The organism is Marinomonas sp. GJ51-14 (assembly GCF_055808695.1).
This window is the reverse complement of record NZ_CM147879.1, coordinates 1,878,357-1,936,027: the sequence shown is the minus strand read 5'-3', so window position 1 is coordinate 1,936,027 and position 57,671 is coordinate 1,878,357. Positions and strand designations below refer to the sequence as shown.

Below are 57,671 nucleotides of genomic sequence, written 5' to 3'. Positions count from 1 at the left end.
CTTGATCACGGCTAAACTGACTCAAAGAACCAGTAACAACATAAACCTTCCCTGATAATGGGAGCTCATCAATTAATGCTTGTTGTTTTTTCTCCCAGATGACACCAGCAGCCAGCAATCCACGAATTGTCTCTCTATTAACTTCTTGATCGAAAAACATTCTGACGTGCTGAGCAACAATCGGCCCCACATCGTCCACTTCCACCAAGGTTTCCTGATCTGCGGCCATCAAGTCCTCTAACTCATCAAAATAGCCAGTTAACGCACGTGCAGTTGCCTCGCCTACTTCGCGGATACCTAAAGAATATATAAAACGATTAAACTGCGTTGCTTTAGCATTTTCGATCGAGCTAAGCAGTTTCTCTACTGACTTCTGCCCCATGCGCTCCATTTCTAAAAGCGCCTCTTTCTTCTCATGTAAGGTAAAAATATCGACAGGTGTTTTGACCATTTTCTGATCCACCAGCTGCTCAATTAATTTGTCTCCGAGTCCGTCAATATCCATGGCTTTACGTGAAACAAAATGCTTTAAAGATTCTTTTAATTGAGCACCGCAGACCAAGCCACCAGTACAGCGGATAATTGCTTCTCCCGCTACTTGCTCCACATCTGAATCACAAATAGGGCAAGTACTTGGAAACGCAACTTCAAAAGCATTTTCTGGACGTTTTTCAACAACTACTTGAACCACTTTTGGAATCACGTCACCAGCACGATGAATGATCACATAATCATTCACCTGAACGCCGAGACGAGCAATTTCATCTTTATTGTGTAGCGTGGCGTTCGAAACCGTAACACCACCAACAAAGACAGGCTCAAGCCTTGCTACAGGCGTGATCGCACCTGTACGGCCGACTTGAAAATCGATGCCTAATACTTGTGTCATCTCTTCTTGAGCAGGAAACTTTCTGGCAATTGCCCAACGCGGTGCACGTGCAATAAAACCCAGTTGATTTTGTAGAGCAATTTTATCGACTTTATAAACGATGCCATCAATATCATAAGACAGACCATCACGCTTCTCATTAAGCATTTCATAATACTCAATACAACCTTCTGCGCCTTCGACTTTTTGCATAAGATCATTGGTACGAAAGCCCCATTCACTCAACTGCAACAAGCCATCATAATGGCTTTCAGGTTGTTCCCAACCTTCTACATAACCAATGGAGTAAGCACACATAACCAGAGGACGGGACGCCGTAATCTTAGGATCTAATTGACGTAAACTACCAGCGGCAGCATTTCTAGGATTTACAAAAGCCTTATCGCCCTTTTCTATCGCCAGTTTATTTAATTTTTCAAAACCGTCTTTTGGCAAATAGATTTCACCACGCACCTCCAAAACAGCTGGAGGTGTTTGTGTACGGAGCTTTAAAGGAATGGAATAAAGCGTTTTAATATTGGAGGTAATATCTTCACCTGATAAGCCATCACCACGAGTCACGCCACGGACTAAACGCCCTGTTTCATAACGCAGACTAATAGCCAAACCATCTAATTTCGGTTCACAGCAATAAGTAACTTGATGATCAGACTCCAGCAATTTACGAATACGCAGATCAAAATCCGTTAATGATTCATTATCAAAGGCATTATCCAGAGACAACATAGGAACCGTATGAGCCACATTAGCAAAGCCATTGTCCGGTTTTTCACCGACGCGCTGAGTCGGTGAATCCACATCAATCCATTCAGGATACTTTGCTTCTATTTCTTGAAGCTGACGATAAAGACGATCGTATTCCACATCAGGAACAATTGGACTATCTTTTACATGATAGGCATAACTGTAATCATTAAGTTGCTGAATCAAATCCAGCATCTGCTGATGTATCATGTTTTTTTCTTGGCTCTCTTGGCTCATATATAAGTAAACTCGAAGTCTTGTGACGAAAACAATCAAGGCCCCTTAGGGCCCTGATCATTCTTTCTTAGGTCTAGTTTTTCTACTGTTTGGTCCGCATTAAGCGTCGGCGCTCAAAATCGCGTATGCGCTGGCGACAATGGGCAATCGTCTGTTCACTCATCGGACTGCGGCGCTCATCTCGTAGTTCGCCACCTAAATTACGTACTAATGTTTGTGCTGTCTCAAGCATAAAATCAAACGCTTTCATGCTGTTTTTAGGTCCAGGTAAGCCCATAAAGAAGCTCACACCTGGGCAATCATTTTCTCCCATGGTTTCTAAATCGAAGGTTCCAGGTTCAATAGCGTTAGCCATGCTAAATTGCACTCGCCCACGATCAAAACCATCTTCATGGCGATGAAAAATATCCATTTCACCGTAACGCATACCACAATTCAAAATAAGCTGCAGCAGCTCCATACCTGAGAAACTTTGCTCTTCAGGGGCAAGAATATTAATGACAATGACTTCTTCAATTTCTGTAATATCATCATCGTCTTCGTGATCATCTTCTATGTCTTCAACAATGCCTTGAGGTGTAACTTGAGCAATATCTACTTCAGAATAGTTACGCTCGTAATCTTCATCATGTTCTTCGGTTTCTATCTCAGCTTGATCATTTGTTTCTATATCGAAACCAAGATCCAGCTCGTCTTGCTCATAAAAACCATCATCAGAGTAATTCTGCTCAGTAATAGCCGAATCACCAAAGTCTTTATTAGGCACCAAGGTTGCTAATTCATCGAGATACATTTCTTCATCTCGATCCAAAGTAGGCCCAGAATCTACTTTATGTGGTACTTCAGTCAAAGGCGCTTTAACGGTTTGTCTCGCATTTTCAAAAGCATTCACAATAGGATCATGGGATACTTTTGAATGACTACTGGATGTTGAAGTACCACCTGACGACAACATATCATCAGAGTTATCAAATTGATCAGAGTCATCGTTTGACTGAGTAAATTCTTGGCCTTTTTTATAGCGACGAAATCCGTCTATGAGAATCGCGACAATAATCACGACCCCAATCAAGATAAGCCACTCACGCAAGCTAAATTCCATTACACATTCCGAATTACTTCTATTTAAGTTAACGTTATTATCAGACGAAGCGACTTAGGATTCAATTATAAGGCCACCTTGATTACGATAATCTCTTTACGATTTGTAAGTAAACCTTCTTTTATACCGATAATTCGTCCTTTTGTCAGATCATTGTCATTAATGTTCGACAATTTCACTATCAAATCGACCTTATTGATTTCTGCAAGCGTTAAAGTTGGCATCAGCGCATCCAAATTCGTTAACAGAATAGGTTGACCAAGTTCCTCCGGCAGCACTCTTTGTATTGCCACTGGCATCTTCTGCCCTTTTGCCAAGGCATAAACTAGTAAGACGTCACCAGAATGCCATTGTAAATTACTTAGCTCCCATTCAATTTTTACCGCAACTTGATGTGTGATGATGGGAGCCACTTGCTCATAACTAATATCACCCGCTTCACGCGCTTTACCAATCGCTGACAATAAAGCAATACGCTCTACAGAGCGAGAGTTGTAACGAATGGCTTCTTGCCAAGCCAATACCGCACCTAAGTAGTTTTTTCGATCAAACTCAGACACGCCTTTTAAACCGAGCGCAGTCGCTTCTGTCGGAACGTTTTTCAGTATTTGATCTACCACTCGACGCATTTTTTCAGAACTTTGATTACCGTTCGCATAGAAAATAGTTTGAGCATATTCCACCAGTAAACTTGTGCGATTTCCGGCATTTTCTGGCAACCTATACAACGCTTTTTCAAACGCACTAACAGCCTCGTCATATTTTCCAATGCTGACAAAATCAGTCGCTTCGTAATACCAATCTTCAGGCCTGTCATAACGCCGACTTCGGTATTGAAGAAAGCCACTCACTTTTTCAGGTGTAAGCTGTTGGTTTTGCAAATCTTGTGTAAAGACCACTTCTTTTGAATAGCCCATCCACTCATACAGGCTAACGCTACCAAGAACAGCAAGAGTAACGATCACCAACATAACCCATCGGGCTAACTGAACGTTAGTATGAACAAAATACGACTTCTTAATAGGCTGTAAACTCGCTTCATGCTCAATATCGAGTAAAAGCTGTGCCGACTCCTGTGATGTTAATCGTCCAGCTTCCACCTCTTCTGCAATTTCAGCTCTTCGTACATTAGAGAAAACCTGCTGGCTAGTATCAATACGCTTACCAGAACCTAAAGCCACTGAATAATAAAGATACAAAATACTCAACACTATCATGGCGCACATAATTAAATAGGCAATGATCATCAGGAAGCCTCACGCTTTTTGCGATTCATTATTAACACCAAAGCAAACGCGACAAAACCCAGTCCAAGTAAAATAAAGGGGCCATACCAAAGTAAAAAGGTAGCGGAAGATTGCTGTGGTCGATAAAGCACAAATTCACCATAACGAGCGACCATGTAATCAATGATTTCTTGATCCGTTTTACGCTCTTCTATCATTTGATGAACTTGCTCCCGTAAATCGACAGCAATACCTGACGCCGAATCCGCTAAATTTTGATTCTGACATTTTGGGCAACGTAACTCTTCAATCAGGCTTTGATAGCGAGTTTTGTTCAAGGAGGAACTAAATTGTATAAGTTCATCCGCCACACTACTAACAGAGAAAACCAATACAAACCATACAACAAACGCTTTCAATAACATCATTGTAAATAGCCTTTTATTTCTGGCCAGTTATCTGAATTTACCGGACCTTGATGACGATACACAATCTGACCAGAAGCATTCACCACAAAGGTTTCTGGTGCGCCTGTCACGCCCAGATCAACACCAAAATGCCCGAGCTCGTCCATCAATATCATTGTATAGGGATTGCCTTTTTCAATGAGCCACTGTTCTGCCAAAGACTTCTCGTCTTTATAATCTACCCCAACTAAAGTCACACCTTGCTCAGCAAGCTCTGCCAAAAATGGATGCTCAATATGGCACGCAGGACACCAAGTCCCCCAAAAATTAATCAAATAAGGCTGCTTAGGTAAATCTTCTTGAGTAAGCACTTGATCGGTTTCCAATGACACCAAATTAAAGTCTGGTACTTTTTTTCCTATTAATGCAGAAGGCATGTATTGCGTATCTTTGCCCAACTGAAGATAAAAGAAGCCCCCTAATACCAAAAACACGAACAGTGGAATAAACAGCAAAATCTTACGCATGATCATCACCGACTCGTCTTTTATAACGCTTGTCTAATGCGGCCAATAAACCGCCAGCCATCATCATTAAACCACCCAACCATATCCAGCGCACAAAAGACTTAACATAAATCCTCACACCCCAAGCTGAACCCTCTAATTTCTCCCCTAAAGAAATGTATAAATCTCGAGTAAAGCCAGCATCTAAGGCAGCTTCTGTCATGACTTGCTGCCTGGTTGTAAATAAGCGTTTTTCTGGGTGAAGCACAGCAACAGGTAGACCATTTTTGTAAGCCGTAAAATGCCCTTTATCTGCAACGTAGTTTGGCCCTTTAACTTGCTCTAAACGATCAAATCTAAACTCATACCCTGCAACATTTGCTTGGTCGCCCGGAGACAATCGCAGTAAGGATTCACTGCTATTTAGACTCACTAAAACAATGCCAACTAAGGTAATAATGATGCCAAGATGGGCCAGCAGCATACCGTAGTAATTTCGTGGTAATTGAAGAGCGCGCGGGATAATACCTTTGGTTCCAGCCGACACCTTGCTGAACCAATCACTGAAAGATAAGCACACAACCCAGAACGCAACCGCCAAACTTAACCAAGCAATCAGGTTCAATTCATAAATAAAAACAGTCACACCAGAAATCAGTATCGACAACACCGCCGACACTAGACAAGGCCAAAGAAAAACCCTTGATTTGGTGTTATGCCATTTTGAAAGAGGACCAACCGCCATGAAAACAATCAGTAATAATGCAATGGGGGTGAACACCGTATTAAAGTAAGGCGCGCCTACGGAGATTTTACCCAAATCCAAAGCGTCGAAAATCAACGGATATAAGGTGCCAAGTAAAACGGTCAGTGTCAGCACGGTGAGCAATATATTGTTCAATAACAACCAAGCTTCTCGCCCTGTTACCCCAAACGATACGCTTGATCTTACTTGTGTTGCTCGAATGGCATACAAAAGCAGACTGCCACCAACAAGTATTAATAATAGAGCCAAAATAAACACGCCACGGGTCGGGTCTGCAGCAAAGGAATGAACAGAGGTTAGTACGCCAGAACGGACTAAAAAGGTACCAAGTAGCGACAAGCTAAAAGTGAAGATCGCCAACAAAACCGTCCAACTTTTAAATACACCGCGTTTTTCTGTCACCGCTAACGAATGTAATAATGCGGTTCCAGCCAACCAAGGCATAAACGACGCGTTTTCAACTGGGTCCCAAAACCACCAGCCTCCCCAGCCAAGCTCATAATAAGCCCACCAACTTCCTAGCGTAATGCCAAGCGTCAGAAATGCCCATGATGCCGCAGTCCAAGGTCTCGCCCAACGCGCCCACGACGAGTTTAAGTTTCCGGTAATAAGCGCAGCAACGGCGAAAGCAAAGGCCACAGAAAAACCGACATACCCCATGTACAACAAAGGCGGATGAACAATTAAACCAAAGTCTTGCAAGAGTGGGTTTAAGTCGCCACCGTCAGCGGGTGCATTTGGTAATAAGCGAACAAAAGGAGAAGACGTAAAAAGAAGAAATGCCAAAAAACCTAAACTAACGAATCCTAAAACCGATAGCACAACTGGGCCAATATCTTTGGGAAGCGTTTTAATCTTTAGAGCAACAGCAGAACACCAACCGACTAAAATCAACACCCAAAGCAGTAATGAGCCTTCATGCCCTCCCCATAAGGCACTCAATTTATACCAAATCGGTAATTGGCTATTTGAATTCTGGCTAACATACAAAACAGAGAAATCATCGGCAGCAAAGGACCACCCCAATATAATAAAGCTCACTAGAACCCAAAATGACATAACAAAAGTCAAAGGTCTGGCCGCCTCTAACAATAATCGATTCCCAGTCCAGTAACCAAGCAGTGGCACAAAGGCCAAAGAAAAAGCAAAAAACAGTGACAATATCAGTGAAAACTGACCAATTTCAGGAAGCATAAAAAGCCTAAATTAATAAGTAGTTTGTACATTTGAAGTTTTATTAAGTGACGAGTTTTGAGCATTCTCTAATGCTTCCGTCACTTCCGGTGGCATGTACTTTTCATCGTGTTTTGCAAGTACTTGAGTCGCCTTAAATACGCCGTTTTGATTCAACTGCCCTTGTGCCACAATGCCCTGACCTTCTCTAAATAAATCGGGCAAGATACCACTAAACTCAATTTTCACTTTATGTTGAAAATCAGTCACATCAAAAGAGACGGCTAAGGTTTCTGGATGACGTACAACACTACCTTCAACAACCATTCCACCAGCTCGAATGTTCGCATTGTACGGTGCCTCACCCATTACAATCTGAGAAGGAGAATAAAAAAGATTAATATTCTGCTGAAGGGCATACATAACCAAACTAACAGCGCCTCCTAAAAGAACAAGGATAATAGTAATAACGAACAGCCGCTTCTTTCGGACGGGATGCATTAGATTGTTTTATCTCTTAAAAATCGTTTACGTAATGTTTCTTGCACGTGACGACGTTTAGATAAGGTCGACCAGGTTATTAAAATGAGTGTAATTACACTAAAGCCATAAACAGACCATACATAAATACCGTGTCGACCCATTTCAAAAAAATCGGTTAAATTATCAAAGGCCATCTTTCATCACCTCTTGCTTTACCCAGTTTGATCTGTGTTCACGAGCCAAAATTTCAGTCTGCATTCGCCATAAAGCCAGTCCAGCAACTAGGCTGTACAAACCTATTGTTGAAATCAGTAAAGGCAGCCACATTTCAGCAGGCATAGTCGGCTTTTCGGTTAATGTGAATGTGGCCCCTTGGTGTAACGTATTCCACCATTCCACAGAGTATTTAATGATAGGTAAATTAATTAATCCTACGACACTAATAACAGCGACAGTTTTATTGGCTAACACCACATCATCCAATGAGTTTTGAAGAGCCATAATCCCCATATACAATAAAAAAAGCACCAGTACAGAGGTTAATCGGGCATCCCAAACCCACCAAGTTCCCCAAGTAGGTTTTCCCCAAATTGCGCCAGAAACAAGCGCCATTAACGCCATAGCAGCACCAACAGGCGCTACCGCTTTAATAAAGATAGGCGCTATCTTCATTTGCCAAATAAGGAAAACAAAACCAGCCAAGCCTAAAGCTAGATAACAGGACTGTGCTAACATGGCGACGGGGACATGAATATAAATAATCCGAAAACTATTACCTTGCTGGTAGTCTTCAGGCGCAAAAGCCAGTCCCCAAACGATCCCGACAAGCAAACTAATACAACCAAAACTAAACAAAGGTAGCGCCCAAGGTTTAGACCAATAAAAAAACCACTTTGGCGATCCTAATTTATAAAACCAAACCCAACTCATTAATTTACACTCGCTTTTATAGCAATCGCCGTCATAAAAGGAGCAATCACTAAAGACAATAAAAAAATCGCCAACAACATCGCTACCCCCTAAATAAGGCAATCCTAATTGGGCTGCACGCACAGCGGATGTAGCAAAAATAATAATGGGTAAATAAAACGGCAATATCAACAGCATAACCAACATAGCTCCTTGCCTTAATGAAACGGTCAAAGAAGCGCCAATTGATCCAATTAAAAATAAACTCGGTGTACCAATCACCAAGGTTACAATTAGCACCCAGAAACTGTCATCCGGCAAATAAAGCATTTCAGCTAATAAAGGCATCATTAACAACAATGGCAAAAGTACAACCAACCATTGCGCCATTGTTTTTAACAACATCAATAAAGGCAAAGACAAACCACTGATAACCAACTGATCTAACGAACCATCTGCATAGTCTTCTTTAAACATACCTTCTGTCGCCATTAAAATAGCCAAAACAGTGGCACACCATAAAATGCCGTCTGCTGCGGGCGACAAAAAATCAGGAGAAGGATTCACCCCTAATGGAAACAGCACCACAACGATAATAAAAAACAGAAGAGCATTGAATATATCTTGTTTTCGTCGCCACAAGACTAAAAATTCTGCGTTAATAAAAGATAAATACGTCATAGGGACAAGCTAATATCTCGTGAATGAAGAGACAATAAATCTTGATGCGTTGTTAAAATAACCGCTCCGCCTGATGCTGTATGCTGTGCTATACGTTTTTCTAAAATTCCTACACCTTCCGCATCCAGAGAGGCAAAAGGTTCATCAAGTAACCATAACTTTTTTTACTCAACCATAAGCGAGACAAAGCTACACGCCTTATTTGACCTGCTGACAATGAGTTTACAGAGAAGTCTAATAGAGATAGAAGCCCCAACATTTCTAATGCGAAATGTAGCTCATTTGATGAAGCCGAAGGACAATACCAGTGAAGGTTTTCCTCAACCGTTAGTACTTTTTTCACACCTGCGGAATGGCCAAGGTACAAGATATTTTCCTGTAGAGTGTGACGATCATTTGTTACTTCTTGGCCGTCAAAAAACAACCTTCCCTCTAGTGGGGACATAAACCCTGAAATCACTTTCAGAAGTGAGCTTTTCCCCGCGCCATTTTCGCCTAAGATACGCAGTACATCACCAGCAAACAGGTCAAAAGAGAGTCTTTTACAAAGATCTCTTTCTCCACGTTCAATCCAAAGATCAGATATTGTTAAAAAAGCAGGAGATTGCAAAAGATTTATCCGTTCAGGCCGATATATTAGTCAACATCATTATTGAATATTAAAGCTCTCGTATTATATGAGATTCTTTCTTAAATAACGAACAGATAGGCAAACGATATGATCTCTGACATTCTCTCGATGTTGAATCCTTCACAAAGTAAGCAGAATGCCAGTAACATGACATTAGGCAATGCTGGTACGTTAGCCAAATTAAGTAATGAAATTAAGCTTATAGAAAATCTGAGTTTAATTAAATTCCAAGGTAGTGAAACACTTCAGTTTCAAGGTAAAGCAATCCAGCTTCTTCATGCCACAGGAACCCAACAACCTTTCACATTAATTAATACAGGTTTACCTATTGATGTCAGTGACTTGAAAAGCGCCCAATTAAATAAAACCAATGCTTCTCAGGCATCCCTATCACTCACTAAAGAATCCTTACCCAGTCAAGCTCAACAAACAACGAATACACCACAAACTAAACAAGTCGATAATCTAATACTCGCATCACGTGTTGTTAATCTAACCGTTTTATCATCAACAGCAACGACCCCTGCGACAACACCACAAACCAATATCACACCAAGTAGTACTCAAGTAAACAGCCCTCAAACAAACAGTGCACAACCAAACAATGCAAAACCAAACAATTCAACAATAGCGGCGGCACCAACACCTCAAACATCCACTAACACAGCAAATAGCGCTCAAACCAATACAGCACAAACACCTTCAGCTTTAGGAAGTATAATCCTTACTAATGCCTCCCCTGGGAACACCTTTCAGGCAAATGCGTCTCAAATTAATACACTACAAGCGACTCCAACACCAACAAATACAAACACATCTCAAACAATGTCAACATCACCAAGCACACCATTGGCAAATACAACCAATACCCTTTTAACAAACAATGCTCAAACCAGAACTCCAGTAGCTCCAGTAGCACCTAATCTTCCAATAAAAAATACGCTACAAACAAACACAACACAGCAGAATACTCTTGTTAAAAACACTCAACAGAATCCTGTTCCAGTAAACACCAGCCAAACACACCTTGCGACTGTAACCGATGGAAAAACAGAATTCCCTATCATCAGCCAAACAGAACTTAAGCAAGGAGATGTGATTCGTGTTTTAGTTGATACCAAAAATAACATGCAAGTACTACCGCCAAAGGCGGACAATACAATTACCACACTACAAACTGAAGCATTAAAACAAAGCTTACCTAAACAGCTTCAACTCAACGATATGTCACAACTCATCAGACAACTGCAAACACTGAGTGAAGCACCATCATCTAATATGCCTGTGCAGACACAACAAGCCCTGAAACAATTAATACAAGGCCTCCCAAGCTTAGCTAACTTAACAACTTCTTCCGAAGTCATGAAACAAGCTATACAAACCAGCGGTACATTTTCGGAGTCTTTATTAATTAACAATAAAACTGAGCTTCTACCTGCAGATTTGAAACTCAATTTAAGTCGAATAAAAGAAACTCAAGAGAGTATGGGTGCATTGCGTTTAGGTAACGTTCCAACCGAGCAAATTGCTAACGCGATTGAACGCATTACTACAACTCAATTACGACATTTTTCAGACCCGAACCAAATCAACACTCAGGTTTATCCATTACACATAGAACTTCCAGTAAGAAATGGACAAGCTTATAGTTTTGTTCGCATAGAAATTGATAAAGACTCGGATAAACAACTAAGTAATAAACAAGATAGACGCTGGTTGGTCAAATTGAAATTTGATTTTGAAGAAACCGGACGATTTGAAGCTAGAACAAGCATTCAAGGAAAAAAAGTAAGTATTATTTTTATAGCAGAAGAAAAAGACACGCTTCAAAAACTACAAAAAAACATACCTATATTAAAAGAACAACTAAGGGAAAAAAATATCGAAGTTGAGCAACTTGATACCTTTCAATCTAGATTGGAAAATGAAACAAGTACGCTTAACAAAAATCAATCTTTGATTGATGTGAGAACATGATGCAAAAAGCCATTGCTCTAAAATATGACTATGACACAGCACCAAAAGTAATCGCAAAAGGCAGCGGAGCACTTGCAGAGAAAATCATGGAAGTGGCGAAAGAAAATGATGTGGTGTTACACCAAAGCCCTGAACTAGTAGAGATGCTCAGCACTTTGGAGTTAGGAGAGGAAATCCCGGAGTCTTTGTATTTAGCGGTCGCAGAAATTATTGCGTTCGCACATAAGATCAAAGACCATCAATGGTAATCAGAATCCTTACGAGATTCTTTTTTTAATAAACTAATAAGTTCAGCTTCTGCTCGAATCAAGCCACATTTCGAAACCAAATCATCAATAGTTGCTCCCATTTCTAAAAGCTCCATTGCCCGATTATAGGAAACATTTCCTTCTTTGGATAATATCTCAGACTGCTTCTCAACCGCTAGATTAAGTTTTTTCTCAATAGCTACTAATCGTCGCCCCATTCCTATTGATCCGGAGGCAAGCACTTGAACTTGTTTTTTCTGACTAATCTCTGTGTCAGTATGCTGAAGCTTCATTCTATCTAATCGTTTTGATAAACGAAAAGCCCACACTACAACACCAATCAAAATGACAAACTGGAGAGTCAGTAGAAGGTTAAATAACCATTGAGATTCCATCTAGAGCAACTACCTTACTACTTATATACCACCGACTTCGGATAGCTCATCTTCAGATAATAATTTATCAAGATCAACAAGGATCAATAAAATATCATTCTTATGACAAACGCCTTGAATGAATTTAGAAGATTCATCGTTACCCACATTCGGTGTTACTTCAATTTCTGATTGACGAAGATAAACCACTTCGGAAACCGCATCGACAAGAAGACCAATCACATAACCCTCTACTTCCAAAATCATGATACGAGTCGCATCAGTAATTTCACCAGAAGGTAAGCCAAAGCGCTGACAAGTATCAAGCACTGTTACCACAGTACCACGCAAATGAATGATACCAAGAACATAAGTTGGCGCACCTGGAACGGGGGCAATCTCAGAGTAACGTAAAACTTCTTTTACTTGCATAACATTAACGCCATAGATTTCATCTTCTAAGCGAAATGTTACCCATTGCAACATAGGGTCTTCAGAATTACTCGCAGTTTTTAATGCGATACTAGTTGACATAATTTCTCTCCCAAAACCATAAAATGATCATAACAATTATTTGATCGACTTCTTAAATCCATTTTTTGGATCATCTAATAACTCTATAAACCCTTGCACATCAAGTATGGCACACATATGCTCAATCACTGTACCTGCTAGCCAAGGTCTTTTACTTCTATCACTTCGCCATTTAACTTGTGACGGTTCTAAGGTAATCGCCTCTGCAACTTCTTCACAGGCTACCCCCCAATCCGAACGATCAAGCTGAATCACAAATTTAAAATTTTCTTTTAGCTCGCCTTCATAATGATCTGGCATCACCCAACGGGCGGTATCGACTGTTCGAAGGTTAAACTCTCCAACATTTGCTATTCCCATAAACCAATCAGGCTGACCAAAAAGAGAAGTCAGCTTGTCTTGATCACTTTGAAATATTCCACCCAATTCGATTAATGGCACCGCCATTTTTAGGCCGCCCACTCGAAAGAGTAAACATTCAAACCGCCCAACAGCCCATGGTAAAGGGTCTGTTTTCGCGACTCGTGGCTCTGGCTCTGGCTCTGGCTCTGGCTCTGGCTCTGGCTCTGGCTCTGGCTCTGGCTCTGGCTCTGGCTCTGGCTCAATAGTATTGAGTTCCGTTGAGTTATTCATTGAAATAGCATCTTCAAAATCTTTAAAAGATGCATCTAAAGAAGACAACTCTTCTTCGTTGAAATCTGATTCATTTGAACTAACCTCAGATGTTTCTTCAACATCAGAAACATTTTGAGGTTCTTCAATCAGAGACTCCCCTGTCGCTTCTTGCAATAAATCATCAAGATAGCGTTGGACAGCAGCTTGTGGACCAGCTAATTCCTGTTCTTTACTCTTTGTATCTTTCATAAGTCGTTACTATCCCGCTGGGTTCAACAAAGAATCCATCAGACTTGCATAAGCTTTAATCCCACGCGCATTAGGATCTAATGCTGAAGGAGCAATACCCGCAGTACTTGCATCTCTTAATTTTGTATCTACCGGAATGACTGAGTGCCAAACCAATTCTTCATAAGTATCTTTTAAATTCCGTAAGCTTTTATTTGACGCTTGGGTACGCCTATCAAAAAGTGTTGGAACAATTAAAAATGGAACCGGCCGTTTTCTTGCTCGGTTTATCATGGTCAGTGTTCTAACCATTCGCTCCAAACCTTTAATAGCTAAAAATTCTGTTTGCACAGGTATAACTAGCTGCTGACAAGCCGCTAGGGCATTAATCATTAAAACACCAAGCACTGGTGGACTATCAATCAATACGTAATCATAGTCATCCCATAAAATAGCCAAGGTTTTAGAAATGACAAGGCCCATACCACCTTGCGCCTGAGCATGACGCTCTAATGTGGCTAAGGCTGTCGATGCAGGTAATAAAGATAAATTAGGATGCCCCGTCTCCAAGATCAAAGAAGCAGGCAGTTCTTCTGGTATTTTACCCGGCGCTTGAAAAAGGTTATAAGCACTCTTCTCAATTGAGTCTGGATCAAAACGAAAATAACTGGTTAATGATCCATGAGGATCAAGATCGATCATTAATACTCGATGCCCAGCGTCAGCCAACAGCCCTGCTAAAGAGACAACCGTTGTCGTTTTACCTACACCGCCTTTCTGATTCGCCACTGCCCAAATGTGCACTCTGACTCCCCTGATACCCTATGCTATTATTTTGCTTACTAATTCCTTGCAATCATATACAGTAATACGCTAATTAAACAAGTAATCATGAGCATTATCTGCATTACGCTTACTAATTTTTAACGTGACTCGCCTATTCTGCTGACGAGCATATTCATTAGTATTTCTGACTTTAGGGTTTTCACTAGAAAATCCTATTGGTGCAATCATCTTAGGATTAATACCTCTATACACCAACTCATCCACAACTGCCGAAGACCTTAGACTTGATAAATGCCAATTTGATACAAGCCGATTTGAATTAACAGGTAAATCGTCTGTATTACCTTCCACCAAAACAACTGATGGATATTGAATTAGCACGTTAGCAACCAAGATAAGTAACGCCACGGCTTCATTTGTTAGATCATATTCACCCTGATCAAATAACAAACTTGAATTAAGCTCTAGACTCACCCATTGAGCAGATTCAGAGACCGATATTTGACCAGACGCATATAAATCTGAAGATTGATTTTCAACAATTTGACTTAATAATGAATAGACAGCCGATGATTGACTCTGACTCTCTTCTATCGTGGGAATCGCCACTGGAATAGGCTTTGTTTCAACAACTTCAATATCTTTTGGCTCCCCTACAATAGGCTCGCCAATATTAATTGGTTTTACCGATTTCTGTACAGCATCAAAAACACCGTGAAGTGTTTCTTTTAATTTGGCCTCATCTCCTGAGTTCTGTAAGGACAAGGCGTAAAGAGCGACAAAAAAGGCGAATAATAAAGTAATAAAATCAGCATAAGACAACAACCAACGATCTTTTCCTTGCGAATTCGAAGCAGCAGTTTTAATAGCTACTCGTCTGCGTCTTAAAGGCCGAGGTGAAGTTTCATCACTCATAAGTATTAAGCTCTAACTCTAATCGATAAGGATGTTTACCAACTGCGATACCACAAATACCGTCTATCAACATTTGATGGTAAAGAAGCTCTTTATCCACATAGCTGGAAAGTTTCTTAACAATAGGAAAAATAACTAAATTCGCAAAGCCTTGCCCATATAGAGTAGAGACAAATGCAACAGCAATACCATGACCTAATGCCTCGGGACTATCTAAATTAGCCATTGCTTGAATAAGGCCTAAAACTGACCCCATAATCCCTAATGTTGGAGCATAACCTCCAATTGATTCAATGAAGGCAACACTTTTCATTCTCTTTTCGTAGATTCGAACCGCATCATCATTAAGTCGATCCACTAATAATTCCGGATCAACACCATCAACAACCATTTGCATAGCTCTGCTCGAGAATGGATTATTAAACGATTTAATATCAGATTCTAAGGCAAGTAAGGATAGGCGTCTGGCTTTGTGAGCAAGATTATTTAGGAGCGCGCGGGCAAAGTTGAAGTCATAAACAGGAGGAAATAAGCTCCATTTAAGCAATGAAAGCGCACGAACTGCATCTTTAATATTACTTTGGATTAATGTGGCGCCCAAACTGCCCACAACGACAATAATAGCGGAAGGCAGATTAAGGAGCAGAACAACCTCTCCGCCACCTAACCAGTTGGCGAAGAAGACTGAACTAAAAGCAATCAAAAGACCCGCTAAGGTAACAAAATCCATTAGCTAACCTCACGTGCGATACGTTCACCAATATGTTCTAAATCAATAATTTCATCAGCTAAATTGGCTTTCTCAACAGCCATAGGCATGCCATAGATAACACAAGATTCTTCACTTTGAATCCAAACTTTAGAGCCTGAACTCTTTAGCATACGAGCACCTTCACGTCCGTCAGCCCCCATACCAGTCATAACCACTGATAATACTTTCCCTGGATAGCACTTTGACGCAGAGCCAAAGGTCACGTCGACGGATGGTTTATAATTCAATCGTTCATCACCATCAAGTATACGAACACAGCCGCCATTACGTGGATCGATCATCATTTGCTTTCCACCAGGTGCTAGTAATGCAACTCCAGGAGTCAGACGATCTCCATCTTGTGCTTCTTTAACAGTGATTTGACAAATGTTATTCAATCTATCTGCAAAAGCACCAGTAAATGCGGCTGGCATATGCTGCACAATCACTAAAGGTGCGGAAAAATCTTTTGGCAATTTACTAAGAACGGATTGAAGGGCCATGGGCCCACCTGTAGAAGTACCAATAGCAACGAGACTAACTCGTTTTCTAGCTCGTGGTATAATAACACCACGTTCTGTTACAATTGGCTTTGGAGCTGTTCGTGGAGCAAGCGCTTCAACAGGCCCTCTACTGCCTGCTAAACGTGTCCTTGCGACAGCTAATACACGATCAACTAAAGCTCGTTTAACCACAGCTGAATCACGAGAAATATCCTCGAAATTCTTTGGCATAAAGTCAACAGCACCAGCTTCTAGAGCATCCAGTGTAACTTTAGCTCCCTCATGCGTTAATGAGGAAAACATCAATACTGGCGTTGGCTTAACCTTCATGATATTTACTACGGCCGCGATACCATCTAAAACAGGCATCTCATAATCCATAGTAACAACATCAGGTGATAAGGACTGAACCTTATCTATCGCTTCCTGCCCGTTATTGGCAGTGCCGATTACAGTAAGCCGAGGATCCGCTTCAAAAATTTCAACTAGACGACGTCGGAAAAAACCCGAATCATCTACAACCAATACCTTTACAGGCATATCAAATCCCCTAAATGAAAAGCGTATTATCTTGATGCATAAGTTTTAAGCATACTAGGAACATCAAGAATCAATGCAATACGACCATCACCTGTAATCGTTGCGCCAGCTATACCAGCAGTTCCCTGCAACATCTTACCTAACGGTTTGATAACGACTTCTTCCTGACCAACCAATTGATCGACAACAAAGCCAACTTCACTCATACCAACCTGAACAACTACTACATGAGCTTCCGTAGGCATATCATTAGTATCCGATTTTTTAACTAGCCAATTTTTGAGGTGAAATATTGGTAGTGTTTTTCCTCGAATAACAACGACTTGCTGACCATCAACAATGTTGGTCTTTTTCAAATCAAGATGGAATATTTCATTAACACTTACTAATGGAAAAGCAAATGCCTGATCAGATAAAGTCACCATAAGTGTTGGCATTATCGCAAGGGTCAAAGGCACCTTAATGATAAAGCGTGAGCCCTGACCAAGTACTGATTTAATATCCAAAGTACCGTTTAATTGAGAGATTTTGGTTTTCACCACATCCATCCCAACTCCACGACCAGATACATCTGTAATCTCTACTTTTGTTGAGAACCCAGGAGCAAAGATTAAATTAAACGCTTCTTCATCAGATAAACGTTCAGCGGCATCCATATCCATCAAGCCTTTTTCAACGGCTTTTTTACGAAGGAAGTTAGGGTCCATACCTGCGCCATCATCTTCAATAGACAATAGTATATGATCACCTTCCTGCTCAGCAGATAAGATAACTGTACCAACACGAGGCTTACCATTCGCTTCTCGAATATCTGGCCCTTCAACACCATGATCCACAGAGTTTCTCACTAAGTGAACAAGTGGATCTGCTAAGGCCTCAACTAAATTTTTATCTAAGTCTGTATCTTCACCACGAAGAACAAGATTAACCTCTTTTTTCATGTTTCGAGCTAGATCTCGCACTACTCGAGGGAATCGACCAAAAACCTTTTTAATCGGTTGCATACGCGTTTTCATCACCGCGTTCTGCAAATCGCCTGTAACAACATCTAAATTTGATACAGCTTTCCCCATTGACTCGTCTTCACTTTGAAGACCTAAACGAACAAGGCGGTTTCTAACTAATACAAGCTCCCCAACCATATTCATTATGTCATCTAGACGTTTAGTATCGACTCGAACAGTGGCTTCTTGGGTAACTGGCGAGTTAGTCGTTTTTTCAGGTTCAGTGGTTTTAGTTGCAGATTTAGGAACAGGTTTAGGAGCAACTTTCGGCTTAACTGGTGCAGTCTTAGCTTCAACTTTAGCCGCTGCAGGTTCTGCAGCTTTTTTATCACCATTCTTTTCTTGCAAACTATCTAAAAGAGATTCAAATTCGTCTTCTGTTATCAGATCCGAATCACCCCCAACTTTAGGAGCTTCAGATTTAGATTCATCTGTTGATTTGCTTTCTTTTTTAGTTGAGTCAAGCTTATCAAGTAAAGCTTCAAACTCATCTTCTGTTATTTCATCAGAAGAAGACGAAGCATTTTCCACACTAGAGTTTTTATCAAGCCCTGGCGCACTATCGCCATGAAGCTGATTCAACAAAGCATCGAATTCATCTTCTGTAATTTCATCATCAGACTTTGGAGCTTCACTGACTTTCTGGGAGTCGTCATTAGAAGAATCGCCTAATGCATCAAGCAATGACTCAAACTCATCATCAGAAATATCAACAGGTTCATCTGATGAAGAGCTTTCCTCTACCTCATCAACTGGCTCTTCCGGCTCGTCGACCTCAACAACATCAACAGATTCTCCAGCCAGTTCTTCAGCAGTGGGTGCTTTTGCATACACACTAAGCGCTGCTATTAGTTCCGGAGCTGCACGCTCAGGCTCACCACCAGCACGCACGGTATCGAACATCTCATTTACAGCATCAAGCGCCTGTAAAACAATATCCATTAAATCAGAATCTATTTTACGCTGACCGTTTCTTAAAATATCAAAAACGTTTTCAGCATAATGGCAACAATCAACCAGTGCAGTTAATTGTAAAAAACCCGCACCACCTTTAACGGTATGAAAGCCACGAAATATTGCGTTGAGCAATGGCTTATCATCAGGGTTTTGCTCTAAATCTACAAGTTGTTCGGAAAGCTGCTCTAGTATTTCGCCAGCTTCTACCAAAAAATCCTGTAGAATTTCTTCATCGACCTCGAAACTCATCCTCAGCCCCTTTTAGAAACCAAGACTTGATAGCAAGTCGTCTACTTCGTCTTGACTATTCAATACTTCTGGGTTGTTTTGTTTATTAATAGCAGGGCCATGTCCACGTGTATCATCGTGTTCAGACTCTTCCTCTTGGTGTTCAATTCCGGAGATACTATCTACTCGTCCAGCAACAGCAACAAGATGTACAAGCTTCACCTCTACATCTCTGATTAAATCATTCACTCTAGAAATCACCTGACCAGTAAGATCTTGGTAACCTTGCTCTAGAAGAATTGTATTGAGGTTTGAATGCAAGGTAGTGGCACTTTCATCTGCATAACCCAAAAAGACATCAATGCGCTTATATAGATCGCGGAACTCTTGCGGAGTCAAATCTCGCTGAATTAAACGACTCCAATCTTTTCGAAGCCCTCTAGCTTGAGTCTGCAGTTCACTTGCCACAGGAACACTACTATCCACCATATCCATGGTCTTGTTGGCAGCGGCGCTAGTTGTCTCAATAACATAATTTAGTCGATCAGAAGCATCCGTGATCTTACTTGCATCACCTCCACCTTCACCAACAACTAAATCAATTGAATCTACTTGAAAATCACGTATAGCATCATGTAGGCTCCGAGTTAAAAGACCCACTTCGTTATAAAAGCTGTTATGACGAGCTTCACTTAACTCCTGGATTTTTTTATCGCGCTACTAAAATCACCAACTTCAAGGTGATTTAAAAGCTCTACTGCACCGTCTTTTACTAGTTGTTCAAATTCTACTAGCCCAGATCCCAATTTATTTGACATCTACATTTCCTATTTAGCTGCATCTATTCGTTCGAATATTTTCTCAATTTTTTCCTTGAGAGCAACTGCAGTAAACGGCTTAACTACATAACCATTCACTCCTGCTTGTGCAGCAGCAATAATTTGGTCACGCTTAGCTTCAGCGGTTACCATAAGAACAGGAATTGTCTTTAGTTTTTCATCAGCACGAACAGCGCGTAGCAATTCAATACCAGTCATCCCAGGCATATTCCAATCGGTAACAAGAAAGTCAATTGTTCCACCTTGAAGTATAGGCAACGCAGTCGTTCCATCATCCGCCTCAACTGTATTGGTAAATCCTAAATCCCGTAGTAAGTTTTTAATGATTCGTCTCATTGTCGAGAAATCATCAACAATCAGGATTTTCATGTTTTTATCCAATGCAACCTCCACACCCCAAAGGTATTATTCCAAAGCCCATAATTTAATCTCGCCAATTACTTAATCGAGCCCTTAAACGCATAGCCGCTTGACTATGAATTTGACTAACTCTTGATTCACTGACACCGATTACAGCACCAATTTCTTTTAAATTTAACTCTTCGTTGTAGTATAAAGACAATACTAATTTTTCTCGTTCTGGCAGATTATCTATTTCTTTCGCCAATTCACTTTGAAAACCACCTTCTTCAACCAAAGAGTAAGGCGTATTTTCAAATTCAGACTCTGCACTTTCTAAATTATTAGTATCAGAATCTAACATTTCTTCATAGCTAAATAACTGAGTCGACATGGAAGAATGAATCATTTCATGATATTCATCTATACTAATTTCCATGTGAGCCGCAATTTCCACGTCGGAAACTTCACGACCCAGCTTTGCTTCTAATTCTTTAATTGCGTTATTAACTGCCCTGCCATTTCGTCGAACTGAGCGTGGAGCCCAATCCGTTTTTCGCACTTCGTCCATTATGGACCCGCGAATACGAATACCAGCATAGGTTTCAAAGCTAGCACCTTTTGTTGATTCAAAACGCTTATACGCTTCAATCAAACCCATCATGCCAGCTTGAGTTAAATCATCTACATCAACACTATCTGGTAAACGCGCCAATAGATGATAAGCAATTTTCTTCACTAAATACCCATACTGCTCAACAATCGAATCTATCGACAGCGTCGCTTTTTTAGAGTATGTGTTATATCCATTCTTGGTCTGCATAAAATATTCTAAGCAACCTTTACTATTTAAGTTAGTTGCGCCAAGTCACTGTACTACATAGTTTGACGTAACGCTTTCAGTAATAACATATTTTTACTAACTACCATACTTTAATGAGCCATATAACTGACTATAGTGTTCTGCTGTATAAACAGCCCTACTAATCAGGTTATGTGCTCTTGCTGGCTCAATATCATCCGGTATACGTTGACCATCTGCTATATATACAACAGGTAAACCTTCTTCAATAACTACACTAATTGCCTCACCAAGTGAAGCAGATTCATCTAGCTTACTCAAAACACAACCATCTAACTGTACTTGTGAATAAACGTCGACAACCGTTTTTAATACTTGCCGTTGACTAGTACAAGGCAGTACTAAAAGTTTCTTCAATCCAGACCGAGCTCTTTTCATCATTAATAGTTGTCGCTCTAGATTTGAATCTCTTGGATTCATACCAGCAGTATCAACAAGAACCAATGAATAATTTGAATACTTAGCCAAAACTTCATTTAAGTCTGAATATTCATTAACCACTTCTACAGGAACATTCAGAATACGACCAAATGTTCGTAATTGCTCATGGGCTGCAATTCGATAAGTATCCGTCGTTATTAACACAACCCCATCAGAACCATGTTTTAAAACATGCTGTGCAGCGATTTTACCAATTGATGTTGTTTTACCAACGCCGGTAGGCCCCATAAAAGCAATACAGCCACGAAGTTCTGATGTATTAGAACGGACAGGAATGTAATCAGCCAAATGAGCCAATAGACGATTCCAATCATCCTCACGGTCTTTTAAATCAATATCATCTATCAATCTAGACACAACAAAATCAGACAACCCAAGCCCTTTGAGTTTTCCACGTATTCTGGACTCAACACCGGCCACTTTAGAAGAGGTACCATTTTCCGTCTGCTGTCGCTGTTCAAGAATTGCTCGCACGCTTTGAAGCTCTAGCTCCATATCTCGCAATTGCTTAGCACTTTCAGCGTTTCGTATTGATAAAGCCTCCTCCAACCGAGGATCTTCTTTATCATCCGACAATGGTGGCATTTCAATCTTTGAAGTAGATGTTTTTTTCTGGTGCGAAGTGCCATTCGACTCAGAATGCGTGTGCTGCTTGGCTTTCTCAATACGCTCTAAATACTCTGAACTAGGATCGACATACTTATTAGACCTAGGCTCTGGCGATCGTTTAGATGCCATACTAGAAGGCAATGAGCCATCGTAATCCAAAGCGGCTACAATCTCTATCTCACCTGTAGGGAGACGTTGATTTGATAAAATGACAGCATCAGGACCTACAGCATCACGAACTTTTCGTATCGCTTGCCGCATGTCAGGAGCTCGAAACCGCCTAATTTGCATGAATAACTTAATCCTTCCAGTATATTTTTCTTACAAATCCATAGCTTACCCGAAAGATTCAAATAAATATAGATACAATTAATTACATTTATCCTTAAATCTATTGGCCAATTACTCCCACAACAGTAATACGTTTATGGTCTGGAACCTCTTGATAAGAAAGAACTGACATATTCACCATACCATAACGCATAAAACGAGCCAACATAGGTCGTATAGGAGCAGAGACGATTAAAATTGGCGTATTCCCCATTGCTTCTTGCTGTTCAGCAGATTGACGCAATGAGTTCTGCAACTCTTCAGCCATTTGAGGCTCAAGTATAAGCGCTTCCTCATTTTTAATTCCCGATTGCTGACTCTGTTGAACCGTTTGCATCAACATTTTTTCCAACTGAGGTTCTAACGTCAATACTGGAATTTCTTCTACACCGTCTGCCAACGTCTGGATAATAAGTCGAGATAATGACGTTCGAACAGCCGCAGTCAATATCATAGGGTCTTGAGTTTTAGGCTGAACCCCCATAATAGCTTCAGCGATGGTACGCATATCACGTAGCGGCACACCTTCTATCAAAAGATTTTGTAAAATCTTTAAAAGCACACTCAAGGGAACTGTATTTGGTACCAACTCCTCAGCTAATTTAGGGTTATACTGTTTCAACAAACTCAGTAGTTGCTGAACTTCGTCATGACCAATTAATTCATAAGCATGTTTATGCATAATCTGGTTAATGTGTGTAGCCACAACAGTACTAACATCAACAACCGTATAACCATAAGTTTGAGCTTGGTCTCTTTTCTTCGGATCAATCCACACTGCATCAAGACCAAACGATGGATCTTTACCAGGCACTCCATCGACCGTACCAAATACCTGCCCAGGATCGATAGCCAAATCTTTATCAGGGTGAACCTCTGCCTCAGCTAAACTCACCCCCATCAATGTAACGCGATAAGCATTCGGCATTAAATCTAAGTTATCTCGAATATGCACACTCGGAACCAAAAAACCCAAATCTTGAGACAACTTCCGGCGGACGCCCTTTATTCTTGCCAACAACTCACCACCTTGAGTTTTATCAACCAAGGGAATCAAGCGGTAACCCACCTCCAAACCAAGCATATCCACCGGGGCAACATCATCCCAACTTAAATCTTTCATTTCAGCCGGCACGGCTTTATCCGATGATGCCTTCCCAGTTGCAGCTGTTGATTTCTTCGGTGTTTGTTTTTTTCGATATTCAAGGAAGTAAGCAAGCCCACCAATACATGCAGCTAGAGACAAAAATGAAAAATGAGGCATACCAGGAACGATGCCCATAATAGTCATCACACCTGCAGCAACATATAGGGCTTTTGGAGAACCAAACATCTGCTTAACAATTTGCGAGCCCATGTCTCCAGTTTCATTAACTCGAGTAACCATGATAGCGGCAGCAGTAGAAAGCATAAGTGATGGTAACTGAGCAACCAAACCGTCACCAATAGTTAAAAGTGAATAACGCTCTATTGCCTCTGTGAATGAGAGATCATGTTGCGCCATACCAATAGATAAACCGCCAATAATATTAATACCGAGTATTAACAAACCAGCAATGGCATCACCCTTTACAAACTTAGAAGCACCGTCCATAGAACCGTAAAACTCAGCTTCTGACGAAATTTCTATACGACGAGTTTTGGCTTGCTCAGCATCAATCATGCCTGCATTTAAATCAGCATCAATTGCCATTTGCTTACCCGGCATTGCGTCCAAGGTAAAACGTGCACTTACTTCAGATATACGTCCGGCACCCTTTGTTACTACTGCAAAGTTAATAATCATCAAGATTGCAAAGACAACAAAACCAACAACATAGTTACCGCCAATAACCACTTCACCAAATGCCTGAATTACCTTACCAGCAGCATCACCGCCTTCATGGCCATTCAACAACACCACTCGCGTTGAAGCTACGTTTAACGCCAATCGCATCAAAGTGGAAACAAGCAATACAGTTGGAAATACCGCAAAATCCAAAGGACGCATCGAATAAATTGCGACAAGTAAGACCACGATTGCTAAAGCAATATTAAAAGTAAAAAGAACATCCAATAAAAAAGCGGGAATAGGTAAGATCATCATTGCCAAGAGAGACAACAACAAAATCGGAATACCTAAATTCCCACTAAAAATACCTTGAACTTGTCCTGCAATACGACCACGGTCAAAATTCACACTACAATCCTATAGAAAAACAACAAGACACGATCAGCTTCCATCCCACCTAAACTCATCAGGCACATCCAAGTCTGGCATCACTTCCGGTCTTGGCGCTCCAGTACGAGCATTACGTAATTGATAAACATACGCCAACAACTGAGCAACAACTTTAAATAGCCCCTGAGGAATTTCATCACCAACCTCAGTGTGATGATATATGGCTCGCGCCAGCGCTGGGGATTGTATCACAGGGATATCATAGTGATTGCCAACTTCTCGAATTTTCAACGCAATAAAATCACCACCTTTTGCAAGTAGAACAGGGGCTTCACCGCCAGCCTGATCATACGTTAAAGCAACAGAAAAGTGTGTAGGGTTTGTTATAATAACATCGGCTTTAGGCACATCAGACATCATTCGACTCATCGCCGCCTGCCTTTGCATTTGTCGAATACGCCCCTTAACCAAAGGATCGCCCTCTTGTTGTTTGAATTCGTCTTTTACCTCTTGCTTGGTCATTTTAAGCTTTTCTTTGTGAGACCAAATTTGAAAAGGGACATCAATGGCAGCAATCAAGGCTAAGGCCAAGGCTACAAATATAAAAGACCAAACTACAATATCAATACCATGAGCTATAGCTAATTGAATAGATTGAAATGTTAGGCCTAAGGTTTCAGGTAAAAAAAAGTTCAGAACCACAAAAGCAACAAAACCGACCAGAGTCACCTTAGCAATTGATTTAAATAACTCAACTAAGGATTGCACCGAAAACATTCGCTTCAAACCAGCAATAGGATTCAATTTACTCAACTTAGGAGTCAAAGGTTCCCAAGAAAAATTCAATCCCCCCAAAGCAATACTACCAATAATACCTGCCACCGCTAAAACAGACATAAGCAATACCATAGAATCCATCATAGTCACCACAGACTGATAGAGGTGAAAAATCATCCGACTAAAGTCAAAAACATCTTCTCTTTCTATAATAAAGTTGAAATCAAATAAAGTCGCAAGATCGCGAACCAACAAGGTTCCAGTTGCATAAATAGTTGCTGCAGCGACAATCAATAAAAGCGCAGAACTTAAGTCCTTAGAACGAGGGAGATTACCTTTATTACGAGCATCCTGAAGTTTCTTACTACTGGCACCTTCGGTTTTTTCACTACCGTCTTCATTTTCAGCCATTCAAATGAATCCCCCAAGTTGTCTTCATCCAGTCAATAATTTCCGCAAAAAAGAGTAAATAAATACTTAAGAATTCATCCAACATAACCCAGAAAAAGAACAAAGAGAATAGCATTATAATGGGAAAGCCAAGTGCAAAAATATTTAGCTGAGGAGATGCCTTGGCTACAACACCAAATGACAAGTTAATGACTAATACTGCAATCGCCAAAGGCAAAACAATAAGCAACGCCTTTTCAAACATCCAACCACCAAGAAGCACTAATTGCCAGTAGCGCTGACTATCAAAACCACCACCAATTGGCCAATAATTAAAACTCTCCGCCAGATATTCGATCATCACCAAATGACCATTCGTTCCGAGAAAAGCCAACGCCACCATAGATAAATAGTACTGACCTAATGTTGCAACCGAAATACCGTTTGCAGGGTCATTAGACATAGCAAAACCAAGCCCCGCTTTCATCGCAGCCAACTGCCCAGCTAGAGAAAATAGCTGAAACAGAATAGTCACAACAAAACCCAATACAAAGCCGATCACTAACTGCTCCGCAATCAACACAATATAAGCAGGAGAAATAGGGTCATGATTAGGGACATTAACAATTGGCGTCACTATGATCGCGACAAGAAAGGAAAATACGATACGCACTCGCGTACTAACTAGGCGACTACCAATAAGCGGTAACGCCATAAAAAAGGCGCCAATGCGAAAAAAAGGCAAAAGAAAACTGATCGTTAAAGTTAATAGTTGGTCAGGATTAAGCTCTAACATCAGCCTATTATCATAGGAATATTAATGAATAAACCGGTCGTAAAATCCATTAATTTCGTTAAAATCCATGGACCCAACTGCATGATAACCAAGATGGTGACAATCAACCTAGGAAGAAAAGAAAGTGTCTGCTCGTTAATTTGAGTTGCTGCTTGAAATACACTCACCATCAAACCAACCAACAAACTTGGCAGCATGACAGCACCAACAATCAATACAATAAGATAAAAGCCTTGCCCATATAAATCTAAAACCACTTGAGGATTCATAGCTAAATCCCGAAACTCGCCGCTAATGTTCCCATAATCATAGACCAACCATCGACCATGACAAAGAGCATAATTTTAAAAGGCAAAGATATAATGATAGGTGACAACATCATCATACCCATAGCCATCAAAACACTGGCTACCACCATATCTACAATCAAGAATGGAATAAAAATCATAAAACCAATCTGAAAGGCTGTTTTTAGTTCACTCGTAACAAAGGCAGGCATTAGAATAGTAAATGGAAGTGTTTCTAATGATTCAATCGTACCTTCTCGACCAGCCAACTTAACAAAAAGAGCAATATCATCTTCTCTTGTTTGTGCCAACATAAAGTCTCTCATCGGAACCGATGCCGCTTCGACCGCTTGATAAGAAGTCATTTCTTCTTTGAGATAGGGTTGCAAGGCGACTTCATTCACCTTATCCAACGTTGGCGTCATAATGAACAAGGTTAAAAATAAAGCCATCCCTATCATAATCTGATTTGATGGAGTCTGCTGAAGACCAATTGCCTGACGTAAAATTGCCAAGACAATAATAATACGGGTAAAAGCTGTCATCATTATAAGGGCCGTCGGTAAAAACGTCAGTGCCGTCATAATAAAGAGAATTTGCAAAGAAACCGTGTAGTCTTGACTGCCGTCTGCGTTAGTAATCACTTTTAACGCAGGCAACCCCACCTCAGCCCAAGAAACAGCTGGAAATGCTAAAAGCAGGAAGATAACAAAACGAATCACTCAGTATCCCCATTGCCTTGCCGACCACTTATACCCTCTTTATCTACTTCATCCATGACAGAAGCAAAACTTTTAGGCTTGGGTGACATAGTTTTAATATGCGTAATTGCATTTGCCGTAACACCAATAAGCATACGCTCACCCTCAACCTCTACAAGCATGAGTTTTTCTTTCGCGCCTAGAGATTGAACACTTACCACTTTAATGTCCGCTTGCCCCAACTTCATTTGAGCAAATTGAAAGCGCTTCATTAACCAAACGCAAGCAGGGATGAAAGCAATAATAAAGACCAAAGAAACAACAACCTTCCACAAAGACGAAGTGGCTGACGCTTCCTGTATACCTGTGGCATGCAAGTACGACGCTGCCGTAAAAGATACGGCAGCAATAAAATATCGATAAAGAAAAGAAAAAATCAAACTTGGGCTACTTCAATCTTCTAATACGCTCACTAGGACTTACAACATCCGTCAAACGGATACCGTACTTATCATTCACTACAACCACTTCACCATGAGCAATTAAGGTACCATTAACCAATACATCCAAAGGCTCACCAGCAAAACGATCAAGCTCCACAACAGACCCCTGAGTTAGCTGCATTAGGTTGCGAATCGCGATTTCCGTGTTTCCCAATTCCATAGAGAGAACCACTGGAATATCCATAATTAAGTCAAGATCAGAACCAACGCCACCATTTGGTACCGCAGGATTCGAAAGCGTCTCAAGCTTAACCGGTTCGACTTGTTCGGTCATAGCGGCAGCCCATTCATCTTCGAGACCTTCGCCTTCTCCATCAGTCTCGCCAGCTTCAGACATTGCTGCCGCCCACTCGTCCGCTAAACCTTCATCCATTCCTTCTTGATCTGGAGATTGTTCTTCTGCCATGCTACTTAGTTACCTTCGTTTTAAAACTTTCTTCCATTTGCACCGAATAGTGCTCATTACTTACGCCCAGCTTGCCTTTAAAGGTCGGAACATTATTTGCCCGAACAGTAACAAACTCCGGCATTTCTACAGGAATAACATCACCCACTTTAAATTTCAGCACTTCGCCTAAGGAGATTTTTCGATTCACGACATTAACCGTTAAATTAACATCTATATCTTTCACATCCTGCTCTAAAGATTTCCCCCAACGGTCATCTTTTTCATCCACATCACTCTGAACACCAGCATCAAGCAATTCACGCACAGGTTCAATCATAGAGTAAGGTAAAGTAATATGAAGTTCACCGCCACCACCATCAAGTTCAATGTGAAAAGTTGATACAACAACCACTTCACTTGGACTCACGATATTTGCCATCGCAGGATTAACTTCTGAACTAATATATTCAAGCTCAAGCTTCAGCACTGGAGCCCAAGCTTCAGTCAAATCAACAAAAACCTGCTCCAGCATAAGTTGGACGATACGAATTTCTGTTGGCGTAAACTCTCGACCTTCGATTTTAGCGTGACGTCCATCACCACCAAAAAAGTTATCAACCAGTTTAAAAACTAGCTTTGCATCTAATATAAAAAGAGCTGTGCTTCTTAACGGCCTAAACTTAACCAAATTTAAACTTGTTGGAACATAAAGAGTATGAACATATTCACCAAACTTCATAACCTGTAAACCGCCGGAAGAAACATCAGCAGTACGACGAAGCATATTAAATAAACTAATACGTGTATAACGAGCAAAACGTTCGTTAATCATTTCCAGCGTAGGCATTCGCCCACGAACAATACGCTCTTGACTGGTAATATCGTAAGAAGCTACACCATTAGCATCTCTATTATCTTCCTCTACAGGTTTTTCATCCGCACCATGTAAGAGCGCGTCTATTTCGTCCTGCGATAAGAGATCTTGAGCTGACATAATTATTACTGCATCACAAAGTTAGTAAACAACACATGATCGATACCGCCTTGACCAGTTTCCTGCTCAAGAATGCCATTGATTGCGTCAGTTGAAGCTTGCTTTAATGCAATCTTTCCTTCTGCTGTCTGTAAATCAGAGAAAGATTGGCTAGAAAATAGCAAGACAAGGCTATTCCTAATCAATGGCATATGCAGTGTAACAGCATTAATTTGAGCTGCATCTTTTGACATTACGGTCATATTCAACTGAATATACCTCTGCCTACCATCAACCATAAAATCGACAACAAAGACGGGATCCAAAGATAAGTAAATGGACGGTTCATTTGTTAAATCAATTTCAACATCATCACCACTAAACAAAAAGAAGTAAGCTGACGCTCCACCACCAAGCAACACTAATAGCAGAAGACCAATAATGATAAGTTTTTTCTTACCACCAGACTTTCCCTCTTCTGTACCGATATCTAAACCGTCTTCTTCAGCCATACAACAAACCTTAGGTATATCAAATTCTTTATATAGAGCGCGAACTACACTCTCGTATACTAGTAATCTTCTATTCTACAAAGAATCAAACATAGCACCATCAATTTTCTTAGTTTTTAAGCATAGTAATCAACACCTGAGGCAGAAACATAGGATAAATTGCTTGAGATAAGCTCATCACTAACCTCATCTGCAACAATATCATTTCGGTTATGCGTATCTCGCTCCATTTGTTTCTGTGCGCCTGAAGCGTCTTGCTGCGACACATCTACATCCGCTTTACTTAAATCCATACCCTGCTGTGCAAGCATATCACGCAACCTGCTCATTTGACTCTCCAACAAATCTCGAGCTTGTGGTGTGGCTGCGAGAAAGCTCACTTGAGTATTGGAGTCATTATCAACTGATATTTTAACAGTTAAGCTACCTAACTCAGGTGGATCCAATCTAATATGAGCGGTATGGCCGCCATCTCTAGCCACCCAAGCGACCTTCTGACTCATCTCACTAGCCCACCCAGGGTGACTTGGTGGCAAACTCATTGTTAGATTCGACTGAGCAGTACTTACTGGTGCGGCCGATACATTTATACCAGACGCCAAACGGTTTATGCCATTATTTTGTAATGAGCTATTTAAACCGCCAGTTCCATTATCATCACTCACTCTACCATCAACTTGCGTAGACATTCGACCAATCATGGCTTCCTGCTCTTTTTTACGCAACTCAATAGGCTCATCTATTAAAACCCCATCTTCATTTAAGAACGGATCTACAGAAACTTCCTCAGAAGTGATGGCTGAATTATTTAATGATGAAGATAATCCGGAATCTGAGCCTGTACCTTTATTCATAGAAGCAGCAAACAAACCTGTTGCAGCCGCTCCCGCTTTAACACTATCCAATGCTGCAGTTGCTTCAGGGTTCACTTGAGCCGCTTTGGAAGCGGACGCATCCATCTGAGATAACACCCAAGACAACTGACCTCCGCCTTCACTTTCTACAAATTCAGATTCGCCTGATTCATTCGACAAACCAGAAGTCACTTCGTCACCACTTAACGCTATGCTATTTATTGCATTCGGCGAAGAAATTACTTGGGGAGCAGCGACTGTTAATCCAGCCCCAATAGAGTTTATAACTAAATCGGGCTCTTCAGTTTCGGCTGTTAATGGTATATCTCCCTGAGCATATGCATCAGTACCAACAAGAGAAGACGATCTTACTACATCAGGATTAACATTAGGCTGTAATTGAAGTGAATCACTAGAACTAACAGCCTGAATGCCATCATTATCAACAACATCCGACGTTAACTCAGCTTGCGACATTTTTTCAGAACCAACAAGCATTGCGGAAGCACTCTTTAAAGAGCCTTTAGTCGCATCTTTTACACCTTCAAATTGGACAGAGCTATCATCTGTCGCGCTAACAACCGCTTGAGAAACTACAGGCAAAGCTGCCTCTTCTAAATTTATCAAGTTGTCAGTATCCATTTCTGGATTTTTGGTTAGAACCTTTTTTTCATCAAGGTTTTCACCTGAATCTGTCGTAGTAGATAGCAAAGCAACGGTATCCAATGAATCAGTAGGTGATAAAGGAACACCGTCTTCAATGAGCTCAACATCGACATTAGATACAGGAGATAGATCGCCATTCGACTGCAAAACCTTGCCGCTTGATTCTGAACTAGAAACTGAAATACTCGATGTCTCAGAGCTATTTTTTGAGGGCAATGGTGTTTCATCAACATCTGAAACACTATTCGCTTTATGAACTTTAGTGTCTTCAGACTTAGAAGTTAAAGAAGGTTTTGATTCCGACTCAGAAGCCCCTTGAAAAGCCCCTGATACATTGGTTTTCCTAGGATCTAGATCGGCCTTAGCTTTATTGAAATCGCGCCCAAAAGCAGCTCCATTATCCGCAGAAGCTTGAGCTATTTTTGTACCTTTATTTGGCACACTTGAAGATAGGGGCAACACCGTATTTGATTCTGTTCGCATAATTTCCTCCAACGATAAAGAAGACTATGCAATAGAGAGGCCAATCTAGGAATCTCCCCCAACTCGCCAATGATAATGCGCTGTTACGGCACTACCACCCTTAGAAAATTCCAGTTTATGACAGAGCTGCTCTAATAAAGCTAAACCACGATTATAAAGTAATTCAGTATTAGACATATCATAATTCACATTTTTGAAATCAAAGCCTGAACCACTGTCTTCAACATATAAAATAAGTGTCCGATCATTTTGATCAGATTCCACCCTTATTGAAATTCTCACATAACCACTTTTCAGGCTCGCAAGATTTCGTTCACGCTCTTCATAATATCGCGCAAAACCATCACTGGAATCTTTTTTATCCGAACTTAATTTCAATACACCATGCTCAAGAGCATTTGAATACAACTCAGACAGAATCATAAAAACCTGACTTGAAAAGCTACTCAACCCTGGTACAGTCGTCAGAATCTGCAAAACGTATGGCAAAGGGTCTGTGTTGCGTAATGAATCTGCATTAAGAACATACTCAAATGAAAAATCTGCTGGTGCCTCATCATGACCTCTAGAGACATCATTCTCAGGCGAATCAATACCGATATTTGAATCTAAACGCACATTTAGGCAAGAAATATCATCGTGAGGATTTTTTAATACCCCTTCTTGCTCCAACTGCTCTGTTAACCACTGAAGAGATTCAGCACCATTAACCTGCCCATCATATAAGGGTTGTAAAATAGAATGGCAAAACATATTACCTGAGGCATCCTGCGCTTCATAAACACCATCAGAAAATGCCATCAACCTATCTCCAGAAGTAAAAGATACAGTATCGATCTGGCACCCAAACGCATCAGGAGGCAATACTCCCAAAGGTAGATTATTTGAACTTAACCTCGTTGGCTTACTTTCATTCTGTGAAAAAAACAGTAAATCAGGCAACCCACCATTCCAAACCTCAATACTTTTATTATTAACCTTAATATCAATAAAAGCTGCACTGCAAAACATATTTGCCGGTAAAACACTTTTAAGACGAGCATTTATCTTGGGGATAATCTGACGCATCAAAAAGCCTTTTTTAGTCCAATCAAAAAATATGTCTGCAAGAGGAATTGCACCAATTGCGGCAGACAAACCGTGACCTGTAAAGTCACCTAATAAAATATGCATTCCACCATTTGGCTTATAAGCCGCCAAAATAACATCCCCATTAAAAGTATGAGAACCATAATGAAGAGTGGATATAGCAACATCTTTTAAACAATTTGAATGGGTAATATTTTCATAAACAACTTTAGCTACTTCTTGGTCATGAAGTAGTTTTTCATTATATTTAGACATTGCATCACGCTGCTCTTCAAGCGTTTTTTGCATAACTAAAAGCTTAATAATGGCGTTTAATTTAGCTGTAATCAAAGCAGGACTGTAAGGCTTGGAAATAAAATCTGTACCACCAACCCGCAAGCAATTAGATAAAGAAATAGAGTCAGTGACGCCAGAAAGAAAAATAATCGGAATAAATAAATCACCAGCCTTTTTTTGGATATCTAATGCAGCCTCCCAACCATTTTTATGGGGCATTTTGACATCCAGACAAACCAATTGAATTGCCTTAGGGTCAAATTTATTAACAGCATCTAAACCATCTACAGCGGATACCACGTTATGACCCAACTGACTAAGCATTGCTTTTAGCAAAACGCGATCAGAAGGATTGTCATCAGCGATCAATATGGTTAAAGCTTGCTCCATCACCATCATTCAGCAATATCAAAGAGTCGGTGGAAATTAGCAATTTTGAGAATATCCGCGATAGCGTCATTCACTCCCGTTAAACGAATCAAAGGCTTATCTCCGCCTGCATGATCTCTAAGTAATAACAACATCCCAAGAGCTGAGCTATCCAAATAACTTACTTGGGCTAAATCAACCTCATAAGACTTAGCCTTTTCAGCAATACTAAATGCCTCTTTAAATGCCTTATAACAACTGTAGTCAAAACGCCCTTTTACATGAATTGCTAAGCATTCTGTTTTTTTATCAAAAAAGCATTCAAGCACAAATCTACACCTCAATTCATGATGAGAAATTACAATTCATTCCATTCATCATTTAATTTCTCAACTGTTGCGCCATTAGCGTCAGCGCTCTTATCCTTGGAAATACCTGGTGCCGTTTTTGCCATTAACTCATGAATTCGTTCAACCATATCATTGATTGAATCTCTCGCCCTATCCAGCCTTGCCACACCAACACTTCGATCTGACTGCAATAATGATAGAGTAGAATCCGCCATGGATCTCATTTCTTCAATATGACTTTGCACCTTGCTAATATCATGCTCTAAATCAATTGAGAAACGACGACGAACACTTTCACCTTCCCCTTCTGTAGCCGAAAGACTAGACAACACGCCGGCTCTCACTTCATTAAGACAACGATCAACGTCACTCAACAAGAAAACATCAGAAGAAAGGTCTTTCTCAACTAAAGCCAAACGCTGCAGAACCAATTCATAACCCAATATCAATGAGTCCCTGACTTGCTCAGACAACCAAGCCATATCATTAAGCTCAACTTGAAAACCTTCAGGCAACCCATTATCAATAGCAATAACGTCACTTCCTAGTGTTTCATTGTGGGCCGTTGTTTCGTCAATTAGGGATGCTATTTGTTGTAATTTAGTAATTTTTTCAAGGGAATTTGTTTGTGACAACACCTCTTCCAAAGTAGTAAAGAGCATTACCACTTTCCGTCGCACAATCTCCAGAGATCGAGCAAAACCAATGTAAGGAGAGTCACTTCTTAATAATCGAACAGGAATATCCCAAACATCTTGCTCCATCAATTTTAGACTATGATGCAAGACATCAAGCTCTGCCCTTTCTGATTTTGGCTTAATAGAAATAAGACGCTGCAAACTTTCAACCTCTGATTCTAAACCAAACTCAAAAGGGTGAGTTTCCAACCAATAAACACCATCAGATAAGTTGAGTTGCATCCCTTCCTTAGCAAATAAAACAGAGTCTGCTACACGCTCGCCGATAGGATCATCAAGTCCAGAATCAATATTAAAAATAGTTTCAAAAAAGGAAGTATTTCTAAACCAAAGTCGCTCAGCGCCAGCACTCAACCAAGCAATATCACCTTCATTATTTATAACAAAGAAGGGCTCATCAATTTTAGCTAAGGTTTTTTCAATTAAATTAAGGCTTTCATTTAGATGGTTGATATCAAAATTTCTAGAAGCCAATTCATTATCAATGAAATGACTTAAATCTGTAAATTCATCCGTAACATTACGAGGAGGCGTGACCAGAGCATGACCGTGTTTATGGTGATCTAAAATATAATGCAAACTTGAAAAACCAGATCGCAATTGTCGATTAAACCCTACTGACATAACAACAATAACGAAGCCAATAAAAAGTAAAATCCCAATCGGAGCCCAAATTAATCTTTCAATAAATACTTGCCGTTCATAATCTAAATCAACACCTATCTGCAAAAGTTCATCACCCAAAACTTCAAGTTTTTCAACAGACAGATAAACCAATTTCCGCTCTTCGTCTAACAAAGGGGCAACGTCTAACTCTCTTTGCGCTAGCCGTTCCAACAATACAAAGGTATCAGACAAATTTATTTCAGTTGCTAATTGGAAGTCTGCGACTTTACTTTCAATTAATCGATATTCACTAATTAACATTTGATGTAGATGGCTTAAAGATGACATAGACGCACTATCAACATACGCTAGTTTATCTTCTACCAATAATAGCTCCAACCAATGCTCTTCGGCATGATGAACAACACTTAAGAGTTCATTCAACTCCTCTTGTTGAACATTCTGCTTTTCCAGATTCATGCTCATCAGCATATACAATCCAGCAAAGGCTAATAACAGCAAAAACAACAGAGCTACAACGCTTTTCTGCAAGCGACTAGTCAATTCTTTTCTTGGCACACTAATCGGTGAATGTTGTGTATTCATAGTTAATAATCACTTTCAAGCTAATGATGAAGATGTCTTAACGCCAGTAACAAAGGATACATAATTCTTTTTATTCAGAACAAAGTTATCTGGCAAAGAAGCAAAACAATTTCTTTTATCTCTATAACCAACCTTAATGACACTTTCTCTAGTCACATAGTCAGCTTCCTGTACGTCACACCCACTGGGTAACGAGTCAAGCCAATCACAAGATTCAAACGATAAGGCCATTGATTCACCCATCCAATCAAGAATAGCAGAAAAGGCACAATCCCTCTTTTCAACCTCCAAACGTTCGAAGTCCACAGCTGCAAGAGCAACATGATCTACGCAACGCCCATCGTGAATGAATAGCGATTGAACCTGAAGACTACTATCAAAGCATTCAAAAGAATAAAGATTCCCGTAAGGCACAACAGAAGAGACCAATTGCGCTTCAATCCAAATAGACCGCCCCCCACTACGCCTTGGTAGTAACCACTTCTCGAAGAAGATTCCGAAACATTCTTTTCTATGGGGAAATCCGTTAAGGGAATACTATCCATGCCCAACAACCAAGGCTCAGCGATTGATTCATTCGCTTTAGTTAACCAAATGTTTTTAATAAAAGACGAGGGTGACATTATCTGCGCACTTACACCTTCAATTTCACGTAAAGTAAGAAAAGGGACAGCGAAATATCGTCCTGCCTGATTAATAACCAATACATTACTTATCTGTCTAGGCAATAAACAAAAAGCATTTTCACTTAGAATAGAAAAGGGCAAATCCAAAACAATTTCAACTTCAATACCTTCCAATTCGAACCACAAAGCACCATCGATAGAATAAATGTCTTTTTCTGAAATAAGATAAGAGCCAATACACTCCTGCTTGTCAAATACAAACCGGCCTGAACAAGTACTTATCTCATACAGAAAGTAAGGTAAAAAATCTTTACCCAAACACCCCAAATAAGAAAAACTTGATAGTTCTGTGTCTACCCTTCTAGATGCCGCATAAAGAAACCCTGAATGACGCACTGGAAAACAGGTTAGTGATTTATCACACTCCAATAAGCCCATATTTCCATCGAAAGGAACAAGTCGATGTATTTCATTAACAATAGAGTAATCAGAAGTAAACAAAGCACCAAACGGCTGATAAAACGAAGACTTAAATTGATGCTCAAACAAATTCAAAAGATCGTATCTTGAGCTTCGCATCATAGTGTTATTTTGAAAAAGAGGTAAAAAACTTAACGCACACAAATCTCTTAACGATCTATCTTCACTTGTTGAGACGATACGCCATTTAAAACTAGGAAAACGTGACTGTAACCATTGGATAGACTGAACACTAAATAGCTTAAAACGCCCAGATACCGCCCCTCCTTCCACAGAGTCTAAATAAAATGATACTCGCCCGACAGTAGATAGTTTTTTCAAATAAGTATCAACGGTTTGCTCTTTATCGAAGTACCCAAACGCTAGCTGAGCCTCATAATTCAGAAATTCAGGAGTGTGTTTCATTTCACTTTCTGTAGAAATAAGAGTAACCCAACAGGAACGATCTATAGACAACAAAGAGTAAAACTGTTGTACGCGATCCTCACCAAACTGACCAGCAATAGCTATCTGAAAAAGTGCATCGCAGGCAGACATCAAGGCAACATGATAACGATAAAAATAAGGAGAGCCAGAATCTAATAAGTAATCAACACTGGATAAAACGGATGAAAGTCTTTGATAAAAAACATCATCAAGCAAAGAAGCTGAGTTGATAATAGTTTGAAAGGAAACTAGAGATTGATGTAGCCTGTCTAATCCAAGCTGAGGTGAAGTGGCGTAATCATTCAAAGCCATTTCTATTTGAGAAACAGACAAGGAAAAATCAACCAATCCATTACCTTGATACACCATGTCTTATCCTAACAATAAGCTCCGTTGCTTTACAAAACAGCACCAAAACCGTTATCGGGTATTATCCAAAAAACGACGCATTGCAAACTCATCACTTTGACGCTGCTCTTGTTTTGCCTCTATCGCTAACTCAGCTTTATGATTTTTTTCTTTCAACCAATCCATACTTTTTGTTTTAGATCGGGTTTGTAACCAACGACGCATACTCATATCCGCCTGCTGCTCCGACCGTCCGATAGCCGCTTCTTGCTGAGCAATAGCCTGCTGTACGCGGTCAACAAAATGTTGGTAATTCGTTGTTAGATAGGCACTTAAGCCAAGAAGGTTTCGCTCAGATTCATATTGACCCGCGTATTCTTTTAATTCATTAAGCTTTTGAACATCATGTGCCACTTTCGCCTTATCACGAGCTAACTGCTGCGCAGCGGAATCTTCCTTACGCTTTGCAAGATCTACTAAAATTTGCATTCGCTGTGACTTTTTCATGGGGGACTCATCTAGAAATTAGTTAAATAGTAGACTTTTTTGTAAGTGATCGTCTACTGCCCTTTTGTCATTGCTGTTACTAGAGCTTCTAAACTTTGATCAATTGTAAAACTTTCAGATAAGGACTGTTGTAAAAAACTGCGTATTTCAGGCATCTGAATAATTGCCTGATCCAGGTCTGGATCACTGCCTTTAGCATAAGCACCGACAGAAATGAGATCCTGATTTTGTTGGAATTTAGAATAAAGCTGCTTCACTCTCATCGCGCCATATAAATGATCTTCACTGACAATTTGAGGCATAGCACGAGAAATAGAAGCCTCTATGTCAATAGCGGGATAATGCCCCTCTTCAGCAAGGCGACGAGACAACACAATGTGACCATCCAAAATTGCTCTCGATGCATCAGCAATAGGATCTTGCTGATCATCACCTTCAGTCAATACCGTATAAAAGGCTGTAACTGAACCACTGCCTTCACGACCATTACCTGCTCGCTCGACAAGTTGGGGTAATTTAGAAAATACTGAGGGTGGATAACCCTTTGTTGCAGGTGGCTCACCAACAGAAAGTGCAATTTCACGCTGCGCCTGAGCATAGCGAGTCAATGAGTCCATTAGGAGTAAAACATTTTTACCTTGATCCCGATAATACTCAGCAATACGTGTTGCAAGCATAGCGGCGCGCAGTCGCATTAAAGCAGAATCATCAGCAGGTGAGGCGACAACGACGGAGCGAGACAAACCTTCCTCACCCAATATTTGATCAATAAACTCTTTTACTTCTCGGCCACGCTCACCAATCAAACCAACTACTGTAATATCAGCTTCAGTAAAGCGGGTCATCATCCCCAACAACATACTTTTACCAACACCACTCCCTGCAAAAAGCCCTAATCTCTGCCCTTTACCAACCGTCAATAAACTATTAATCGTTTTGATACCCACATCTAGTGGTTCACTAATTGGCTTTCTTTGTAGCGGGTTAATGACGTCACCATGAAGACTTACTGAATCTTTTGTCTTAATTGGTCCTTTACCATCAAGCGGCTTGCCAAGACCATTTACCACTCGACCAAGCAACTCATCACCAACTGGCATTAAACTATCTTCAAGTAAAGGACGAACCCTTGCCCCAGGTGAGATACCCTCTATAGCTTCAGTTGGCATAAGATAAGTTAGGTCTCCAGTAAAGCCAACGACTTCTGACTCCACCCATCGATCTTTTCTTACCTGAACAGAACAGCGGTCACCAAGTGCAACAATACAACCCACGGCTTCCATGGTTAAACCAACCATACGAGTGACCTTACCTTCCAATTGAGGCGGTAAAGAAATAGGCGAAACACCTTTAAGCTTGTTTAAACGCTCTTGGAGGGTAGACACAGATCACCCCTGATCAGAAGAGGAAAGATGACGTAATTCATTACACACAGCATCAAGGCGCTGCTCAACTCGACCATCTATATGGAAGGATTTAGAATCAATCACAAAACCACCATTTATTAGAGAATCATCACCTTCTGTTTGCAGTATCAATCTGTCCTTAACTCCTAAATCATCTAGAACAGAAATGTCATCAGGGTGAAGTCGTAGCTTAATACGACCTTCGTATTCACCAATTTCATCAAACACTCTAGAAAGTTGCTCTTTCAGCACTTTCCGACCATCTTCATTCATTTTGGAAAGGCATACATTCTCAATCATTCGAACCATAGATTGATACAATATATCTTCTGCAGCGGCGCGACTGTCTTCCAGAGGTTGAGTAATTTCTTTGGTAATATTTGTTAATAAAGTTTCAACCGTTTCCAATTGAACTTGAGCTTCAGCTTTTGCCTGCGCTCTGCCTTCCTCTAATCCAGCAGCAAGACCTTCATTATGACCTTTCTCAAAACCATCAACCTCACCTTTCGCAAAACCATCAGAATGACCTTTTTCATGACCTTCCTCTTCACCCTGAATAAAACCTTCCTCATAAGCAGCAGAGCGGATTTCTTCCAATTGGGAGGCCGTCAAGGGTTCGTAGACCAAAGAGTCTTGGTCCACCTCTTCGGTGATAACAACATCATCTTTTTGGACTAGAATCGCAGGACCAGTTTCATTACGTGACTTACTGCTATCAAGGTGAGGAAGTTCCCAACGCTCATAAGCGGTTAACTTACGTTCGTTTTTTTCATCTTTTGGGTCAGTCATATTTTAACTAAACCATCTGCTCAGAACCGCCACCGAGAACGATATCTCCGTTATCAGCAAGACGTCTGGCAACAGCCAATATTTCTTTCTGAGCCACTTCAACTTCACTAACGCGAACAGGACCTTTTGCTTCCAGATCATCTTTCAGCATATCAGCAGCGCGAGAAGACATATTTTTGAAGATTTTTTCCTGCATATCCGGGTCAGCGCCTTTTAATGCAAGAATCAAGGTCTCAGATTCTACTTCACGAAGAATAACCTGTATTCCACGATCATCCACCTCAAGAAGGTTATCAAAGACAAACATCAAGTCTTGGATAGTATTCGCCAAATCTTCATCGACATCACGAATAGACTCCATCAATTCAGACTCCACGGAGCTTTCAATGAAGTTCATAATATTTGCCGCTGTACGTACGCCGCCAATCGTTGTGGATTGAGTAGATTGATTGCCAGAGAACTGACGCTCAAGGATATCATTCAACTCTTGCAATGCTGCTGGCTGAACTGTTTCTAATGCCGCCACCCTCAATACAATATCAAGTCGAACCCGCTCATCGAAGTTAGCTAGAATGTCTGCTGCCTGATCAGGATCTAGGTAAGAAATAACAATGGCTTGAATCTGAGGATGCTCATATCGAATCACATCGGCTACTGCCCTTGATTCCATCCATTTAAGGGTATCCAATCCAGTGGTGTTCCCCCCAAGCAAGATTCGATCAATTAGGCTACCAGCTTTTTCTTCACCAAGGGCTTCTCTGAGCATGTTACGAATATAACCATCCGCTCCCAACCCCAATCCGGTTTGATCTCCAACCAACACTAGAAAATCATCAAGTACTTTCTCCACTTGATGTCGCTGAATATTAGCTAATTGAGCCATGGTTGAACCAATTCGCTGGACCTCTTTTGGTCCCATATGTTTAAGTATTTGCGCCGCATCTGACTCACCAAGCGACATAAGCAACACGGCGGCTTTTTCAACTGAACTCAATTCTGAGCTTTGGCCTAAATCACTCATTTATTTTTCCATTACCCATTGTTTAACAACTTGAGCAACACGCTCTGGCTCTTCAGCAATTAAACCGCGAATAGCATTCAGCTGGCGATCTATTTTCTCAGGAGAGCCTGGTACTAAAATGTCTTCTGCACTAACCAATGATACTTGGTCGTCTGATATTTCATCTGTTTCATCAGAAAAAATAGCGGCCTCGGTATCATCCGTGACAGCAATTTTATTCTGATCACTAAGCGCTTTCAAAATTGGTCGAACAACTATAAGCAGTAAGATTAGGACAAAGATACCTACCAAAGTTGGTTGTAATAAATTCAAGAACCACGTTTGCTTATAAAATGGTATCTCAGCAACAGGTGCAACCGGATCAGGTACCGCAAAAGGAGAGTTAATCACACTAACACTGTCACCACGGGATGGATCGTAGCCAACTGCATCACGTACCAATAGCGTCAAACGGCCTAATTCATCATCATTCCAAGGAGTACGTACTAAAGCAGACGTTTCAGGATCTAAACTTGCCAAGTCATCAACTACCACAGCAACAGACAAACGCCTTACAGTACCTTGCTGACGTTTCGTATAGCTAATACTTCTATCTAGTTCAAAATTACGTCTTGTTTCTTCACGAGATTGCCCAGTAGCAGGATTAGTGCCGCCGATAGGCGCACCATTTTCGTCAACCGCTTCAGGGATAGTGACAGCACCTGGCGGTTGATTCGTAAGTGCTCCTGGAATACCGCTAACAGATACTCCATCACGATTTTCTTTTAATGTCTGCTCACTACGTAATGCCAATAGATCTGGGTTATACTGCTCGTCAGTTTTTTCAATCGCAGTAAAATCCACATCAGCAGACACTTCTGCCTTAAAGCGCCCCTGACCAATAACAGGGCCAAGAATATTATTCACACGCTGCAACAGCACGTCTTCTACTTTACGAGCATAATCAAACTGCTTTCCAGCAACAGATAATTCCGAATCAACATCTTTCTCTGTCAATAAAGTGCCACGCTGATCAACGACTGTAACGTCTTTATCACTTAATTGAGAAATACTTGAGGCAACCAAGTTAACAATGGCCTCCACTTGACTTCTATCTAAACGTCGGCCCGGATACAACTCTAGAAATACTGAGGCAGAAGGTTTTCTTGTATCTCTTACAAAAACAGACTCTTTTGGTATAGCAAGATGAACTCGAGCACTTTTAATGCTCTGCAAGCTTGTGATCGTTCGACTAAGCTCACCTTCCAATCCTCGCCGATAACGAGTTGTTTCTACAAATTGAGACGTACCTAAAGCCTGATCTTGATCCATTATTTCCATGCCAACAATGTTGTCGGAAACAATACCTGAACCAGCTAATTTAAGACGAGCTTGATGATAAAACTCAGATTCAACAAGCAAAGCGCCTGTATTTTCATCTAGTTTAAAAGGAATGTTATTGACGCTGAGAAGTTCAACTATTTGATCAGCATTGTAATCAGTAATACTACTCAATACAGGCTTATATTCTGGTCCATTACTCCACAACACCGCTGATAATCCTATCGCGATAGATGCAGCTAATCCGACCATTAATGCAAGCTGACGAATAACAGTCAGCTTATTAAAGCCAGTAACCAACTCTAAATAGAGCTTTTGCTCTGATTGTTCTGCAGGGACATTATCCATTAAAAAGCGCCAAGCGGTTTGTTATGCCTAAATCGGCATATTCATGATTTTTTCGTATGCATCGACAAGTTTATTACGCACCTGCGTCATTGCTTCAAATGACACGCTGGATTTTTGTAGGCCAATCATGACCTGAGGCAAATCAATCCCTTCATCACCTCGCTCATAAGATTGAGCTAACTGTGTCGCATCTTTTTGTAATGTATTCACATTATTAACGGCATTTTTTAACATTTCTGCGAAATCTGCACGTTCAACAGCCTGGCTGCCTTCGCCTTCACCACCCACCTTGGAAACACTAGAAACAGGAGAACTAGGCGCCTGAACTTGCGACCTCATATCCCGCATTTGGGACAACACCTGATTAATGTCTGGTCGACCAGAAATCATGTTACTCACCTAAAAAAATATATATCGATATAGCTTAGCATAAAGCTAATTAAAACAAGATACAAAAATCAATCCACATCTATACCACTTTCTCGCATTTTTGCGATTTTATAGCGTAAAGTTCTAGGACTGATTCCCAATGTTTCCGCAACAACCTTACGTTTACCGTTCGCATCGATCAATGCTTGAGCAATAATACGGAACTCATGCTGCTGAACACCTTTACCTAATATAGAAGCCGCACTATCCTCTTCTACATCAGGCTCAACTGCAGTAGGGTTTAAACTCATCATATCAAAAGCAATATGATCTTCATTAATCTGTGCATTTGGACTCAAAATTAAAGCCCGTTGGATTACATTGTCAAGTTCTCGAACATTACCAGGCCAAGGGTGTGATTCTAGCTTACTTTGAGCCGAAGGTTTTAACATAGCTGCAGAAATACGCATTTTTGCCGCATGTTTTGCTAATAAATGCTGTGCTATTGGCAATATATCACCTTTTCGCTCACGAATCGGTAACCAACGTAACGGAAAAACATTTAGACGGTAATATAAATCTTCCCTAAATCCGCCTTCACGCACATAATCAGCAAGATCACGGTTTGTCGTCGCAATAATTCGAACATCCAACGGAATTGATTTCTTCCCGCCAAGCCGCTCAACTTCCTGCTCTTGTAAAACTCTTAACAATTTAGCCTGTAGCCCAACATCCATCTCGGTAATTTCATCAAGCAATAAAGTCCCACCATTGGCTTGTTCAAACTTACCAGCTTGAGATGAAACAGCGCCCGTATAAGCCCCCTTTTCATAACCAAATAATATTGCTTCCAACATATTTTCTGGAATAGCGGCACAGTTGATGGCAATAAAAGGCGCATTAGGACGGCTGGATTGTTGATGAATATAATGAGCCAGCACTTCTTTACCTGTACCACTCTCGCCACAAATTAATACAGTCGAGTCAGTAACCGCAACACGTTTCGCCAATTCCAATAAAGCCAAGCTAGAAGGATCTTTTGCAATAGGCTGACTATTTGATAATGGCGCAGCTTTAACTGTGTATTTAGCAATGGCACTAAGAAGCTCTTCTTCTTTAAAAGGCTTCAATAAATAATCTACCGCACCATCGCGCATCGCCTCCACTGCATGGGCAATATCACCATAGGCAGTCATCAACATAATAGGCAACTCAGGATAAGTGTCGATGACATGATGAAGCAACCCATAACCATCCATACCAGGTAGGTTTACATCTGAAACAACCATATCAAATAGGTCATGTTTCAATGCCATCACAGCTTCTTCGGCACTATAAACCATTTTACACTGATAACTTGCTAGCATCAGCGTATCTTCTAATGCCTCAGCCAAACCTTTATCGTCTTCTACAATTAATAATTTTACATCAGACATGTCATACCCTTACAAGAGGAAGTGTCAAACTTGCCGTTGTACCGGCGCCCTCTATACTGTCTATTTCAAACTGCCCGTGATGAGCTCTCGCAATGGCTTTAACAACCATTAGACCTAATCCTGTTCCATGCTGTTTTGTTGTCACAAACCCTTCTTGAACATGATCCAAATGCTCTTTAGACATGCCAACACCACGATCTCTAAATGTGAAAGTCACACTACCATCATGGCTTCGCCAGTTAAATCGAACCTCATCGCCTTCAGATTGTGCATCAATGGCATTATTTAAAAGGTTTAATAGTGCTCCTAATAATGTTTCTTTATTGCATTGAATACAATCTGTGGCAGAAAAATCCTCTCCAGCCATTTCAAAATGCATATTTTTTTGTTCACAAATTTCTTCACAATGACTCGTTAGCTCTTCAATAAACTCAGAGGCTGAAATAACCTCATCTAATTTTATTTCACTACGAGAAAAAATTAGCATATCGCGAATTTGTTTTTCAATATTCGCAAGTCGATCAACTAATTTATTCGCAAAGGTTTCACGCATTACTGGTGCAAGATCGGGCTTTTGCAGGTGTCCAGCATAGAGTGTAGCCGAAGACAAAGGCGTCCTTATTTGATGAGCAAGAGCAGCGACCATCTTACCCATATTTGATAAGCGCTCATGATGTGTCAATTTCTTTTGCAAATGATACGCTTCCGTCAAATCGACTAAGATCACTAACTGTCCTGGAGCATCACCAAGGGAAGCGGTTTCTACACGCACACGACGACCAGTTACCATACTCACATCATGCCCGTCATTCTCCTGCGGACGAAAACTTAAAGGTACAATTTCCCCCCAAGACTGACCAATAAGAGATAAATTAAATAAACGCTCCGCAACAGGGTTAGCCATTACAATCATGCCTTCGTCATTTAACAACAGCACACCAACAGGCATAGATTCAAACAATTGCTGAAACTGCAAAACTAATATGCGATTTTTGTCTTGTTCTTGCCGCTTATCTTGCTCAGACTTTTCCAGCTGATCATACAATCGAACCACTTCTTGCTGAAGATCAAGATAGGACTTCGCCAATATATCAGAAGACTCAGTGAACGCTTTGAAAGCGGCCTTTAACTCCGCTATTTCTTCATCTTTAGTCACTAAAACTCCGACTTATCAATATTATATCGACGCATTTTTTCAATCAGTGTCGTACGTTGTATCTGTAAGTTTTGCGCCGCTTTTGACACCACACCTTGAGTAGACACCAAAGCCTGACGAATAAGAAGCGCTTCTAAATGCCGAACGTGTAAATTTAAATCGACACCTGAAGTTTGAGGGAAAGTATGCAGCTGTTTAATTTCTTTTAAGACCGAAGAAAGTGACTGCGATCGCCAAGGTAAAGGAACCAGCCAAACATTATAACCACTATTAATATCAACAGAATGATTTAATGAAATAACAGGAATCATCTCATCTAATTCAAAAGATTGAATCGCCTCCCCTAAAACAACAAAGTCCGGCAATTGAAATGCAGTCAATGAAGTACTATGTTCAACCCCTATAAAGGTTAAGATACTGGAAACACTTGCGTATTCATCCTCATCTAAACCACACAACCAAGCTTTCACGCCATCACCCCAGTATTAAATAAAATAAACCATGCCCATCAACGCTATAATCATAATGCGTTTAGATCTCTAACTTTCAAGCTTTATTGAGAATCATTATAGCGCCAAAAATAGTTTATCGAACTGATTTTGTGACACTTTTTCATCTTGAGCCCAAGATAAAGCCCCCAACATTGGGGCTGAAAGCATTGCGGTTAGACTGGTTAAATTATCATCATAACATGACATTTTCTCTGGCCCTGTATTGGCAATCCAGCCCGCTAACGTCAAACCATCTCTCGCAATAGCTTCTGCTGTTAATATGGCATGATTCAAACAACCCAACTTTATATTAACGACAAGAATGACAGGAAAGCCAAGTAGTTTCGCCACATCAGACAACAGCTCCCTATCATTTAATGGAGCCCGCCAACCATCAACACCTTCAACCAAAGCAAATTCATGAGGCATCAATAAAGTTCCTTTAATATAACCTTCTAAACGAGAAGCCGTTATTAATCTATTTTCTTGCATAGCGGCAATATGAGGCGCTACAGGAGATTCAAAAACTATAGGGTTAACCTGTTCATACAGCAACTCCACACTACTTGCTTGCTGTATCAATACCCCATCCTTATTACGTAAAACGCCATCGACTTGTTGCGCTCCAGCCGCAATAGGCTTAAGACCAAGTGATTTAAAACCGGCTCGTTTCGCTGCGTCCAGCAACCCTACCGTAACAAAAGTTTTACCTACACCAGCATCTGTACTTGTTACAAAAAAGCGTTTTTTCACGCGTTACTCCTGACATTTGAGGATTTTCAGACAACAACAAACACCACCTGATTACTTAACAGAACCTAAGATTCATAACCTTAATCCTTGCGGCTCATAAATTAACAGGAGAGTATGATAACCATTAGAAGGTATGAAACTTGCCAACTTTCCGAAGAACAAGTAACACTTTTGGGAAATTTAAACGACAGCTATAATAAAACCAGCTCATTTCGAAATCTTACGCACTTATCATGAAACCTAAAATACGATTAAAATACCTAGCTAGCATTCACTTGTAGCTAAAGATCGACACACTATGAATGGTTAGCATCAATAAATTTTTCTATATAACGCACACAAGTATCTTCATCTTCAAAAAAAGGCTGATGCGTGCAATTAGGCAATAAAACACATTGCAGTAAAGGATTTACATCAATACTTTTTTCCAAACTTTGCCCTGACACCAATACATCCCTCTCACCTAACAAATGCAAATTAGGCAAATCTAGAATCGATAATTCACGACGAATATCAAGAGACTTTAACAACCTAAGCCCCCCGATAAGCGCTGCACGGTTAAGTGTTTTTATTGGTAAAAGAGACTGCAATTGTTTAGCAAGCGTATTTTCATCTTCTGCACCTTTTACCTGTAATGTCACGAAACGCTTAAGCCCCTGTTCAGGTGAACTTTCAACTAAAGCTACAAAAGCATCAAAGTCCACCACAGACATACCGTTTGGATAATCTTCTCTTTCCACAAAACTAGGAGGCGTTGACAAGGTAATCAACCCCCGCACACAGCTAGAACGCCGAGCGGCGACATAGGTAGATACCATGCCGCCAAGCGACCAACCTATCCACCATGATTCTTTAGGTGCCACATCAATTAATTGTTCAGATAACGCATCAATATCATAATTAGGCCCTATACGAGAGCGGCTAATCCATTGTTCATCAAGAGAAATACCTGGCAAATTAGCCAACACAACATAAAATCGCTGGCTTAAACGCTGAGCAAAAGCATGCATCACTTCTTTTGGCATCGCCCATTCAGATACCATAAAGATAGCTTGATGAGCTGGATCTCCAAATGCTTCTGTTTCAATACGTGCCGGCATGCAACCTCTCTACTCTTCTAATATTAAAATCTACTTAAGTAAATCACATAATAACACTAAATTTTCATTGGAGCGCTCTACACGGAAGCCAATATTCAAACACTAGCCTCATAAAACAATTTGGACACTTCTTGCTTAACCACTTGTGCCGCAATAGATTCAGCAACGGCTTCATCAGAGTGCTCTTCTCTTTTTTCAGGGTTAATACCTAAATTAGCGAACAAAGCCATATCTTTATCCGCCTCTGGATTACCTGTGGTCAGTAGTTTTTCTCCGTAGAAAATAGAATTCGCACCAGCCATAAAACATAAAGCCTGAGTTTGCTCATTCATACCATGACGACCGGCAGATAAACGAACGTGCGATTTGGGCATAATAATCCGTGCCACAGCAATCGTTCGAATGAATTCAAACGTATCAAGGTCTTCTACATTTTCTAATGGCGTCCCCTCCACTTTCACCAACATATTAATCGGCACACTTTCAGGATGCGGAGACATTTGAGAAAGTTGACGCAACAAACCGACACGATCTTTTTGCTCTTCACCCATTCCCATAATGCCACCACAACACAATTTAATGCCCGAATCCCGAACTTTAGAAAGTGTATCTAGACGATCCTGATAAGTTCGAGTCGTGATGATACTGTCATAATATTCAGCAGAGGTATCTAAATTATGATTGTAATAATCAAGACCAGCTTCAGATAAACGCTTAGCCTGTTCATCATTTAACGTCCCCAAAGTAACACAGGACTCTAAACCTAATGATTTAACACCTTTAATCATCTCTAGCACATAAGGAAAATCTTTTTCTGAAGGGTGTTTCCAGGCTGCCCCCATACAAAAACGGTTTGCTCCTTTCTCTTTTGCCAAAGCAGCCTCTTCAAGCACTTTTTGAACTTCCATCAATTTTTCTTTTTCAAGCTCAGTATTATAATGACCACTTTGTGGACAATATTTGCAGTCTTCAGGACAAGCACCTGTCTTGATGGATAAAAGAGTACTCACCTGCACTTCATTTGGCGTAAAATTTTCCCTATGGACAGTCTGCGCACGGAACAACAAATCCATAAATGGAAGATCGAAAAGCGCTTTTACTTCAGCGTGAGTCCAGTTAAAGCGGGGTCCGCTAGTATTTTCAGAAGAAGAACTTACAGGCACATTTACAGACATACCGACCTCAAAGATATAAATAAATGGAGTAATACTAATGGAATGGCTAAACCTGTCAACTGAAAAAATAAATAAGGTTTACAATAGTATATTTTTAAATCAGTGCTATATTTGCAACAAAAGTAGCAAAAACACACTCTGCCAACACTGCCACGACCTACTCCCAAAAAATGAAATACATTGCCTTCACTGCAAACACCCCACCTTTAAAACAAACGCTATCTGCGGCCACTGCCAAGCCTCACCACCTGAATACCAAACTTGTGTTGCTCCTTACCGATTCGAAGGCATCATAAAAACACTTATCCATAGCATTAAATTCAATCAGGGAAATCACTACATTCGTCCACTAACATATTTATTGAGCGAACATCTTATAAAAACTTATTCTTCAGACTCCTGGCCTGATCAACTTGTCTACGTCCCTAGCCATCCAAATAGAATCAAAGAACGTGGATTTTGCCAAACAAAAGTTATGACCCACCATTTAGCAAAACACCTACAACAAAAAATTGGAGGTAATTGCCCACACCTAATTAGCAACAACCCACTAAGCAAACTAAAACACACTCAAGCACAACACTCATTAAGCAGAAAAGAACGACTTAAAAACAAAAAGAACATCTATGACATTAAAATCCCAGTTAGCAAACACATTGCTCTATTTGATGATGTCATGACAACTGGCAATACAATAGAAAGCTGCACAAAACTCCTTTTAAACGCAGGAGCAGAACGTGTTGATATATGGGTTATTGCACGAACGCCTGACAAAGCAGACTAATTCAGGAAAAGAACAATTTAACATTTGAATTACCTAAACCACATAAAAAAAGGCCCTATAAAAACTTTATAGGACCTTCACACTTTAAAGAACTTAGGTTAGTGAATACTTTATTGTTTCATTCTTTCTGCAAGATTTCCTTGCTCGTATGCTTCTTCTTCAATATGCGTAATATTTAAAACAATATTCTCTGCGCTTCGAATACTATCAAGACTCAAAGCATCTACACTTTCCATTTTATCATTAAGGTCACGGGCAACTGCAGCCTGCTCTTCTGATGAGACATTAATTTGAGCCGTCATTTCAACTACTTGTTTAATCGCCGCTTCAATATCCCCCATTTTTTGAGCAACTTGATTCACACTCTCTACGCCTTGTTGCGCAACTAAAGTACCTTTATCAATTGTCTCACTCACATCGGAAGTATTCTTTTTCAATTCTTCCGTCATTGTATGAATATTTTGCGTGGCGTTTTGTGTCCGTATTGCTAATGCACGAACCTCATCAGCCACAACAGCAAACCCTCTTCCAGCCTCACCAGCTCGAGCTGATTCAATCGCCGCATTCAAAGCCAATAAATTAGTTTGATCGGCAATATCACTAATAGAGTGAACAACTTCATTGATGCTATCACTTCTCTCCGCCAAGATAGCCACTACTTTTTTAGCATCCGAGATGTCCTTATAGACTTCTCGCATAGTCTCACCTGTTTGTAGAGCCAATAATCGACTTTCTTTGGTTAAGGAACCAACAGATTCTGTCGCCTCAACAGCCACACTAACGTGTGTTGCTACCTGAGTAACACTAGATAATAGTTGAGAACTAGAAGCTACAACACTCTGAAAAGTGCCGCGCTGTTTATTAAAGTTATTTAAGTTAGCTGTAACGCTCGCTTTAGATTCTGACGCCCTTTTCTGAAGCTGACTAGCACCTTCTTTTAAACGATATCTAAACGTGTTCCCTGCCGCCTCTTGATGGATTTTAGCGAACTTGATCGCAGCTTTCGTTCCGATCGTTTTACAATATAAATACTGACCAATTGGATTTTTTGATTCTATGGATAAACCATCAACAACGGCATTTAAACTGCGTCCCTGATACAGAGTTAAAAGAACACCTAATATCGAAAAAGAACAAGATACTGTTTGAAGTACCAATACATTGGAAAGCAAACCGACAAAGGCCAAAAGAACAAAACAAGCCATTAAAGGCCATGATGCATTCATTAGATAAGAGGAAACTTTAGCAGAAAGAGGCAACAAACCTTTGCCAGCATTAACTCGATCGTAAATAAATTGCGCGTGATGAATCTCGTCTTTTGTGGCTTTCCGCCTAACCGATTCGTAGCCAACAACCTTTTCACCATCCAATAAGGGGCTTACATGGGCACTCACCCAATAATGGTCACCATTCTCACAGCGATTTTTAACAATCCCCATCCAACTATTACCTTGCTTGAGATTTGCCCACATATCAGCAAAAACAGCAGGAGGCACATCAGGATGACGAATTAAATTGTGTGGAGCACCAATTAAGGCCTCACGCTGATACCCAGCCACCTCACAAAAAGCATCATTAACAAATGTAATGCGTCCTTTCACATCTGTACTCGATACTAGAACATCATTTTCTGGAAAATCATTTTCCTTATTTGTCACTGGCATTTTACGCATACAGTACCTTCTGCTTGTTTTTCTTATAGTAATGAATCATTTAAGACGCAAATTCTTTACGATAGATTACAAGATGTAACACAAAAAAACCATAGATCTACTCATCATCAAAGTCTCTATAAGCATCCGGTGACAGATCTTCAAATCGAGTGTACTTACCAACAAAAGCCAAACGACAGGTCCCTATTGGACCATTACGCTGCTTACCGATAATTATCTCCGCAATCCCCTTATGCGGTGTATCTTCGTGATATACCTCATCACGATAAACAAATGAGATAACATCCGCATCCTGCTCTATCGCACCCGATTCACGCAAATCCGAGTTAACTGGCCGTTTGTTTGGTCGATTCTCCAAACTACGGTTAAGCTGTGACAAAGCTACTACAGGACATTCCATTTCTTTTGCTATGGCTTTAAGAGATCGAGAAATTTCAGAAATCTCATTAGTTCGACCTTCCGTAAAACCAGGAATCTGCATCAATTGAAGGTAATCGACCATGATCATCGCCACGCCACCATGTTCACGAGCAATACGACGCACACGAGAACGCATTTCTGTTGGACTGATACCACCAGTATCATCAATAAAGAGTTTACGATCTTTCAGCATTTTCACCGCTGACATTAACTTATCCCAGTCTTCTTGCACCAACTGTCCAGAACGCATACGGGTCTGATCAATGCGACCAAGAGAAGATAGCATCCGCATCATCAACTGCTCTGAAGGCATCTCTAAACTAAACACAATCACTGGCTTATCACTGATCATGGTGGCGTTTTCAACCAAGTTCATAGCGAACGTCGTTTTACCCATGGAAGGACGACCCGCCACGATAATCAAATCCGATTTCTGCATACCTGCAGTCATGGCATCCAGATCCGTAAAACCAGTACTTAAACCGGTAATGGCGCCTTCCTGATGATAAAGCTCATCAATTTTATCAACGGTTGCACTAAGGATATCGGCGGCAATTCGAGGCCCACCTTTTTTCTCTCCACCCTCTGCTATCTGAAAGATCTTACGCTCAGCCTCATCCAAAACTTCTGCTGCTGTCATCCCTTCAGGGTGAAACGCCCGAGACGAAATATCATTAGTAGTAGTAATTAAGCGACGAAGGATTGAACGTTCCCGTACGATGTCGGCATACGAACCTATGTTAGAAGCACTTGGCGTCGCTTCCGCGACCTCAATCAGATACGCCATGCCACCAATAGATTCTAAGTCACCACGCTTATCTAAACGCTCCCCAATAGTAACAACATCAATAGGCTCAGACTCATCTGCTAAACGAGCAATAACAGCAAAAATAAGCTGATGCTCTGGACGATAAAAATCATCAGCAATCACAAGCTCAGAAACCTTTTCCCAGGCTTCTGGATCAAGCATTAGTCCACCAACAACGGAACGCTCTGCTTCAATAGAATAAGGAGGTAATTTAATCGAAGCGACTTCAGAATCATTTAATTGCACACGGAGTACCCATACAAAAACGGAAAAAAACAGAACGATTAGCTTATCACGCCCATAAAAAAAGGGCATCTTGCAATAAGCAAGATACCCTTTTTGAGCAAATAATTTGTATAAACAAATTACTCGGCAGTTACAGCCAAAGTAACAGTTACTATAACTTCAGGGTGAAGTTGTAGATCTACTTCGAAAGAACCAGTGTGACGAATTGCGCCTTCAGGAAGACGAACTTCAGCTTTAGACACTTCAACTTCTGCAGAGATTGCATCAGCGATATCACGTGTACCAATAGAACCGAAAAGCTTACCTTCATCACCAGCATTTGCTGCGATAGTAAAAGTTTTACCTTCTAGAGTCGTAGCACGAGTTTCTGCAGCAGCTTTACGCTCAGCAGCTTGTGCTTCAAGTTCTACACGGCGCTCTTCAAAGCTAGCCAAGTTTGCTTTTGTAGCCATTACAGCTTTTTTGTTCGGAATCAAAAAGTTACGAGCATAACCTGGTTTAACAACTGCAACGTCGCCAATACCGCCTAGCTTGTTTACTTTGTCGAGTAGAATAACTTCCATCTCGATCACCTCTAATTAATCATTAGCCATTACTTGAGTTGGACGGCTTATCTTGAATCCTAGAACGGATATTCACAAAACTATCAATCACGCAAAGCGTAACCAAGATATTTGCAAAATATACATTTAGGACAAAAAATCCCACAAGATAAAATGCAACCAGTCCAACAACCCCAATTTCTTTTTTTGCTAGAACACCATGTACGAGAGCGAGCCCTGGCAATACCAATGCAGGTATAGCAGCTTGAGAGAAAACAATAAAGGAACCGCCTAAGCTTTCTCCGATAAGTATCATTCCACCCAATACCAAACTAAACGACACTGGCAATCTTAATTGATGAAATTCTGTACGCAACCCACCAGGGTTGTAGAGTCCTGCCTGCCACTTTCTTGCTAAAAACAAGGAAAGAACAGCAATTACCGCTTGGAAGATGGATATAGCCACCACCGCCTGGTTGAAAATTAAATTTCTATCAGGAATATCAACACCTTCTTCTGAAGATAATACTTTTTGAACCAAACCAACGGCTAAGTTCAAAACATCTTCCATTAAAAAAGGCTGAATCAGAGTACTTATAACAGCTAGAAAACTACCTACTAATAACACCCAACTCCATGATGTCGTCGATCTAAGCAAATAGCTCAACAACATCACATCTACTAACACCATTAATGCCGTTGCATCCCCTTGAAGTACCCACAACACAAGTGCTGGCAGACAACCCCAAGCTAATACAGGTATTCCTTCTTTTACACCTTTACGAAGCACCACCAACCCTAAGATTGCGGCAGCTAGCCAAAACATCATTGGGATAAGACCAAACACCATTACACCAATTATGGCATTTAAGCGTTTTTTCATAACCCATTTAGCTAAACCACTCATAAAGCGCTTCTCAGCCTATTAATTAAAGTGGCTATCAGTGTAAGGAAGTAAAGCAATATAGCGAGCGCGTTTAATAGCAGTCGCTAGTTGACGCTGGTAACGTGCCTTTGTGCCAGTAATACGGCTAGGTACGATTTTACCAGTTTCAGTAACATAACCTTTCAATGTTTCTAGATCTTTGTAATCGATCTGTTTAACGCCTTCTGCTGTAAAACGACAGAATTTACGACGACGAAAAAAACGAGCCATGAGTGTCTCCTAATAAAAAATATTGATTAATCTTCAGATTCTTCAGCTACTTCGTCAGTGCTTTCGTGGCTGCGCTCTTCACGTTGAGGAGCTGGGCGACGATCTTCACGACCTTCAGAAGCTTTAATAGGAGATACGTCAGTTACCGCTTCTTTACAACGAATCACCAAATTACGGATGATTGCATCGTTGTAGCGGAAAGTGTCGTTCAATTCAGACAAAACACTGTCAGAACACTCAACGTTCATAAGAACGTAATGTGCTTTGTGAATTTTGTTTATTGGGTAAGCCAATTGACGACGGCCCCAATCTTCTAGACGGTGAACTTGACCACCATCTTCAGTGATTAAGTTAGTGTAACGCTCAACCATTGCTGGTACTTGTTCACTTTGATCTGGGTGAACCAGAAAAACGATTTCATAATGACGCACTTAAGCTCTCCTTATGGGTTTTAGTCTCCACGCTCCCCCTGTTACGAAGCCTTGAGACAAGGAGTATAGATTTACAGGGACGCGCATTATATAGCACTAGTGAACAATAAGTAAACGAAATCAATCTATATAGAACCAAAGCAATGAAATAAGTGTTTAAACCTACTTTTATACGACACACTATATTCACAACTCAAATTCTAATAACGCCTTTTCTCAATAAGTAAACACTTACAGATTAAACAAAAGCACTATAGAATCCTTAACATCTATTTTATAAAAGCGCATTTCCACCATGCTAAAAAAGATCATTTTAATTGCAATTTTGCTTATTCCACTCTTTGCCTTTTCAGAAGGTAGCATTGGCGCACTTGGCACATATTCGCAAAGCTTATATAAAGATACGAATGACAAATCTAAACTACTTCCAGGACTATCCTATAAGGGCGAACGCTTTTATTTAAATTTCCCTGAAATGGGTTACCACTTGATTCCCAAAAGTCGATTCCAAAGCCTATCTGCGGGCTTAAGATATACACCTTCTATATTTGACCCAGATGATTCAGATAACAGCAACATACAGTTATTAAATGACCGCGATGACAGCACCATGGCTTTTGCCTCTTATCGATTTGGTCCAATCACAGCCAAACTTGCCCAAGATATTAGTGGTGTACATCATGGTTATTTCGGTCAATTATCATTAGGTTTCCCCATCCCCATCGCAACTTGGCGCGTCATTCCATCAATAAGTTACCAATATATCAGTAAACAGATGAGTGACTATATGTTCGGCGTTTCACAAAGTGAATCCGTCAAAACAGGTGGCACTATTTCTTCTTATGATTCACCAGCCACATCAAGAACGTCCTATGGTATTGTTGCTTTTCATTCCATTAGTAAAAATATAAGTACTATGATTTCAATTAGACAAACTAAATATGACTCAGATATCAAACAAAGTCCTATTGTTGATAACGATACAGTGAATTCAGCTCTAATTGGCATCTTCTACAAGTTTTAATCTTATCCAGTATGGATTTACTCTAGTCAAAGGATTAGTCAGACATCAATGAGAACACTCCCTAAAAATACTCAAGCGATAATGTTTGGACTCGGCGCTGTTTTACTTTGGTCCACAGTGGCAACAGCATTTTCAATATCACTTAAATACTTGTCACCAACCCAACTACTGCTTGTTGCTAACATAGTGTCATTGATTTTCTTAGTTTCTTTAATCATATTCAAAGGGCACCTCAAAGAGTTAATCGGATTTGCCAAACAATCTTGGAAATCATCTTTCTTTTTTGGCGCAATTAACCCTTTCATCTACTATTTAGTCTTACTTCAAGCCTATAACATGCTGCCCGCACAAGAAGCTCAGGCTATTAACTACACTTGGGCAATTATGCTCAGCTTTATGGCGGTTCCCATACTTAAACAGCGATTGAAAATGGCTGATTATATTGCTGCGGGAATGTGTTATTTTGGCGTCCTCTACATATCTACCCGTGGACAAATAACCTCTTTAGAATTTTCAA

At 40.5% G+C, this 57,671-nt stretch carries 61 protein-coding genes (2 of these 61 cut by a window edge); 5 read left to right on the top strand and 56 right to left on the bottom strand.

All coding sequences use genetic code 11. The annotated features are described in order from the left end of the window. The 10 genes from ligA to ccmA all read right to left on the bottom strand — a co-directional run. Positions 1-1,843, bottom strand: partial view of an NAD-dependent DNA ligase LigA gene (ligA, locus tag AC0L3Y_RS09330; protein ID WP_473461170.1) — the 5' portion only. It extends 179 nt beyond the left edge of the window; only the first 1,843 of its 2,022 coding nucleotides appear in the window; it begins with the start codon at positions 1,841-1,843; the stop codon falls past the left edge of the window. 109 nt (positions 1,844-1,952) lie between these two features. Beyond that, positions 1,953-2,972 (bottom strand): cell division protein ZipA, encoded by a 1,020-nt coding sequence (gene zipA / locus AC0L3Y_RS09325; RefSeq protein WP_473461167.1) that lies wholly within the window; start codon positions 2,970-2,972, stop codon positions 1,953-1,955. Between the two features lie 65 nt (positions 2,973-3,037). Further along, positions 3,038-4,219, bottom strand: coding sequence for a tetratricopeptide repeat protein (locus tag AC0L3Y_RS09320; RefSeq protein WP_473461162.1), 1,182 nt, complete (start codon positions 4,217-4,219; stop codon positions 3,038-3,040). Then, a complete protein-coding gene (locus tag AC0L3Y_RS09315; RefSeq protein WP_473461157.1) occupies positions 4,219-4,626 on the bottom strand; it encodes a cytochrome c-type biogenesis protein in 408 nt (135 codons plus the stop codon). Before AC0L3Y_RS09315 ends, AC0L3Y_RS09320 begins: the two co-directional genes overlap by 1 nt. Further along, the gene (locus tag AC0L3Y_RS09310; protein WP_473461153.1) at positions 4,623-5,132 is read right to left on the bottom strand and encodes a DsbE family thiol:disulfide interchange protein; all 510 of its coding nucleotides are present in this window, start codon (positions 5,130-5,132) and stop codon (positions 4,623-4,625) included. The genes AC0L3Y_RS09315 and AC0L3Y_RS09310 overlap by 4 nt, the downstream gene beginning before the upstream one ends. Then, on the bottom strand, positions 5,125-7,071 hold the full coding sequence (locus AC0L3Y_RS09305) for a heme lyase CcmF/NrfE family subunit (protein WP_473461149.1): 1,947 nt from the start codon (positions 7,069-7,071) through the stop codon (positions 5,125-5,127). Before AC0L3Y_RS09305 ends, AC0L3Y_RS09310 begins: the two co-directional genes overlap by 8 nt. 12 nt (positions 7,072-7,083) lie before the next feature. Next, positions 7,084-7,551 carry a cytochrome c maturation protein CcmE gene (ccmE, locus tag AC0L3Y_RS09300; protein WP_473461145.1) on the bottom strand — a complete coding sequence of 156 codons (468 nt, stop codon included), beginning with the start codon at positions 7,549-7,551 and terminating at the stop codon, positions 7,084-7,086. Continuing rightward, on the bottom strand, positions 7,551-7,727 hold the full coding sequence (gene ccmD, locus AC0L3Y_RS09295) for a heme exporter protein CcmD (RefSeq protein WP_473461142.1): 177 nt from the start codon (positions 7,725-7,727) through the stop codon (positions 7,551-7,553). Before ccmD ends, ccmE begins: the two co-directional genes overlap by 1 nt. Beyond that, on the bottom strand, positions 7,717-9,123 hold the full coding sequence (gene ccmB / locus AC0L3Y_RS09290) for a heme exporter protein CcmB (protein ID WP_473461138.1): 1,407 nt from the start codon (positions 9,121-9,123) through the stop codon (positions 7,717-7,719). The genes ccmD and ccmB overlap by 11 nt, the downstream gene beginning before the upstream one ends. Positions 9,124-9,232: 109 nt before the next feature. Beyond that, the gene (gene ccmA, locus AC0L3Y_RS09285; RefSeq protein ID WP_473461134.1) at positions 9,233-9,733 is read right to left on the bottom strand and encodes a heme ABC exporter ATP-binding protein CcmA; all 501 of its coding nucleotides are present in this window, start codon (positions 9,731-9,733) and stop codon (positions 9,233-9,235) included. A gap of 108 nt (positions 9,734-9,841) precedes the next feature. On the opposite strand from ccmA, the gene fliK reads away from it, so the two are divergent. Together fliK and AC0L3Y_RS09275 are read left to right on the top strand one after the other, a co-directional pair. Continuing rightward, positions 9,842-11,731: a flagellar hook-length control protein FliK gene (gene fliK / locus AC0L3Y_RS09280; RefSeq protein WP_473461130.1), complete on the top strand. Its 1,890-nt coding sequence runs from the start codon at positions 9,842-9,844 to the stop codon at positions 11,729-11,731. Continuing rightward, a complete protein-coding gene (locus AC0L3Y_RS09275; RefSeq protein ID WP_473461126.1) occupies positions 11,728-11,979 on the top strand; it encodes an EscU/YscU/HrcU family type III secretion system export apparatus switch protein in 252 nt (83 codons plus the stop codon). The genes fliK and AC0L3Y_RS09275 overlap by 4 nt, the downstream gene beginning before the upstream one ends. On the opposite strand, the gene AC0L3Y_RS09270 is transcribed toward AC0L3Y_RS09275, so the two are convergent. The 40 genes from AC0L3Y_RS09270 to bioB form a co-directional block, all read right to left on the bottom strand. Next, positions 11,970-12,374, bottom strand: coding sequence for a DUF2802 domain-containing protein (locus AC0L3Y_RS09270; protein ID WP_473461123.1), 405 nt, complete (start codon positions 12,372-12,374; stop codon positions 11,970-11,972). The genes AC0L3Y_RS09275 and AC0L3Y_RS09270 overlap by 10 nt on opposite strands. Before the next feature lie 21 nt (positions 12,375-12,395). Beyond that, positions 12,396-12,887 carry a chemotaxis protein CheW gene (locus AC0L3Y_RS09265; protein WP_473461120.1) on the bottom strand — a complete coding sequence of 164 codons (492 nt, stop codon included), beginning with the start codon at positions 12,885-12,887 and terminating at the stop codon, positions 12,396-12,398. 36 nt (positions 12,888-12,923) lie between these two features. Then, positions 12,924-13,751 carry a chemotaxis protein CheW gene (locus tag AC0L3Y_RS09260; RefSeq protein WP_473461117.1) on the bottom strand — a complete coding sequence of 276 codons (828 nt, stop codon included), beginning with the start codon at positions 13,749-13,751 and terminating at the stop codon, positions 12,924-12,926. A gap of 9 nt (positions 13,752-13,760) precedes the next feature. Further along, entirely contained in the window at positions 13,761-14,534 is a 774-nt protein-coding gene (locus AC0L3Y_RS09255; protein ID WP_473461114.1) for a ParA family protein, read from the bottom strand. 69 nt (positions 14,535-14,603) lie between these two features. After that, positions 14,604-15,431 carry a flagellar motor protein MotB gene (locus AC0L3Y_RS09250; RefSeq protein ID WP_473461111.1) on the bottom strand — a complete coding sequence of 276 codons (828 nt, stop codon included), beginning with the start codon at positions 15,429-15,431 and terminating at the stop codon, positions 14,604-14,606. Continuing rightward, the gene (locus AC0L3Y_RS09245) at positions 15,424-16,161 is read right to left on the bottom strand and encodes a flagellar motor protein (protein WP_473461107.1); all 738 of its coding nucleotides are present in this window, start codon (positions 16,159-16,161) and stop codon (positions 15,424-15,426) included. Before AC0L3Y_RS09245 ends, AC0L3Y_RS09250 begins: the two co-directional genes overlap by 8 nt. Further along, the gene (locus AC0L3Y_RS09240) at positions 16,161-17,225 is read right to left on the bottom strand and encodes a protein-glutamate methylesterase/protein-glutamine glutaminase (protein WP_473461103.1); all 1,065 of its coding nucleotides are present in this window, start codon (positions 17,223-17,225) and stop codon (positions 16,161-16,163) included. Before AC0L3Y_RS09240 ends, AC0L3Y_RS09245 begins: the two co-directional genes overlap by 1 nt. Positions 17,226-17,251: 26 nt before the next feature. Continuing rightward, entirely contained in the window at positions 17,252-19,435 is a 2,184-nt protein-coding gene (locus AC0L3Y_RS09235) for a chemotaxis protein CheA (RefSeq protein ID WP_473461099.1), read from the bottom strand. A 12-nt stretch (positions 19,436-19,447) separates the two neighbouring features. After that, complete coding sequence (locus AC0L3Y_RS09230) at positions 19,448-20,074, bottom strand: protein phosphatase CheZ (protein WP_473461096.1); 627 nt, start codon at positions 20,072-20,074, stop codon at positions 19,448-19,450. A gap of 32 nt (positions 20,075-20,106) precedes the next feature. Continuing rightward, a complete protein-coding gene (locus tag AC0L3Y_RS09225; RefSeq protein ID WP_473461093.1) occupies positions 20,107-20,232 on the bottom strand; it encodes a hypothetical protein in 126 nt (41 codons plus the stop codon). A gap of 9 nt (positions 20,233-20,241) precedes the next feature. Next, positions 20,242-20,622, bottom strand: a complete 381-nt coding sequence (locus AC0L3Y_RS09220) for a chemotaxis response regulator CheY (protein WP_473470609.1) — start codon at positions 20,620-20,622, stop codon at positions 20,242-20,244. A gap of 55 nt (positions 20,623-20,677) precedes the next feature. After that, the gene (locus AC0L3Y_RS09215; RefSeq protein WP_473461090.1) at positions 20,678-21,415 is read right to left on the bottom strand and encodes an RNA polymerase sigma factor FliA; all 738 of its coding nucleotides are present in this window, start codon (positions 21,413-21,415) and stop codon (positions 20,678-20,680) included. Positions 21,416-21,511: 96 nt separating this feature from the next. Then, the gene (gene flhF, locus AC0L3Y_RS09210) at positions 21,512-22,795 is read right to left on the bottom strand and encodes a flagellar biosynthesis protein FlhF (protein ID WP_473461087.1); all 1,284 of its coding nucleotides are present in this window, start codon (positions 22,793-22,795) and stop codon (positions 21,512-21,514) included. A gap of 100 nt (positions 22,796-22,895) precedes the next feature. After that, on the bottom strand, positions 22,896-25,013 hold the full coding sequence (flhA, locus tag AC0L3Y_RS09205; protein ID WP_473461084.1) for a flagellar biosynthesis protein FlhA: 2,118 nt from the start codon (positions 25,011-25,013) through the stop codon (positions 22,896-22,898). Between the two features lie 33 nt (positions 25,014-25,046). Continuing rightward, positions 25,047-26,183, bottom strand: coding sequence for a flagellar biosynthesis protein FlhB (flhB, locus tag AC0L3Y_RS09200; protein ID WP_473461081.1), 1,137 nt, complete (start codon positions 26,181-26,183; stop codon positions 25,047-25,049). After that, the gene (gene fliR / locus AC0L3Y_RS09195) at positions 26,176-26,958 is read right to left on the bottom strand and encodes a flagellar biosynthetic protein FliR (protein ID WP_473461078.1); all 783 of its coding nucleotides are present in this window, start codon (positions 26,956-26,958) and stop codon (positions 26,176-26,178) included. The genes flhB and fliR overlap by 8 nt, the downstream gene beginning before the upstream one ends. Next, positions 26,958-27,227, bottom strand: coding sequence for a flagellar biosynthesis protein FliQ (fliQ, locus tag AC0L3Y_RS09190; protein ID WP_473461075.1), 270 nt, complete (start codon positions 27,225-27,227; stop codon positions 26,958-26,960). The genes fliR and fliQ overlap by 1 nt, the downstream gene beginning before the upstream one ends. A 2-nt stretch (positions 27,228-27,229) precedes the next feature. Then, on the bottom strand, positions 27,230-27,967 hold the full coding sequence (fliP, locus tag AC0L3Y_RS09185; protein ID WP_473461072.1) for a flagellar type III secretion system pore protein FliP: 738 nt from the start codon (positions 27,965-27,967) through the stop codon (positions 27,230-27,232). Continuing rightward, positions 27,964-28,386, bottom strand: coding sequence for a flagellar biosynthetic protein FliO (gene fliO / locus AC0L3Y_RS09180; RefSeq protein ID WP_473461069.1), 423 nt, complete (start codon positions 28,384-28,386; stop codon positions 27,964-27,966). Before fliO ends, fliP begins: the two co-directional genes overlap by 4 nt. 7 nt (positions 28,387-28,393) lie before the next feature. Continuing rightward, on the bottom strand, positions 28,394-28,855 hold the full coding sequence (gene fliN / locus AC0L3Y_RS09175) for a flagellar motor switch protein FliN (protein WP_473461065.1): 462 nt from the start codon (positions 28,853-28,855) through the stop codon (positions 28,394-28,396). 1 nt (position 28,856) lies between these two features. Beyond that, entirely contained in the window at positions 28,857-29,831 is a 975-nt protein-coding gene (fliM, locus tag AC0L3Y_RS09170) for a flagellar motor switch protein FliM (protein ID WP_473461061.1), read from the bottom strand. Between the two features lie 5 nt (positions 29,832-29,836). After that, positions 29,837-30,322, bottom strand: coding sequence for a flagellar basal body-associated FliL family protein (locus AC0L3Y_RS09165; protein WP_473461058.1), 486 nt, complete (start codon positions 30,320-30,322; stop codon positions 29,837-29,839). Positions 30,323-30,438: 116 nt separating this feature from the next. Beyond that, the gene (locus tag AC0L3Y_RS09160; RefSeq protein WP_473461053.1) at positions 30,439-32,325 is read right to left on the bottom strand and encodes a flagellar hook-length control protein FliK; all 1,887 of its coding nucleotides are present in this window, start codon (positions 32,323-32,325) and stop codon (positions 30,439-30,441) included. A gap of 45 nt (positions 32,326-32,370) precedes the next feature. After that, positions 32,371-34,080, bottom strand: coding sequence for a SpoIIE family protein phosphatase (locus AC0L3Y_RS09155; protein ID WP_473461049.1), 1,710 nt, complete (start codon positions 34,078-34,080; stop codon positions 32,371-32,373). Positions 34,081-34,085: 5 nt separating this feature from the next. Further along, the gene (locus AC0L3Y_RS09150; protein ID WP_473461046.1) at positions 34,086-34,388 is read right to left on the bottom strand and encodes an STAS domain-containing protein; all 303 of its coding nucleotides are present in this window, start codon (positions 34,386-34,388) and stop codon (positions 34,086-34,088) included. 29 nt (positions 34,389-34,417) lie between these two features. After that, positions 34,418-36,319 carry a hypothetical protein gene (locus tag AC0L3Y_RS09145; RefSeq protein ID WP_473461042.1) on the bottom strand — a complete coding sequence of 634 codons (1,902 nt, stop codon included), beginning with the start codon at positions 36,317-36,319 and terminating at the stop codon, positions 34,418-34,420. 15 nt (positions 36,320-36,334) lie between these two features. Further along, positions 36,335-36,610 (bottom strand): hypothetical protein, encoded by a 276-nt coding sequence (locus AC0L3Y_RS09140; RefSeq protein ID WP_473461039.1) that lies wholly within the window; start codon positions 36,608-36,610, stop codon positions 36,335-36,337. Positions 36,611-36,645: 35 nt separating this feature from the next. Next, on the bottom strand, positions 36,646-38,220 hold the full coding sequence (locus AC0L3Y_RS09135; protein ID WP_473461036.1) for a hypothetical protein: 1,575 nt from the start codon (positions 38,218-38,220) through the stop codon (positions 36,646-36,648). 51 nt (positions 38,221-38,271) lie between these two features. After that, positions 38,272-38,706, bottom strand: a complete 435-nt coding sequence (fliJ, locus tag AC0L3Y_RS09130; RefSeq protein ID WP_473461033.1) for a flagellar export protein FliJ — start codon at positions 38,704-38,706, stop codon at positions 38,272-38,274. 53 nt (positions 38,707-38,759) lie between these two features. After that, the gene (gene fliI / locus AC0L3Y_RS09125; protein ID WP_473461030.1) at positions 38,760-40,091 is read right to left on the bottom strand and encodes a flagellar protein export ATPase FliI; all 1,332 of its coding nucleotides are present in this window, start codon (positions 40,089-40,091) and stop codon (positions 38,760-38,762) included. 3 nt (positions 40,092-40,094) lie between these two features. Beyond that, complete coding sequence (locus tag AC0L3Y_RS09120) at positions 40,095-40,901, bottom strand: FliH/SctL family protein (protein WP_473461026.1); 807 nt, start codon at positions 40,899-40,901, stop codon at positions 40,095-40,097. Between the two features lie 7 nt (positions 40,902-40,908). Continuing rightward, positions 40,909-41,922, bottom strand: coding sequence for a flagellar motor switch protein FliG (fliG, locus tag AC0L3Y_RS09115; protein WP_473461023.1), 1,014 nt, complete (start codon positions 41,920-41,922; stop codon positions 40,909-40,911). Continuing rightward, positions 41,923-43,590: a flagellar basal-body MS-ring/collar protein FliF gene (fliF, locus tag AC0L3Y_RS09110; RefSeq protein WP_473461020.1), complete on the bottom strand. Its 1,668-nt coding sequence runs from the start codon at positions 43,588-43,590 to the stop codon at positions 41,923-41,925. 27 nt (positions 43,591-43,617) lie between these two features. After that, positions 43,618-43,980, bottom strand: a complete 363-nt coding sequence (gene fliE, locus AC0L3Y_RS09105) for a flagellar hook-basal body complex protein FliE (RefSeq protein WP_473461017.1) — start codon at positions 43,978-43,980, stop codon at positions 43,618-43,620. Positions 43,981-44,048: 68 nt separating this feature from the next. Next, the gene (locus AC0L3Y_RS09100) at positions 44,049-45,395 is read right to left on the bottom strand and encodes a sigma-54-dependent transcriptional regulator (RefSeq protein WP_473461013.1); all 1,347 of its coding nucleotides are present in this window, start codon (positions 45,393-45,395) and stop codon (positions 44,049-44,051) included. 1 nt (position 45,396) lies between these two features. Continuing rightward, entirely contained in the window at positions 45,397-46,551 is a 1,155-nt protein-coding gene (locus tag AC0L3Y_RS09095) for a sensor histidine kinase (RefSeq protein ID WP_473461009.1), read from the bottom strand. Beyond that, positions 46,551-47,021 carry a helix-turn-helix domain-containing protein gene (locus AC0L3Y_RS09090; RefSeq protein WP_473461006.1) on the bottom strand — a complete coding sequence of 157 codons (471 nt, stop codon included), beginning with the start codon at positions 47,019-47,021 and terminating at the stop codon, positions 46,551-46,553. Before AC0L3Y_RS09090 ends, AC0L3Y_RS09095 begins: the two co-directional genes overlap by 1 nt. Positions 47,022-47,117: 96 nt before the next feature. Beyond that, the gene (gene bioD / locus AC0L3Y_RS09085) at positions 47,118-47,795 is read right to left on the bottom strand and encodes a dethiobiotin synthase (RefSeq protein ID WP_473461003.1); all 678 of its coding nucleotides are present in this window, start codon (positions 47,793-47,795) and stop codon (positions 47,118-47,120) included. 296 nt (positions 47,796-48,091) lie between these two features. After that, the gene (locus AC0L3Y_RS09080; protein ID WP_473461000.1) at positions 48,092-48,895 is read right to left on the bottom strand and encodes an alpha/beta fold hydrolase; all 804 of its coding nucleotides are present in this window, start codon (positions 48,893-48,895) and stop codon (positions 48,092-48,094) included. A 95-nt stretch (positions 48,896-48,990) separates the two neighbouring features. Next, positions 48,991-50,070 (bottom strand): biotin synthase BioB, encoded by a 1,080-nt coding sequence (gene bioB, locus AC0L3Y_RS09075; protein WP_473460996.1) that lies wholly within the window; start codon positions 50,068-50,070, stop codon positions 48,991-48,993. Positions 50,071-50,545: 475 nt separating this feature from the next. On the opposite strand from bioB, the gene AC0L3Y_RS09070 reads away from it, so the two are divergent. Then, on the top strand, positions 50,546-50,854 hold the full coding sequence (locus AC0L3Y_RS09070; RefSeq protein ID WP_473460993.1) for a ComF family protein: 309 nt from the start codon (positions 50,546-50,548) through the stop codon (positions 50,852-50,854). Positions 50,855-50,964: 110 nt separating this feature from the next. Here AC0L3Y_RS09070 and AC0L3Y_RS09065 read toward each other — a convergent pair whose 3' ends face one another. From AC0L3Y_RS09065 to rpsF, 6 genes are all read right to left on the bottom strand, one after another. Continuing rightward, complete coding sequence (locus AC0L3Y_RS09065; RefSeq protein ID WP_473460990.1) at positions 50,965-52,527, bottom strand: methyl-accepting chemotaxis protein; 1,563 nt, start codon at positions 52,525-52,527, stop codon at positions 50,965-50,967. Between the two features lie 97 nt (positions 52,528-52,624). Continuing rightward, positions 52,625-54,001, bottom strand: a complete 1,377-nt coding sequence (gene dnaB / locus AC0L3Y_RS09060) for a replicative DNA helicase (protein WP_473460987.1) — start codon at positions 53,999-54,001, stop codon at positions 52,625-52,627. A 119-nt stretch (positions 54,002-54,120) separates the two neighbouring features. After that, on the bottom strand, positions 54,121-54,564 hold the full coding sequence (gene rplI / locus AC0L3Y_RS09055) for a 50S ribosomal protein L9 (RefSeq protein WP_473460983.1): 444 nt from the start codon (positions 54,562-54,564) through the stop codon (positions 54,121-54,123). Positions 54,565-54,586: 22 nt separating this feature from the next. After that, positions 54,587-55,450, bottom strand: coding sequence for a hypothetical protein (locus AC0L3Y_RS09050; protein ID WP_473460980.1), 864 nt, complete (start codon positions 55,448-55,450; stop codon positions 54,587-54,589). A gap of 18 nt (positions 55,451-55,468) precedes the next feature. After that, on the bottom strand, positions 55,469-55,699 hold the full coding sequence (gene rpsR / locus AC0L3Y_RS09045) for a 30S ribosomal protein S18 (protein WP_036161308.1): 231 nt from the start codon (positions 55,697-55,699) through the stop codon (positions 55,469-55,471). A gap of 26 nt (positions 55,700-55,725) precedes the next feature. Further along, positions 55,726-56,130, bottom strand: a complete 405-nt coding sequence (rpsF, locus tag AC0L3Y_RS09040; protein ID WP_473460975.1) for a 30S ribosomal protein S6 — start codon at positions 56,128-56,130, stop codon at positions 55,726-55,728. A gap of 295 nt (positions 56,131-56,425) precedes the next feature. On the opposite strand from rpsF, the gene AC0L3Y_RS09035 reads away from it, so the two are divergent. Both AC0L3Y_RS09035 and AC0L3Y_RS09030 read left to right on the top strand, forming a co-directional pair. Beyond that, positions 56,426-57,154, top strand: coding sequence for a MipA/OmpV family protein (locus tag AC0L3Y_RS09035; protein ID WP_473460972.1), 729 nt, complete (start codon positions 56,426-56,428; stop codon positions 57,152-57,154). 48 nt (positions 57,155-57,202) lie between these two features. Continuing rightward, positions 57,203-57,671 carry the 5' portion of a DMT family transporter gene (locus AC0L3Y_RS09030; protein ID WP_473460969.1) on the top strand. It continues 425 nt past the right edge of the window, so the window shows 469 of its 894 coding nt (coding positions 1-469); it begins with the start codon at positions 57,203-57,205; its stop codon lies beyond the right edge, outside the window.

Bases quoted from the DNA above. Each gene is read 5' to 3' on its own strand.
- zipA (WP_473461167.1), bottom strand. From the start codon at position 2,972: ATGGAATTTAGCTTGCGTGAGTGGCTTATCTTGATTGGGGTCGTGATT.
- AC0L3Y_RS09320 (WP_473461162.1), bottom strand. From the start codon at position 4,219: ATGATCATTGCCTATTTAATTATGTGCGCCATGATAGTGTTGAGTATT.
- AC0L3Y_RS09315 (WP_473461157.1), bottom strand. From the start codon at position 4,626: ATGATGTTATTGAAAGCGTTTGTTGTATGGTTTGTATTGGTTTTCTCT.
- AC0L3Y_RS09310 (WP_473461153.1), bottom strand. From the start codon at position 5,132: ATGCGTAAGATTTTGCTGTTTATTCCACTGTTCGTGTTTTTGGTATTA.
- AC0L3Y_RS09305 (WP_473461149.1), bottom strand. From the start codon at position 7,071: ATGCTTCCTGAAATTGGTCAGTTTTCACTGATATTGTCACTGTTTTTT.
- ccmE (WP_473461145.1), bottom strand. From the start codon at position 7,551: ATGCATCCCGTCCGAAAGAAGCGGCTGTTCGTTATTACTATTATCCTT.
- ccmD (WP_473461142.1), bottom strand. From the start codon at position 7,727: ATGGCCTTTGATAATTTAACCGATTTTTTTGAAATGGGTCGACACGGT.
- ccmB (WP_473461138.1), bottom strand. From the start codon at position 9,123: ATGACGTATTTATCTTTTATTAACGCAGAATTTTTAGTCTTGTGGCGA.
- fliK (WP_473461130.1), top strand. From the start codon at position 9,842: ATGATCTCTGACATTCTCTCGATGTTGAATCCTTCACAAAGTAAGCAG.
- AC0L3Y_RS09275 (WP_473461126.1), top strand. From the start codon at position 11,728: ATGATGCAAAAAGCCATTGCTCTAAAATATGACTATGACACAGCACCA.
- AC0L3Y_RS09270 (WP_473461123.1), bottom strand. From the start codon at position 12,374: ATGGAATCTCAATGGTTATTTAACCTTCTACTGACTCTCCAGTTTGTC.
- AC0L3Y_RS09265 (WP_473461120.1), bottom strand. From the start codon at position 12,887: ATGTCAACTAGTATCGCATTAAAAACTGCGAGTAATTCTGAAGACCCT.
- AC0L3Y_RS09260 (WP_473461117.1), bottom strand. From the start codon at position 13,751: ATGAAAGATACAAAGAGTAAAGAACAGGAATTAGCTGGTCCACAAGCT.
- AC0L3Y_RS09250 (WP_473461111.1), bottom strand. From the start codon at position 15,431: ATGAGTGATGAAACTTCACCTCGGCCTTTAAGACGCAGACGAGTAGCT.
- AC0L3Y_RS09245 (WP_473461107.1), bottom strand. From the start codon at position 16,161: ATGGATTTTGTTACCTTAGCGGGTCTTTTGATTGCTTTTAGTTCAGTC.
- AC0L3Y_RS09240 (WP_473461103.1), bottom strand. From the start codon at position 17,225: ATGCCTGTAAAGGTATTGGTTGTAGATGATTCGGGTTTTTTCCGACGT.
- AC0L3Y_RS09235 (WP_473461099.1), bottom strand. From the start codon at position 19,435: ATGAGTTTCGAGGTCGATGAAGAAATTCTACAGGATTTTTTGGTAGAA.
- AC0L3Y_RS09225 (WP_473461093.1), bottom strand. From the start codon at position 20,232: ATGTCAAATAAATTGGGATCTGGGCTAGTAGAATTTGAACAACTAGTA.
- AC0L3Y_RS09220 (WP_473470609.1), bottom strand. From the start codon at position 20,622: ATGAAAATCCTGATTGTTGATGATTTCTCGACAATGAGACGAATCATT.
- AC0L3Y_RS09215 (WP_473461090.1), bottom strand. From the start codon at position 21,415: ATGCAGACCAAGAATGGATATAACACATACTCTAAAAAAGCGACGCTG.
- flhF (WP_473461087.1), bottom strand. From the start codon at position 22,795: ATGCAAATTAGGCGGTTTCGAGCTCCTGACATGCGGCAAGCGATACGA.
- flhB (WP_473461081.1), bottom strand. From the start codon at position 26,183: ATGGCTGAAAATGAAGACGGTAGTGAAAAAACCGAAGGTGCCAGTAGT.
- fliR (WP_473461078.1), bottom strand. From the start codon at position 26,958: ATGTTAGAGCTTAATCCTGACCAACTATTAACTTTAACGATCAGTTTT.
- fliQ (WP_473461075.1), bottom strand. From the start codon at position 27,227: ATGAATCCTCAAGTGGTTTTAGATTTATATGGGCAAGGCTTTTATCTT.
- fliN (WP_473461065.1), bottom strand. From the start codon at position 28,855: ATGGCAGAAGAACAATCTCCAGATCAAGAAGGAATGGATGAAGGTTTA.
- fliM (WP_473461061.1), bottom strand. From the start codon at position 29,831: ATGTCAGCTCAAGATCTCTTATCGCAGGACGAAATAGACGCGCTCTTA.
- AC0L3Y_RS09165 (WP_473461058.1), bottom strand. From the start codon at position 30,322: ATGGCTGAAGAAGACGGTTTAGATATCGGTACAGAAGAGGGAAAGTCT.
- AC0L3Y_RS09160 (WP_473461053.1), bottom strand. From the start codon at position 32,325: ATGCGAACAGAATCAAATACGGTGTTGCCCCTATCTTCAAGTGTGCCA.
- AC0L3Y_RS09155 (WP_473461049.1), bottom strand. From the start codon at position 34,080: ATGGAGCAAGCTTTAACCATATTGATCGCTGATGACAATCCTTCTGAT.
- AC0L3Y_RS09145 (WP_473461042.1), bottom strand. From the start codon at position 36,319: ATGAATACACAACATTCACCGATTAGTGTGCCAAGAAAAGAATTGACT.
- AC0L3Y_RS09135 (WP_473461036.1), bottom strand. From the start codon at position 38,220: ATGGTGTATCAAGGTAATGGATTGGTTGATTTTTCCTTGTCTGTTTCT.
- fliJ (WP_473461033.1), bottom strand. From the start codon at position 38,706: ATGAAAAAGTCACAGCGAATGCAAATTTTAGTAGATCTTGCAAAGCGT.
- AC0L3Y_RS09120 (WP_473461026.1), bottom strand. From the start codon at position 40,901: ATGACTGACCCAAAAGATGAAAAAAACGAACGTAAGTTAACCGCTTAT.
- fliG (WP_473461023.1), bottom strand. From the start codon at position 41,922: ATGAGTGATTTAGGCCAAAGCTCAGAATTGAGTTCAGTTGAAAAAGCC.
- fliF (WP_473461020.1), bottom strand. From the start codon at position 43,590: ATGGATAATGTCCCTGCAGAACAATCAGAGCAAAAGCTCTATTTAGAG.
- fliE (WP_473461017.1), bottom strand. From the start codon at position 43,980: ATGATTTCTGGTCGACCAGACATTAATCAGGTGTTGTCCCAAATGCGG.
- AC0L3Y_RS09100 (WP_473461013.1), bottom strand. From the start codon at position 45,395: ATGTCTGATGTAAAATTATTAATTGTAGAAGACGATAAAGGTTTGGCT.
- AC0L3Y_RS09080 (WP_473461000.1), bottom strand. From the start codon at position 48,895: ATGCCGGCACGTATTGAAACAGAAGCATTTGGAGATCCAGCTCATCAA.
- bioB (WP_473460996.1), bottom strand. From the start codon at position 50,070: ATGTCTGTAAATGTGCCTGTAAGTTCTTCTTCTGAAAATACTAGCGGA.
- AC0L3Y_RS09070 (WP_473460993.1), top strand. From the start codon at position 50,546: ATGACCCACCATTTAGCAAAACACCTACAACAAAAAATTGGAGGTAAT.
- AC0L3Y_RS09065 (WP_473460990.1), bottom strand. From the start codon at position 52,527: ATGCGTAAAATGCCAGTGACAAATAAGGAAAATGATTTTCCAGAAAAT.
- rplI (WP_473460983.1), bottom strand. From the start codon at position 54,564: ATGGAAGTTATTCTACTCGACAAAGTAAACAAGCTAGGCGGTATTGGC.
- AC0L3Y_RS09050 (WP_473460980.1), bottom strand. From the start codon at position 55,450: ATGAGTGGTTTAGCTAAATGGGTTATGAAAAAACGCTTAAATGCCATA.
- rpsR (WP_036161308.1), bottom strand. From the start codon at position 55,699: ATGGCTCGTTTTTTTCGTCGTCGTAAATTCTGTCGTTTTACAGCAGAA.
- AC0L3Y_RS09035 (WP_473460972.1), top strand. From the start codon at position 56,426: ATGCTAAAAAAGATCATTTTAATTGCAATTTTGCTTATTCCACTCTTT.